Annotated in this window: 59 protein-coding genes and 1 tRNA gene (1 of these 60 cut by a window edge); 47 read left to right on the plus strand and 13 right to left on the minus strand. The window is 68.3% G+C overall.

The annotated features are described in order from the left end of the window. From ACTIGJ_RS11990 to ACTIGJ_RS12055, 14 genes are all read left to right on the plus strand, one after another. Positions 1-882 (plus strand): hypothetical protein (locus ACTIGJ_RS11990; RefSeq protein ID WP_439640554.1); only part of this gene is annotated, 882 nt, incomplete at its 5' end. Then, entirely contained in the window at positions 798-1,778 is a 981-nt protein-coding gene (locus ACTIGJ_RS11995) for a polysaccharide lyase family 7 protein (RefSeq protein WP_439640555.1), read from the plus strand. The genes ACTIGJ_RS11990 and ACTIGJ_RS11995, both read left to right, overlap by 85 nt. 32 nt (positions 1,779-1,810) lie before the next feature. Then, positions 1,811-2,167, plus strand: coding sequence for a hypothetical protein (locus tag ACTIGJ_RS12000; protein ID WP_439640556.1), 357 nt, complete (start codon positions 1,811-1,813; stop codon positions 2,165-2,167). Beyond that, positions 2,164-2,814 carry a hypothetical protein gene (locus ACTIGJ_RS12005; protein ID WP_439640557.1) on the plus strand — a complete coding sequence of 217 codons (651 nt, stop codon included), beginning with the start codon at positions 2,164-2,166 and terminating at the stop codon, positions 2,812-2,814. Before ACTIGJ_RS12000 ends, ACTIGJ_RS12005 begins: the two co-directional genes overlap by 4 nt. Then, positions 2,811-3,335: a hypothetical protein gene (locus tag ACTIGJ_RS12010; protein WP_439640558.1), complete on the plus strand. Its 525-nt coding sequence runs from the start codon at positions 2,811-2,813 to the stop codon at positions 3,333-3,335. Before ACTIGJ_RS12005 ends, ACTIGJ_RS12010 begins: the two co-directional genes overlap by 4 nt. Further along, positions 3,335-3,751, plus strand: coding sequence for a hypothetical protein (locus ACTIGJ_RS12015; protein ID WP_439640559.1), 417 nt, complete (start codon positions 3,335-3,337; stop codon positions 3,749-3,751). Before ACTIGJ_RS12010 ends, ACTIGJ_RS12015 begins: the two co-directional genes overlap by 1 nt. A 21-nt stretch (positions 3,752-3,772) precedes the next feature. Further along, positions 3,773-4,741, plus strand: a complete 969-nt coding sequence (locus ACTIGJ_RS12020) for a phage tail tube protein (RefSeq protein WP_439640560.1) — start codon at positions 3,773-3,775, stop codon at positions 4,739-4,741. 14 nt (positions 4,742-4,755) lie between these two features. Beyond that, positions 4,756-5,160 carry a hypothetical protein gene (locus ACTIGJ_RS12025; protein ID WP_439640561.1) on the plus strand — a complete coding sequence of 135 codons (405 nt, stop codon included), beginning with the start codon at positions 4,756-4,758 and terminating at the stop codon, positions 5,158-5,160. 38 nt (positions 5,161-5,198) lie between these two features. Beyond that, positions 5,199-5,435 (plus strand): hypothetical protein, encoded by a 237-nt coding sequence (locus ACTIGJ_RS12030; RefSeq protein WP_439640562.1) that lies wholly within the window; start codon positions 5,199-5,201, stop codon positions 5,433-5,435. After that, positions 5,428-6,444, plus strand: coding sequence for a tyrosine-type recombinase/integrase (locus tag ACTIGJ_RS12035; protein ID WP_439640563.1), 1,017 nt, complete (start codon positions 5,428-5,430; stop codon positions 6,442-6,444). The genes ACTIGJ_RS12030 and ACTIGJ_RS12035 overlap by 8 nt, the downstream gene beginning before the upstream one ends. Positions 6,445-6,534: 90 nt before the next feature. Then, complete coding sequence (locus ACTIGJ_RS12040) at positions 6,535-6,771, plus strand: hypothetical protein (RefSeq protein ID WP_439640564.1); 237 nt, start codon at positions 6,535-6,537, stop codon at positions 6,769-6,771. Between the two features lie 32 nt (positions 6,772-6,803). Further along, positions 6,804-7,286, plus strand: a complete 483-nt coding sequence (locus ACTIGJ_RS12045) for a hypothetical protein (protein ID WP_439640565.1) — start codon at positions 6,804-6,806, stop codon at positions 7,284-7,286. Between the two features lie 270 nt (positions 7,287-7,556). Then, positions 7,557-7,907, plus strand: coding sequence for an Aca2/YdiL-like domain-containing protein (locus ACTIGJ_RS12050; RefSeq protein ID WP_439640566.1), 351 nt, complete (start codon positions 7,557-7,559; stop codon positions 7,905-7,907). A 73-nt stretch (positions 7,908-7,980) separates the two neighbouring features. Beyond that, positions 7,981-8,178, plus strand: a complete 198-nt coding sequence (locus ACTIGJ_RS12055; protein WP_439640567.1) for a carbon storage regulator — start codon at positions 7,981-7,983, stop codon at positions 8,176-8,178. Between the two features lie 17 nt (positions 8,179-8,195). On the opposite strand, the gene ACTIGJ_RS12060 is transcribed toward ACTIGJ_RS12055, so the two are convergent. Further along, complete coding sequence (locus ACTIGJ_RS12060) at positions 8,196-8,804, minus strand: hypothetical protein (RefSeq protein ID WP_439640568.1); 609 nt, start codon at positions 8,802-8,804, stop codon at positions 8,196-8,198. Positions 8,805-8,953: 149 nt separating this feature from the next. Here ACTIGJ_RS12060 and ACTIGJ_RS12065 point away from each other — a divergent pair, with 149 nt between their 5' ends. The 5 genes from ACTIGJ_RS12065 to ACTIGJ_RS12085 all read left to right on the plus strand — a co-directional run bounded on the left by ACTIGJ_RS12065 (position 8,954) and on the right by ACTIGJ_RS12085 (position 16,197). Next, positions 8,954-9,385 carry a hypothetical protein gene (locus ACTIGJ_RS12065; RefSeq protein WP_439640569.1) on the plus strand — a complete coding sequence of 144 codons (432 nt, stop codon included), beginning with the start codon at positions 8,954-8,956 and terminating at the stop codon, positions 9,383-9,385. A 137-nt stretch (positions 9,386-9,522) separates the two neighbouring features. Beyond that, entirely contained in the window at positions 9,523-12,150 is a 2,628-nt protein-coding gene (locus tag ACTIGJ_RS12070; protein ID WP_439640570.1) for a tape measure protein, read from the plus strand. Next, positions 12,147-12,539 (plus strand): hypothetical protein, encoded by a 393-nt coding sequence (locus ACTIGJ_RS12075; RefSeq protein ID WP_439640571.1) that lies wholly within the window; start codon positions 12,147-12,149, stop codon positions 12,537-12,539. The genes ACTIGJ_RS12070 and ACTIGJ_RS12075 overlap by 4 nt, the downstream gene beginning before the upstream one ends. Continuing rightward, complete coding sequence (locus ACTIGJ_RS12080; RefSeq protein ID WP_439640572.1) at positions 12,536-13,027, plus strand: hypothetical protein; 492 nt, start codon at positions 12,536-12,538, stop codon at positions 13,025-13,027. Before ACTIGJ_RS12075 ends, ACTIGJ_RS12080 begins: the two co-directional genes overlap by 4 nt. Beyond that, on the plus strand, positions 13,027-16,197 hold the full coding sequence (locus ACTIGJ_RS12085; RefSeq protein ID WP_439640573.1) for a host specificity factor TipJ family phage tail protein: 3,171 nt from the start codon (positions 13,027-13,029) through the stop codon (positions 16,195-16,197). Before ACTIGJ_RS12080 ends, ACTIGJ_RS12085 begins: the two co-directional genes overlap by 1 nt. Positions 16,198-16,199: 2 nt before the next feature. Here the strand turns inward: ACTIGJ_RS12085 and ACTIGJ_RS12090 are convergent, their stop codons facing one another. Beyond that, positions 16,200-16,934 carry a hypothetical protein gene (locus ACTIGJ_RS12090; RefSeq protein WP_439640574.1) on the minus strand — a complete coding sequence of 245 codons (735 nt, stop codon included), beginning with the start codon at positions 16,932-16,934 and terminating at the stop codon, positions 16,200-16,202. Positions 16,935-16,949: 15 nt separating this feature from the next. Between ACTIGJ_RS12090 and ACTIGJ_RS12095 the strand changes: the two genes are divergently transcribed. The 21 genes from ACTIGJ_RS12095 (at position 16,950) to ACTIGJ_RS12195 (ending at position 30,793) form a co-directional block, all read left to right on the plus strand. Then, positions 16,950-17,180, plus strand: coding sequence for a hypothetical protein (locus ACTIGJ_RS12095; protein WP_439640575.1), 231 nt, complete (start codon positions 16,950-16,952; stop codon positions 17,178-17,180). A 159-nt stretch (positions 17,181-17,339) separates the two neighbouring features. Then, positions 17,340-17,801: a phage regulatory CII family protein gene (locus ACTIGJ_RS12100; protein ID WP_439640576.1), complete on the plus strand. Its 462-nt coding sequence runs from the start codon at positions 17,340-17,342 to the stop codon at positions 17,799-17,801. Continuing rightward, positions 17,794-17,964 carry a hypothetical protein gene (locus tag ACTIGJ_RS12105; RefSeq protein WP_439640577.1) on the plus strand — a complete coding sequence of 57 codons (171 nt, stop codon included), beginning with the start codon at positions 17,794-17,796 and terminating at the stop codon, positions 17,962-17,964. The genes ACTIGJ_RS12100 and ACTIGJ_RS12105 overlap by 8 nt, the downstream gene beginning before the upstream one ends. After that, positions 17,961-18,266: a hypothetical protein gene (locus ACTIGJ_RS12110; protein ID WP_439640578.1), complete on the plus strand. Its 306-nt coding sequence runs from the start codon at positions 17,961-17,963 to the stop codon at positions 18,264-18,266. The genes ACTIGJ_RS12105 and ACTIGJ_RS12110 overlap by 4 nt, the downstream gene beginning before the upstream one ends. Before the next feature lie 22 nt (positions 18,267-18,288). Continuing rightward, on the plus strand, positions 18,289-18,900 hold the full coding sequence (locus ACTIGJ_RS12115; protein WP_439640579.1) for a tyrosine-type recombinase/integrase: 612 nt from the start codon (positions 18,289-18,291) through the stop codon (positions 18,898-18,900). Then, the gene (locus ACTIGJ_RS12120; protein ID WP_439640580.1) at positions 18,897-19,388 is read left to right on the plus strand and encodes a DUF7673 family protein; all 492 of its coding nucleotides are present in this window, start codon (positions 18,897-18,899) and stop codon (positions 19,386-19,388) included. The genes ACTIGJ_RS12115 and ACTIGJ_RS12120 overlap by 4 nt, the downstream gene beginning before the upstream one ends. Continuing rightward, positions 19,389-19,766: a hypothetical protein gene (locus tag ACTIGJ_RS12125; protein ID WP_439640581.1), complete on the plus strand. Its 378-nt coding sequence runs from the start codon at positions 19,389-19,391 to the stop codon at positions 19,764-19,766. A 43-nt stretch (positions 19,767-19,809) separates the two neighbouring features. Then, positions 19,810-20,166: a hypothetical protein gene (locus ACTIGJ_RS12130; protein ID WP_439640582.1), complete on the plus strand. Its 357-nt coding sequence runs from the start codon at positions 19,810-19,812 to the stop codon at positions 20,164-20,166. After that, a complete protein-coding gene (locus ACTIGJ_RS12135; RefSeq protein WP_439640583.1) occupies positions 20,163-20,336 on the plus strand; it encodes a hypothetical protein in 174 nt (57 codons plus the stop codon). The genes ACTIGJ_RS12130 and ACTIGJ_RS12135 overlap by 4 nt, the downstream gene beginning before the upstream one ends. Beyond that, the gene (locus ACTIGJ_RS12140) at positions 20,333-20,896 is read left to right on the plus strand and encodes a hypothetical protein (protein ID WP_439640584.1); all 564 of its coding nucleotides are present in this window, start codon (positions 20,333-20,335) and stop codon (positions 20,894-20,896) included. Before ACTIGJ_RS12135 ends, ACTIGJ_RS12140 begins: the two co-directional genes overlap by 4 nt. Next, entirely contained in the window at positions 20,893-21,528 is a 636-nt protein-coding gene (locus ACTIGJ_RS12145) for a J domain-containing protein (protein ID WP_439640585.1), read from the plus strand. The genes ACTIGJ_RS12140 and ACTIGJ_RS12145 overlap by 4 nt, the downstream gene beginning before the upstream one ends. Continuing rightward, entirely contained in the window at positions 21,525-22,283 is a 759-nt protein-coding gene (locus ACTIGJ_RS12150) for a hypothetical protein (RefSeq protein WP_439640586.1), read from the plus strand. The genes ACTIGJ_RS12145 and ACTIGJ_RS12150 overlap by 4 nt, the downstream gene beginning before the upstream one ends. Next, a complete protein-coding gene (locus tag ACTIGJ_RS12155) occupies positions 22,280-22,882 on the plus strand; it encodes an ASCH domain-containing protein (protein ID WP_439640587.1) in 603 nt (200 codons plus the stop codon). The genes ACTIGJ_RS12150 and ACTIGJ_RS12155 overlap by 4 nt, the downstream gene beginning before the upstream one ends. Next, positions 22,879-23,457 carry a hypothetical protein gene (locus tag ACTIGJ_RS12160; protein ID WP_439640588.1) on the plus strand — a complete coding sequence of 193 codons (579 nt, stop codon included), beginning with the start codon at positions 22,879-22,881 and terminating at the stop codon, positions 23,455-23,457. Before ACTIGJ_RS12155 ends, ACTIGJ_RS12160 begins: the two co-directional genes overlap by 4 nt. After that, complete coding sequence (locus ACTIGJ_RS12165) at positions 23,450-24,283, plus strand: DNA adenine methylase (RefSeq protein WP_439640589.1); 834 nt, start codon at positions 23,450-23,452, stop codon at positions 24,281-24,283. Before ACTIGJ_RS12160 ends, ACTIGJ_RS12165 begins: the two co-directional genes overlap by 8 nt. After that, positions 24,283-24,504 carry a hypothetical protein gene (locus ACTIGJ_RS12170; RefSeq protein WP_439640590.1) on the plus strand — a complete coding sequence of 74 codons (222 nt, stop codon included), beginning with the start codon at positions 24,283-24,285 and terminating at the stop codon, positions 24,502-24,504. Before ACTIGJ_RS12165 ends, ACTIGJ_RS12170 begins: the two co-directional genes overlap by 1 nt. Continuing rightward, positions 24,501-24,782: a hypothetical protein gene (locus tag ACTIGJ_RS12175; RefSeq protein ID WP_439640591.1), complete on the plus strand. Its 282-nt coding sequence runs from the start codon at positions 24,501-24,503 to the stop codon at positions 24,780-24,782. The genes ACTIGJ_RS12170 and ACTIGJ_RS12175 overlap by 4 nt, the downstream gene beginning before the upstream one ends. Next, positions 24,782-25,012, plus strand: a complete 231-nt coding sequence (locus ACTIGJ_RS12180; protein WP_439640592.1) for a hypothetical protein — start codon at positions 24,782-24,784, stop codon at positions 25,010-25,012. The genes ACTIGJ_RS12175 and ACTIGJ_RS12180 overlap by 1 nt, the downstream gene beginning before the upstream one ends. Before the next feature lie 26 nt (positions 25,013-25,038). Then, a complete protein-coding gene (locus tag ACTIGJ_RS12185; RefSeq protein WP_439640593.1) occupies positions 25,039-25,311 on the plus strand; it encodes a hypothetical protein in 273 nt (90 codons plus the stop codon). Between the two features lie 12 nt (positions 25,312-25,323). Next, on the plus strand, positions 25,324-28,200 hold the full coding sequence (locus tag ACTIGJ_RS12190; protein ID WP_439640594.1) for a toprim domain-containing protein: 2,877 nt from the start codon (positions 25,324-25,326) through the stop codon (positions 28,198-28,200). Between the two features lie 1,003 nt (positions 28,201-29,203). Continuing rightward, entirely contained in the window at positions 29,204-30,793 is a 1,590-nt protein-coding gene (locus tag ACTIGJ_RS12195; protein ID WP_439640708.1) for a recombinase family protein, read from the plus strand. On the opposite strand, the gene ACTIGJ_RS12200 is transcribed toward ACTIGJ_RS12195, so the two are convergent. Continuing rightward, a tRNA-Asn gene (locus ACTIGJ_RS12200) sits at positions 30,752-30,827 on the minus strand. The two genes, ACTIGJ_RS12195 and ACTIGJ_RS12200, sit on opposite strands and share 42 nt — an antisense overlap. A gap of 266 nt (positions 30,828-31,093) precedes the next feature. Between ACTIGJ_RS12200 and ACTIGJ_RS12205 the strand changes: the two genes are divergently transcribed. Further along, positions 31,094-31,480, plus strand: coding sequence for a hypothetical protein (locus ACTIGJ_RS12205; RefSeq protein WP_439640595.1), 387 nt, complete (start codon positions 31,094-31,096; stop codon positions 31,478-31,480). Between the two features lie 4 nt (positions 31,481-31,484). Here the strand turns inward: ACTIGJ_RS12205 and ACTIGJ_RS12210 are convergent, their stop codons facing one another. The 5 genes from ACTIGJ_RS12210 to ACTIGJ_RS12230 form a co-directional block, all read right to left on the minus strand. Continuing rightward, positions 31,485-33,812, minus strand: coding sequence for an adenylate/guanylate cyclase domain-containing protein (locus ACTIGJ_RS12210; protein ID WP_439640596.1), 2,328 nt, complete (start codon positions 33,810-33,812; stop codon positions 31,485-31,487). A gap of 164 nt (positions 33,813-33,976) precedes the next feature. Continuing rightward, the gene (locus tag ACTIGJ_RS12215) at positions 33,977-35,161 is read right to left on the minus strand and encodes a pyridoxal phosphate-dependent aminotransferase (protein ID WP_439640597.1); all 1,185 of its coding nucleotides are present in this window, start codon (positions 35,159-35,161) and stop codon (positions 33,977-33,979) included. Positions 35,162-35,246: 85 nt separating this feature from the next. Continuing rightward, positions 35,247-37,538, minus strand: a complete 2,292-nt coding sequence (locus tag ACTIGJ_RS12220) for an NADP-dependent malic enzyme (RefSeq protein WP_439640598.1) — start codon at positions 37,536-37,538, stop codon at positions 35,247-35,249. A 152-nt stretch (positions 37,539-37,690) separates the two neighbouring features. Continuing rightward, complete coding sequence (locus ACTIGJ_RS12225; protein ID WP_439640599.1) at positions 37,691-39,511, minus strand: hypothetical protein; 1,821 nt, start codon at positions 39,509-39,511, stop codon at positions 37,691-37,693. 177 nt (positions 39,512-39,688) lie between these two features. Further along, positions 39,689-41,839: a TonB-dependent receptor family protein gene (locus tag ACTIGJ_RS12230; protein WP_439640600.1), complete on the minus strand. Its 2,151-nt coding sequence runs from the start codon at positions 41,837-41,839 to the stop codon at positions 39,689-39,691. A 386-nt stretch (positions 41,840-42,225) separates the two neighbouring features. Between ACTIGJ_RS12230 and ACTIGJ_RS12235 the strand changes: the two genes are divergently transcribed. The 4 genes from ACTIGJ_RS12235 to ACTIGJ_RS12250 all read left to right on the plus strand — a co-directional run bounded on the left by ACTIGJ_RS12235 (position 42,226) and on the right by ACTIGJ_RS12250 (position 47,093). Beyond that, positions 42,226-43,077, plus strand: a complete 852-nt coding sequence (locus ACTIGJ_RS12235) for a transporter (protein WP_439640601.1) — start codon at positions 42,226-42,228, stop codon at positions 43,075-43,077. Between the two features lie 137 nt (positions 43,078-43,214). Further along, a complete protein-coding gene (gene aldA / locus ACTIGJ_RS12240; RefSeq protein WP_439640602.1) occupies positions 43,215-44,651 on the plus strand; it encodes an aldehyde dehydrogenase in 1,437 nt (478 codons plus the stop codon). Between the two features lie 17 nt (positions 44,652-44,668). Beyond that, the gene (locus ACTIGJ_RS12245; RefSeq protein ID WP_439640603.1) at positions 44,669-45,283 is read left to right on the plus strand and encodes a ubiquinol-cytochrome c reductase iron-sulfur subunit; all 615 of its coding nucleotides are present in this window, start codon (positions 44,669-44,671) and stop codon (positions 45,281-45,283) included. A gap of 61 nt (positions 45,284-45,344) precedes the next feature. After that, positions 45,345-47,093 carry a PQQ-dependent dehydrogenase, methanol/ethanol family gene (locus tag ACTIGJ_RS12250; RefSeq protein ID WP_439640604.1) on the plus strand — a complete coding sequence of 583 codons (1,749 nt, stop codon included), beginning with the start codon at positions 45,345-45,347 and terminating at the stop codon, positions 47,091-47,093. 81 nt (positions 47,094-47,174) lie between these two features. On the opposite strand, the gene ACTIGJ_RS12255 is transcribed toward ACTIGJ_RS12250, so the two are convergent. Then, on the minus strand, positions 47,175-47,879 hold the full coding sequence (locus tag ACTIGJ_RS12255; protein WP_439640605.1) for a flavin reductase family protein: 705 nt from the start codon (positions 47,877-47,879) through the stop codon (positions 47,175-47,177). A 326-nt stretch (positions 47,880-48,205) separates the two neighbouring features. Between ACTIGJ_RS12255 and ACTIGJ_RS12260 the strand changes: the two genes are divergently transcribed. Further along, positions 48,206-49,582 (plus strand): choice-of-anchor tandem repeat GloVer-containing protein, encoded by a 1,377-nt coding sequence (locus tag ACTIGJ_RS12260; RefSeq protein ID WP_439640606.1) that lies wholly within the window; start codon positions 48,206-48,208, stop codon positions 49,580-49,582. A 48-nt stretch (positions 49,583-49,630) separates the two neighbouring features. Here the strand turns inward: ACTIGJ_RS12260 and ACTIGJ_RS12265 are convergent, their stop codons facing one another. The 4 genes from ACTIGJ_RS12265 to ACTIGJ_RS12280 all read right to left on the minus strand — a co-directional run bounded on the left by ACTIGJ_RS12265 (position 49,631) and on the right by ACTIGJ_RS12280 (position 54,627). Further along, entirely contained in the window at positions 49,631-51,631 is a 2,001-nt protein-coding gene (locus ACTIGJ_RS12265) for a sigma-54-dependent Fis family transcriptional regulator (protein WP_439640607.1), read from the minus strand. A 65-nt stretch (positions 51,632-51,696) separates the two neighbouring features. Then, the gene (locus tag ACTIGJ_RS12270; protein WP_439640608.1) at positions 51,697-53,148 is read right to left on the minus strand and encodes a LutB/LldF family L-lactate oxidation iron-sulfur protein; all 1,452 of its coding nucleotides are present in this window, start codon (positions 53,146-53,148) and stop codon (positions 51,697-51,699) included. Then, on the minus strand, positions 53,138-53,836 hold the full coding sequence (locus ACTIGJ_RS12275; protein ID WP_439640609.1) for a LutC/YkgG family protein: 699 nt from the start codon (positions 53,834-53,836) through the stop codon (positions 53,138-53,140). The genes ACTIGJ_RS12270 and ACTIGJ_RS12275 overlap by 11 nt, the downstream gene beginning before the upstream one ends. After that, positions 53,833-54,627, minus strand: a complete 795-nt coding sequence (locus ACTIGJ_RS12280) for a (Fe-S)-binding protein (RefSeq protein WP_439640610.1) — start codon at positions 54,625-54,627, stop codon at positions 53,833-53,835. The genes ACTIGJ_RS12275 and ACTIGJ_RS12280 overlap by 4 nt, the downstream gene beginning before the upstream one ends. A gap of 121 nt (positions 54,628-54,748) precedes the next feature. Here ACTIGJ_RS12280 and ACTIGJ_RS12285 point away from each other — a divergent pair, with 121 nt between their 5' ends. Further along, positions 54,749-54,921: the 5' portion of a FadR/GntR family transcriptional regulator gene (locus ACTIGJ_RS12285; protein ID WP_439640611.1), read on the plus strand. It continues 532 nt past the right edge of the window; only the first 173 of its 705 coding nucleotides appear in the window; its start codon is at positions 54,749-54,751; the stop codon falls past the right edge of the window.

The following is a 54,921-nucleotide window of genomic DNA, read 5'->3' on the forward strand; positions in this document are numbered from 1 at the left end:
GCCACGGGAATCGGAACGCCCGGCGCCAACGCCTGGACCCCGATCCTGGCCGTCGTGACCGATGGCGACCGCCGCGTGCTGCAGGTCGCCGACTGGACTGGTGGCAGCGGCACCAAGCCGACCACTGGCGTGTACATCGGCACGGCCGGCTACACCACCGTGCTGGCCAACGCGGTCGACATCCGCGCGCTGACCAATACCGACGGGCTGGTCGAGGGCACCACCAACCTGTGGTTCACCGTTGCGCGCGCGATCGCGGCGGTTGAGGGCAGCAATGCGGCGGTGGGGGAGTTCACGATGGCGACACGGCCGGCTGCCGCTCCGGCCAATCGCGGCCGGGTGATCCTGGTCACCGGCATCGGCAATGTCGAGTTCGTTCAGATGATCTCGACCGGCAGCAAATGGGTGCCGTTCGGTGGCTCGCAGCTGCTGTACCACTGGACCGCGCCTTCGGCGAACGTGACCACGCCGGGAACCGCGACTTCCGAGGTCACCGTGACCGATCGGGTGATGACGATCCCGGCTGGCCTGGCCACGCCGAGTTCGCTGTTCGAGCATCGGTCTCAGGCGCGCTGGCCGGCGGCGGTCGCCGACAACACCTATCGCATCAAGAGCAGCTCGGCATCGCTGTATGTGTCCACCACCGGGCAGCTTTACGCGCACCCGAACACCCGCTTCTGGAACAAGGGCGTGCTGACGGCGCAGCGGCGCAGCGGCGCGGCTTCCGGCGGTACCGGCATGGGCCACACCACCAGCGACACCTATACCCTCGACATCGCGATCGACACCGGCGCTGAATGGACGATCACGCCGACGCTGGCCGGCGCGGCTGCGACGACCGCCTACGTCGAGTTCTCCGAACTGGTCTGGGTCGACGCCTGATGTTCTTTCTGCCCACCCTTCGCCTGAGCGCGCCGCAGGCCGTGAGCGCGATCGACTGGTCAGCCTACGGCTCGATGGCGCTGCCGATCGCCGCTGTCGCGCCGCCGGCGACTGGCAACCCGATCAATCTCACGTACCTGCAGCTGCAGAACACCGCCGCGCCGCCGAGCCTGGCAGACCCGTACCTGCGCTGGGGCAGCGACACGTTCACGGTTTCGCCGATCAGTGGCGCGCCGATTGCGCAGGGCGAAACGTGGATGTGGTGCCCCGTCGACGCCAACGGCGGCAGCCCCACCGACCCGACACCGCACCCGCGCTGCGAGGGCCGCGAGCAGCGCGTGCTGGGCAGCGATGCCGGCGACTGGGATATCCGCACCGGCACGCACTGGCAGAGCGGCGTGCTGCGCGTGACTCAGTTCTGCACGCCGAAGCCTGGAACGAACCAGAGCCGAACGGTATGGAACCAGATTCACGGAAAGATCCCGAGCACCGGATTGCCGGTGATTTCCGTGATCCGGAAACCAACGCCGTCCTCGGCCACCGTCGAGTTGTACAACATCGTGCGCACCACGCCGGCCAGCGGCTCGCCGACACAGACCAGCGCCTCGATCTCGATCCCGCTCGGTGCCTCGTTCGCGTACGACTGCCGCGTGGTCAACGGCCTGCTGACCCTGCGCATCGCGCACCCGGTACCGGCCGTGCCGGTGGGCAACGTATTCCCGTTCGGCGCCGACCCGAGCGCAATCCAGACGTTGCACACCTACCAGTTCGACAGCAGCTGGGATGGCGGCACCAACTATTTCAAGGGCGGGAATTACATCCAGGATGACCTCACCACCCACGAAGGCGGGGTCGAGGTCATCTATCAGCGGCTGGTCTGGGGGCATAGCCCGTGAGCAAGCCCATCCCCCCATCGTTCGCTGCAACGGTGCTCGCGGTGCTCGGCGGGCTGTCGATCTCGTCCGAGCACGTGCGCCACTGGCTGCTGCTGTTCGGGGATGCGATGAAAGAGCCGGTGATGCTGATGCTGGCGCTGCTGCTGATGGCGGTGCTGTTGTGCTGCTGGCTGCTGCTGCACTCCATGCGCGAGCGCGGCGAGCTGCGCGAGGAGCTGAACCGCAGCAACGCCTGCCTGCTGACAATGGCCATGCTGCTGCAGCAGGACCAGCGCTTCCGCGGCAAGCTGCCGGACGCGCAAAAGGTGATCGACGGCGAGATGACGATCACCGAATGGATGAACGCGCTCACGGCCCTGAGCGTGCCCATGCACGTGGCGCAGCCGTGAGCTTCACCCGCGAAGGCGCCCGGCAGCTGCTGGCGAACACGCTGACGGACGCGCGCCTGATCTTCGGCGAGGACGGCAGCCCCGAGCAGCAGACCGCGCTGTACGCGCACCTGGCCACGGCCGTGACGGACTACAACCGGGTGCGGCCGCGCATCGTCGGATTCGATCTGCAGCTGGTGGCGGGCCAGCGCGACTACCCCGCCCCGGCCGGCGCGCTGCGCTTCCACCTGTGCGATCTGGTGGCGGCCAACGATCAGCTGGATCCCTACGACCCGCGCCACGTCGACCACGTGCCGATGCCGGTGCTGATTCACAATGCGGACGGCGCGCGCGTGTGGCGCTTCAGCCCCGTGCCCAGCCAGCGCCTGGTCAACGTGTTCGGCAGCGTGTACCGGTACACGGCCGTGGTGACGCACCGCCTGGCCGATACCGCCAGCGAGACTACGTTCTGGGCGGAGGATCTGCCGCAGCTGGTGATGCGCGCGCAGGTGGAAAGCCTGCGGGCGCTGGCCGTGCGCAACGCCCACAAGCCGTTCACCACCCGCGACCCGAGCCAGAGCCAGACCCGCAACGGCACGCCGGCCGCGCTGGCGCAGATGGTGATGGCGGACTGGGAGCGGATGGTGCGCGAGGGCTTCCAGTCGTGAGCGTGACGATTCATGTCGAGGTGAAGAACCTGCAGGAAGCGCTGGCGAAGAGCGAGCTGGTGCTGAAGTACGTCGACGGCGCGCTTGCCGCCGGCGCGCTGCTGATTCAGCGTGAGGCCGTGCGCGCAGCGCCGAAGGCGGATGGCACGCTGCACCGGAACATTCAGACCGGCCGCCTGCAGCAGCTGCTGCACCAGGTGGTGAGCCGTGCCGCGCACGGCGCCTACGTTGAGCAGGGCACCGGCCTGCAGGGCCCGTTCAGGCGCGCCAGCGGCAAGAAGAACCTGAGCCGCGATGGACAAGCACGGGTGGCACTGTGGATCGCCCGGAAGGGCATTCAGCCCCGGCCCGGCGTGAGTGCCGAGCGCGTGGCCTGGCTGATCAGCCGCTCGATCGCCCGGCGCGGCACGGCGGCTCAGCCCTACCTGGGCCCGGCCAATACCGAGCAGAACGTGAGCCGCATTGCGGATCTCGCGCAGAAGGCCGTTCAGCGCGGCATCACCGAAGCGGGGCTGGGCTGATGGCCGACAACAACACGATGGCGCTGCTGCGCGAGCGGCTGCAGGCGGCCATGCCCGGGCGCCTGGTCACGCGTTCGGCCAGCGACTTCGCCCAGCGCCCGCAGCCCGAGCGCCGCAAGGGCGTGGTGACCCTGGCCGCCACCGGCATCACCGACCTGCTGGCGCCGGACGCTTTCTTCGACCTGGCCGGGAAGCTCGGCATTGCGCTGCTGGCCGAGTTCGAGCTGGAAGAGAAGGCCACCGGCGAACAGGTGGAGTCGACCGAATGGGCGCTCCTCGAGGAGCTGCGCGCGTTCGTGCGCGCCCCCGGCGCGGGCCTGTGCCCGCTCGCGATCGTGTCAGTGGAATTCAGCCGCCAGGAGGCGGTGCCCACCGGCTGGCTGTTCGCCGTCTTGCAATACGCGGAACTGGATTGATCGATCACAAGGAGCACCGATATGCCTGTCCTTCACGGCCGCACGGCCACCCTCAGCGCCGGTTTCGAAACCAGCTACCGCAACCCCGGCAGCACGCCGCAAAGCCAGATCCTGAAATTCAGCACGCTGGAGATCGGCCAGGAGGCGGTGCTGGAAGATGACCCCACGATCAACGCCAACCCGCTGGCCGAGAAGCGCACCGAGATGGACAGCTCGGCCAGCGCCACGGTCAACGCCATCATCTGCCTGAACGAAATCGGCCTGTGGCTGAAGCTGCTGCTGGGCCCACCGGTGACCACCGGCGGCGGGCCGATCTACACGCACACCTACACCCTGAGCCTGGCCGCGCGGCCGAGTTCATGGTTCGAGGTGACCGTGGGCGAAACCCCGGATCAGCGCCTGCACCGCTTTCTGGGTGTGATGCTCAACCAGATGAGCTGGGATGCGATGGCCAATGCACAGAGCTTCACGGCCAACCTGCTGGGCGCCGTGGAAGTGAAACCGCAGCCGACCACGGCGCTGGATCTCACGCCCTCAAGCCGGCTCGCGAAGCGGCAGGCCTGCACGAAGCGCGCGAACGTCTTCGACGTCTCCGGCGCCAGTACGCTGGGCCGGATCAGCGGCTGCACGATCCAGTGGTCCAACGACCTCACGCCGTACAGCCTGGCCGACGGCACCGAGGGCACCGGGGAAATCACGCTGGGGCAGCCGTCCGTTTCCGGCTCGATCTCCGGGCTGTTCGAGAACGGCACGCTGTTCGACCACGCCCTGACCCACGCCAGCAAGAAGCTCGTCATCGTGCAGGGCGACAGCAGCGGCACGCGCAGCCTGACCACCACGATCCAGAACATCGAGTTCGATCGGCCGAAGCTGCAGATCAACACCAGCAAGGGCCTGGTGGTGGAGGGCCTGCCGTGGCGCGCGCACCACGTGTCCGGCGCGGCCGCCGTGACGGTGGTGCTGACCAACGACATCCCCGCCTACCCGTAACCGGAGCCCCCTCAATGCTGATCCTCAACCAACGCCGCACCTGGGTGCCGCTGCCTGTCCAGCCGGGCGTGCGGCTGCTGTTGAGCCCGCTGCCAGCGTCCCGGCGCGCGGTGCTGACCGAGCAATGCGTGGCGCTGCCCACGAAAGGCGGCAAGGACAAGAAGGCCGAGTTCTTCGACCAGGCCAAGTACTGCCAGCTGGTGGCCGCCGAATGCCTGCACGGCTGGGAGGGCGTGGTCGGCATCGATGATGCGGACAACCCGGTGCCGGTGCCCTTCAGCCCGGAAGGCCGCGCGCAGCTGATGGAGATCGACCCTGTGGCGGCATTCATGCTGAACACTGTCACCGGGCTGAGCATTCACCTGCGCCAGGCCGAGGAAGACGCGGGAAACGACTCCGCGCGTGCGCCGGCTGGGTAAACGCCGGCGGCCCGCGCGCGCTGGAGATCCTGCGCGAGGTGAAGGTGAAGCCGGGCAAGGCGGACCTGCCGCCGGCGCTGCGCTGGGAGGCCGAGATCTGGCAGTGGTTCTGGCGGCTGGCCGAGCCAACGCCGGCCGGCGTGATGCGCGTGCCGGGGCACGTGTGGCAACACGCCTGCGACCGGCACGGCTGGTGCCCGGAAACCGCCTTCGGCCTGCTGCAGGTGGTGCAGGCCGAGCTGTGCAAGGCCAAGGCCGGGACGCCCGGTGACTGACGCCGAGACCGCCGAGCTGGAGGCCTGGCTGGAGTTCAACCAGCTCAACCGCGGCCACGCTGGCACCACGCTGGGCACGTACCGGGCGGCGGTGCGCCTGTGGGCGGAGTGGTGCGCGGGCCAGCGGCTGCGGATGACGCAGGCCACGCCAGAGCAGGTACAGCGGTGGACCGGCATCGAGCTGCACAAGCGCGGCCTGAGCAGCGCCACGCGCCGCGTGTTCGTCAGCGCCCTGCGCGGCTGGTACCGCTGGCTGCTGCGCCGCAAGCTGATCACCGCCAATCCCTGCGAAGGTCTGCCCTACCCGAAGCTCGGCCGCAGCCTGCCCGTGCCGATGCCGGTGGCCGATGCCGAGAAGCTGCTGGCCGGCTGCGACCTGGACACGTTCGCCGGCGTGCGTGACATCGCGATCCTCGCCGTGCTGCTGGGCTGCGGCCCACGCGTGAGCGGCCTCACCGCGATGAACGAGGGCGACCTGCTGTGGACCGAATCCGAGCAAGGCTTCGAGGAGCTGACGATCCGGCTACGGGAAAAGGGCGCGCACGAACGCTACGTGCCGGCGCCGGAGGAAACCCGGCTGCTGGTCCGTGCCTACCTGGGCCACCCGGAACTCGAGGAGATCGACCGTCGCCTGCCCGGCGGTGACCTGGTGCTGTGGTGCAACCAGCACAACAGCCACACGATGGGGCCGGACCACCGCGGCGAGGCACGCCGGCTCACCGCCTGGAGCGTGTGGCAGATGGTGAAGCGCCGGGGCGAAGCCGCCGGCATCGACGCCCGCTACCTGCACCCGCACGCCTTCCGGCATCTGTACGGCCAGGAGCTGGCCGAGGGCGACGTGAGCCTGCTGACGGCTCAGCGCCTGATGGGCCACGCGGACCCGAAAAGCACCGCGATCTACAGCCACATCGCATTCCGGAAGCTGCGCCAGGCCGCCCAGGAGGCCAACCCGATGCGGCGGATCAAGAGCCCGGCGAGCGGGCTGGCGGCGGTGTTGCGGGGGCGGTGACGCACACCCGGGGGCTTGACTTGTTCGCGATTGCGAACTATCATGACTCACGGTCTCGAATTTGTTCGGACCGCTCCTACTGAGGACTCAATGATGAACACGTTCAAGACCCCTGCTGTTCTGATCCGCGCCGGCCGTGTTGTTGCCACCGCCTGCACCTCGGCAGAGTCCGGCGCGACGGTGAGCTACGGTTTCACCACCAGCGGCAGCGCGCTGGTCGAAGTGGGCAAGGCCAAGGTCTCTCGCGCGAAGCGCTACTTGACCACCCAGGCGACTGAAGGTTTGGAGGCTGCACTGGTCAACTTCGGCGGCGGCGCCGCTATCTGATCAAAAGAGCCCCGGTTTTCCGGGGCTTCTTTATGGCCGAGATCATCCTCAACCCCTGCCCGATCTGTGGAAGCCAGATCCCGTACAAGCCGCGCGTGCCGATGAAAACGTGCTCCCCCACCTGCCGGGCTGAGCGGAAGCGGCGAATCGAGAACGCGCGGTACCAGGCGGAGAAGGACACCCCGAAATGGAAGCAGCGCCGTGCCGAGTCCCTCGCCACGTTGCGCCGGAAACTGGCGTCCGACCCGGAGTTCGCCGCAGTTTTCCGCGCCCATTCGGCGGCATCGAGCCGGAAGTGGAGCGAGAAGGTCCGCGCGGAAAGCCCGGAACGCTACGCGGCCACCCTCGCGGCAAGGCGTGCGGAGCGCGCTGCCTGGCGCGCGCGGCTGGCATCTGATCCGGCAGCATGGGAGCAGCACAAGGCGCAGTGCCGCGCCTGGTACGCCGCGCTGCCTCCCGCTGAAAAGGAACGCATCTACCAGCTGCCGCGCAAGCTACGGAGGCAGCAGCAATGAGGGTTCAGGGCCTAAGGATTTTCCCGCGACATGCGCGCGTACTGCGGCTGATGTCTGAGCCAGGCGCGTATGCAAAACCGGACGGCAGCATCCCCCTGCAGTACTGCGTCGACGGCCGCCCTGCGCGGATCGACGGAGTGGGGGCGATGGCATTCGAACGCCGGGGCTGGATCAGCCGCGCAGCGCCGCCGGCGGATTCGCGATGCATTTTCGTTTTCACAATCACTTCGGAGGGGCGTGAAGCGCTCGCCAACATCACGGATCGGGAACATGAACAGTCGCGAATTGCAGGCCTGCCGTAAGGTGCTCATGCTCGATGTGTCGGAAGCGGCCGAGTGGGTCGGCGGCGTCTCTCCGCGCAGCTGGCAGTACTGGGAGTCCGGCAGATCGGAGGTCCCCGTCGACGTCGAACGGCAGATCAACGATCTGCTGGCGATCCGCCTTGAAATGATGAATGCCTGCGACGAGAAGTTGGCCAACGGGGAGGCGCTGACGCTGCCCTTTTTTCCGTCGCTCGCGCAGTACCAGGCCGAAAACCCAGACGGCACGCCCCTGGGATGGCGGCTCTCGCAGTCGGTCGCAGCGCTTTACTTTGCCGAAGGTCACGCGCAGCTGATCTGAGCATGACGCGCGTCACGGACAGCCACGCCCGCGAGGTGCAGGCTTGCCGCACGGCCTGTCACGGAGAGACACCATGCTGGTTCTGACGCGGCGCCCCGGAGAGTCGATCCGGATCGGTAGCAACATCGTGGTCCGCATCGGCCGGATCAGGGGCAACCAGGTGCAGGTCTCGATCGAGGCCCCGGATACGGTCTGCATCGCGCGGGAGGAGCTGATTCCACAGGCCCACGTACCGAAGCGATCAAGAGAGACTAGGGAAGCGATGCCGTAGGCTCTCAGCGAACCTGGCTAGCCTTCATCCGAATCGCCCCGCCGCAGTCGGAACCATCGCCAGAACTTCGACTGGCGCCTTTGGGCCGGAGCGACATCGAGGCCGCTCATCGTCCCCATGAACGCGTCGACGTGTGAAACCGTCATCGCAGAGGGCTGCGGCTCGTAGGTTGGGGGAATGTCGATTCCCGGAATTAGGGATTCTAGGCGGCAGCTGCACGCGCTGCATTGCGGCTCGCGGCGAGGCGGTGCGGCGTACCAGGCGGCTGCCGATTTGATCCTGCCGTTCAGGGTTTGGGCACGCGGGCAAGGATTCTGCTCGCTGGCCACAAACCGGTATTGCATCGTGGTCATCGCGTGCAGTTCTGCATCGCGCTGGATCCGCGCTTTCTCGACACGCTGCTGCACGTCCGGCCAGCTTGGTGAGCCCACGCGAATCGCGTAGGTCAGCAGATCTTCGAACGAATCCAGTCGTCTCTCGATCTCATCCGACTGGAGACCGGTGACGATGACACGCAGGTCGCGAACGGCCTTGTCGAGCGCGAGCCGTTCGTTGTGAGTCACCCATTCGGCATTGATCGCGTCGGACTGCGCGTCGCTGCAAAGCACGAATAGCTGCGATGCCACGCGGCGCTTCGGCTGAACCCACTCGCGGCAGGAAGGACAGCGGACGCGACGCTGAGGCCAATGCTCAAGCCCCGCGCGGCAACTCGGGCAAGCCAGGAGCTGGCCGTGCTCAAGCGGATAAGGGGCATCGCTGTGATTGTCCATTGGCCATGAACTTCGCTTTCTGCAAGGCTAGCGCTGCGGCAATGGTTTTCACCATCGCGTTCGGACCGTCTGTCATGTGGATTTTCCTGCTGTGGGTGCTGTCTCTTTTCCTGGCGGTGACCGTCGCCGGCAACCGCGGCAACAACCCGCTGTGGGCTGCGCTGTGGGCGCTGGTGTTCGGGCCGTTCGGCGTGGTGATTGCGCTGCTGCAGCCGATCGACCACGCGCGGCTGGAGCGTGCCCAGGTGAACACGGGGGCGATGAAGCGCTGCCCGGCCTGCGCCGAGCTGGTTCGGCCGGAGGCCACGCGTTGCCGCTTCTGCGCGGCGCCCCTGGCGACTGGCACCGCGCCAGGCACGGATGCGGAGACACAGCGCGCCGGCGCGCTGTCCGACGCCATTCCGCCCCACCTGCGCGATCGCGACCGGCGCCCTTGAGTCCCGGAGTTTTCCGCGTGTGAAGCGGAGCGCATACTCGCGCCATCAGGCATAACGCCACGTCGCGAAAGCCGCAGTCCCTACCCGGGGGCTGCGGCTTTTTTCGTCGTGGCGGCCGGAAGCACAGGCTGCAATCGATGACCACCAACCAGATCCGCATCACGCTCGCCTTGCAGGGGCAGCAGCAGGTGTCCGCCGGGCTGAAGCAGACCGCGCAGGACACTGCCGGCGTCGGCGACGCCGCAGCCGGGATCTCGAGCGAGCTGAAGAGCGTCGCCGCGCAGATCCGTGCGATGGGCGAAGCGGCGGCGATCGCCACCCAGCACCTGCAACGCCAGACGCTGGACAGCCGGGGCCTCAGCACCACGGCGGACAGCGCGGGCCAGGCGCTGCGGCGCCAGCAGGACCAGACCACGACCCTCGGCAATGCCAGCGAGCGCGCAGGGCAGCAGGTGTCCACGCTGGATACGGCGGTGCGCGGCGTGGTCGCCGGCATCGGCGTGGCCGGCCTGGTGCAGCTCGGTCAGCGCGTGTTCACGGTGGGTACGGAGTTCGACGCGCTGCGCAACCGCATCGATCGCGTCAGCGCGTCATCGGAGCAAGGCGGCGCGCGGTTCGGGTTCGTGACCCGCGAAGCGGATCGGCTTGGCCTGGCGGTGAGAGAGACAGCCGACAACTACGCGGATTTCATCGCCGGCACCCAGAACAGCGGCCTGGGGAACGGCGCGCGCGACAATATCTTCAGCGCGCTGAACGAGGCCGGAGCGGCGTACGAACTGACGCAGGCGCAGATCAACCAGAACTTCGATCAGCTGATCCGGATCGGGGGGCGCGCCAAGGTCACGATGGACGACCTCGCCGGCGCGCTGGGAACCAACCTGCCGCAGACGATGGATGCGCTGGCGCTCGGGCTCGGGGTGTCGACGCGCGAACTGCAGCAGCTGATCGCCGATGGGCGGATCGCGGGGAACGAGGTGCTGCCGGCCCTCGCCGATGGCTTCCGGCAGACCTTCGGCACCGATGCGCAGACGCAGATCTCCGGCGCGGCCGCCAAGGTGCAGGAGCTGAAGAACGAGCTGTTGCTGCTGGCCGACGAATCGTCCGGGCCGCTGACCCGCATCGCCGGCAACTTCAGCGACTACATCGCCCAGCTGCTGCGCTACGAGCGCGAGGGCGGCGCCGGCGCAACGGTGCAGACCTTCTTCGCGCCGCTGGTGGATACCGCCATCGCGGGCGCCAACGCGCTCACCGGCGGCAACCTGCGCGGCATCGGCTCGCTGGCCCGCAGCACCAACGCCGCCCGCGATTTCGTGGAGGCCAACCCGTTCCGGCCGGCGCTGTACAACCCGAACGCGGGCCCGGCGGAACGCTTCTTCGGCCCGGGCCGGCCGGCGGTCGACGGCCTGGTGGGCGCCCGGCTGCTGGGCTACGGCGTGACGCCGGCGGATCCGCGCGCGGCGCTGGCCGAGCAGCGCAAGGCCGATGCCGAACACGCGGCGGCGCTGCGCGAGCAGGAGCGCATCACGGCCGCGCTGACGCGCGACGCCGAGCAGGCCCTGCAGGCCGATCTGCGGCGCGAGGAAACGCTGCGCGAGCGCGTGGCGGACGTGCGCATCGAGGCGGAACTGATCGCCGAGCAGCTGCGCACCGGCAAGGCGATGACCGGCGCGGCACGGGAGCTGTTCGTGCTGCAGCGCCAGGCGGCGGACCCGGCCACGGGCCAGCTGCGCACCGAGCTGGCCAAGCTCGCCGCGCTCGAACAGCAGGTGCAGCTGCAGAAAGAGGGCGAGCGCCTGGCGCGCGAAGCCACCGCCGCGCGCGAGCGTGCCGACCGGCAGGCCGAGTCCTACCTGCGCCGGCGCGAGCCCGGCTTCGAAAGCCGCGCCGGCGAGCGAGACCCCGACCCCATCAGCCGCCTCGATGCGGTACGGGCCAGCCTGCGCGGCCGGGAGGAGCAGGAGTTCCAGCGGCAGATGCGGCTGGAACTCAGCGCCCGCGAAGCCGAGCGCGCCGCCGGCACGGATGACTACGCGGCGTTCGCCGAGCGCGAGGAAGCGCTGGCGCAGGCGCATGCCGATCGCCTGCTGGAGATCGATCGGCAGTACGCAGTGGCGCGCATCGCAGTGTTCACCTCGATCGCCGACGCCACGGCCACGGTGCTGGATCAGCTGGGCCAGCTGGCGCAGAACTTCGGCGCCAAGGGCTTCGCCGCGTACAAGGCCTTCGCGATCGCGGAGACGCTGATCAGCACCTATTCATCGGCGCAGAAAAGCTACGAATCACTGGCGTCGATCCCGGTGGTGGGGCCGGTGCTGGGCGGCATTGCGGCCGCCACGGCGGTGGCCAACGGCCTGGCGCAGGTGGGGCGCATCCGCGGGCTGCAACCGGCCGGGCGCCGCTTCGGCGGCGCCGTGACCGCCGGCCAGATGGTGGAACTGAACGAGGGCGGCATCAGCGAGGTGTACCGCGACGCCAGATCCGGCCGGCAGTACTTCATCCCCGGCAACAGCGGCGAGGTGACGCCGGCCCGGGCCATGAGCGGCAGCGGCGGCGCAGCACCTGGCGCGGCCGCACTGGTGGATCGGCGGCCGTTGATCCAGGTGTTCGAGCAGACCGGCACCGTGGCCGTGCGCGCGCAGGCGCGGCGGCTGAACCGGCAGGACGTGGTGGAGATCTTCGTCGAGGAGATCGCCGACAACGCGAGCCCTGTGGGGCGCGGAGTGCAGAACCGCACAGGCCGCCGTGCGGCCGGGGGAATCGGATGACGGTGGCGATCTGGCCGGCAGCCTTGCCGGTGCTGCTGCGCGACGGCTACAGCTACGAACTTGCGGAGCTGACGGAGCGCACGGACTTCGACTTCGGCAGCCGCGCACGGCTGCTGTACCTCGATGGGCCGGACACGTTCACGGCCAGCGCGCTGTTCAACGCCGCCGGCTGCGAGCGCTTCAAGGCGTGGTTCAGGTACGAGGCCGCCAGCGGGGCCAACCCGGTGTCGATGCCGCTGCTGGTGGGGAGCGTGCTCGGCAACCGGGAGGTGTTCATCACCGCACCGCCGTCCATTGCGCTGGAGGGTGTGAACCACTGGCGGGTTCGGCTGGCGCTGGAAACGCGCACCGGCACCACGATGAGCCGCGCGGAGTACGACGCGCTGTGAGCCTGGCCCGCTACCTGGCGTCCGCCCCCACGAACAAGGTGCAGCACGCCTGCCTGGAGCTGAGCCACCCGGCGTGGGCCGCGCCGCACCGCCGGGTGATCCAGCCCACGCCGGTCACCGTGAGCATTGGCGGCGTGCCCACCCCGTTCCCCGGCTGGAATGAAACCGGCCCCTGGATCGGCGAATACCCGGCAGCGGAAAGCGGCGGCCGCGCGGTGCGCACGCTGGATCTCGGCGACCCCGACAACGCGGTGTTCGCGCAGATCTACGCGGTGAGAGAACACCCGGAGCCGGTGATCGTGCGGCTATGGCTGTTCCTGAGCGACAACCTGGCCACGCCGCTGATGACCGAGCGCTACAAGCTGCAGGCCTCCGCGCCGGCGCCGGAGCGCCTGGCGCTGGTGGCCGTCAGCCGTGACCCGGGCCAGCAGAACGATCCACCGATCCGCCACACGCGGATGAACAGCCCGGGCCTGCGGGGGCGCTGATGGGAATCAAGAAACTGCTGAAGGTGGCGGCCGCGCCGCTGCTGGCCTTGAACGCGCCGCTGATCAAGGCCGCGCTGAAGCTGATTACGCCGAAGATCCCCAAGCTGCAGACCAATGCCGCGGTCGAGCAGGTGAACGACCTGCGGGCGCAGAACAACAGCGCGCGGCTCGGCGAACCGCAGACGATTCTCTACGGCGTGAACGACGCCTACTTCCCGGCGATGAAAGCCCAGCCGTGGATCGAGTTCGAGAACAACGAGCCGGTGCTGCACGTGCTGATGCGCGTCTCGGTGGGTATCTGCACGCTGGCCGGCGCGCTGCGCGTGGGCAAGAGCCCGATCACCGCGTTCCCCGGCAGCCGCTTCGAACTGCTGCGCCCGGGCGAGCCGATGACGCTGTTCCACGGCAACGTGTTCACCGCCGAACAGCTGAACGGCATCGAGCTGGTGGCTGGCATTTTCCAGACCATTGTCTACACGGACACGATGACGTTCTCCGGCAACCAGGTACGGGTGCCGAACGATGCGGCGAGCATCGCCGCCCGGGCCGCCGCCGGCGTCAACCCGTTCCGGCAGATGACGGCGGGCCTGAACGTGGTGATCAGCGGCAGCCCGAGCAACGACGGCACCTATCGCGTGGCCAGCGTCGACGGCAGCGGGCCGATCGAGTTCTTCACCGTGACCACCACCGGCGGCGCAGCGGTGACGTTCACCAGCGAAACCGCGCTGGCCACCGTGAGCTGGGGCAACTACCAGCAGAACGGCGTGGAGACGCCGGCGATCGGCGGCGTGGCGGTGACCTTCGACAATGCCAGCAGCGAGATCCGCGCGGCCGCCCTGCCCGGCAACCCGCGGCCGCTGGACATCTTCCTGCCTGGCGACATCATCACCGCCACCACCTCCGGCGCGGGCGCGAACCGGTATGTGCCCTTCACGGTGCTGGCGATCACCGATGCCGGCGCGTTCGTGGTGTCGCCCTCGCCGGCCAGCCTCAGCGGCACCACGGACGTCTGGCTGCTGCGCCGGACCTATGGGCCGTATCCGGTCTGCGGCCCGGGCGACATGCTGGACGAGGTGGCGTACGACCTGGTGTGGCCCGGCGGCATCGGCGCCAAGGGCGGGTCATCGCCGATCACGATGCGGTTCGATCCGCAGTACCAGGTCATCGATGACGCCGGCACCCCGCTGGGGGGCTGGATCAGCTTTCCCACCATCGAAGTCACGGCGGCCAGCCGCCGGCCGTACCGGCGATCGTTCCGGTTTCCGGTGTCGCCGCCGGCGCGGCTGCAGCTGCGGCTGGCGCAGCTGTCGGTGGACAGCAACAGTGCGGAGATCGTGGACAGCGTGCAATGGGTGGGCGCGCGGGGGTACGTGCGGCCACGGCCCGGCGAGCAGCCGGAGGTCGACGCGGACAGCACCTGCCTCGCCGTGAGCCTGCGCGCCACCAACGCGGCCAGCGCCGGCGACGACTTGAAGATCAACGGCAGCTTCCAGAGGTGGCTCGAAACCTGGAGCGCCGGCAGCGGCTGGGGGCCGGAGGTGCCGACGCGATCCGTGGTGTGGGCCGCGCTGGACAAGCTGCGCGGCCGCTACACCGCGCGCGGCCGGCAGGTGCCGGACGCCGAGCTGGACCTGCCGGCGTTCGCGGCGCTGGAGGCCACGCTGGCGGCGCGTGGCGATTGCTTCGACGGCCAGCAGAGCGTGCCCGGCAACCTGCGCGAGAACGCCAACGAGATCCTGGCGCTGGGCCGCGCCGAGCTGGTGTACCGCTGGCAGGACAGCATCCTCAGCGTGTCGCGTGATGAAGCCCGTACGCCAAAACAGCTGTTCGTCAGCATGAACAGCACGCTGTACGGCTACCAGCTGCGCGGGCGTACCGACAACGATCCCACCGGGGTGCAGGTGAGCTACACCGAGCCGGCGTTTGCCGATGAAGGCATCGTGGGCATTGGCGACACCGATGCCCTGCCGCTGAAGCTGGATCTGCGCAACGGCTGCCGGAGCCGGCAGCGCGCCTGGGAAGCGGGCCAGTTCGCCTGGGCGGTGTCGCGGTACCGCAACCAGAGCTTTCAGCTGTCGGCCGAGCTGGAGCCGCTTCTGCTGCACGAAGGGGACCGCGTGCTGGTGCAGAGCCGCCCGCTGGGCTGGGGCCAGGCCGCCCACGTGGTCAGTGCCAGCGGCCGTAACCTGGTGGTGTGGCCACCACTGGCGTGGACCCCCGGCGGGAACCGCGTGATCCTGCGCAACGCGGACGGCAGCCCGGGCGCGATGATCGGCGCCACGCGCGGCGCCACCGATGCACAGCTGACCCTGGCGGCAGATCCGGACGTGACCTTCACCAACGACGCCAGCAGCGAGCAGCGCACGCTGCTGGCCTTCTTCAACGCCAACGAGCAGCCGGTGACCGCGATCGTCACCGGCATCAGCTGGTCCGCCGGCAGCGGCCCGGTGCAGCGCGCCACGATGCAATGCACCGTCGACGATGACCGCGTGCACGCCAACCCGGGCCCGGCGCCGATCGACCCGTTTGCCCCCGTGATCAACCCGCCGGCGCTCGCCATCACCGGGCTGACTGCCACCACCGCCGGTACCGGCGCCGTGACCGTGAGCTGGACAGCGGTACCGGCGGCGATCCTCTACGAAACCGAATGGCGGTACACCGGCGCCCTGAGCTGGACCACGGCGCGCCGTGGCGCAGGCAACGCGGCCGGCTTCACCGTGAGCATGAGCGGCGTCATCGAGATCCGCGTGCGGGCGTTCAGCAGCGGCGCCATCGGCGACTACAGCCAGATCAGCCGCACGGTCACCATCAGCGGCGGCGGCGGTGGCCCGCTCACGGTCTCGCGCAGCCCGGCCTACCTGTACGGGTACACCACCGGCAGCCTGGCCACCACGGACCTGTGCAGCAGCACGGCGGCCGGCGGCGTGCCGCCCTACACCTACAACTGGGAGCTGGTTTCAAGCACCGGCGGCCTGGTGCTGATCGGCTCGGCCACCAGCAGCGCCACGCGGTTCAGCGCACCGGGGTTGTCGGCAGGCGAACGGCGCACGGCGGTGGCCCGCCAGCGGGTGACCGACAGCATCGGCACCGTGGTGTTCAGCGCGAACACGGACATCACGCTGGAGCAGTACTCCACGGGCGGCACGCCGGGCGGCGTGCCGTCGTACTGAGGTCAGTCCTGGGTCTGCAGCAGGGCCAGCCACTTCTCCGCTTTCGGCTCGCTCATTTCGTCGACAACGGCATGCAGGCGATCGCGCGCGGTCAGGAACGGCTTCAGGGTTTCGCCGGCTGCAAGCCCCTGCAGCGGCGAGAACAGGCCGTATGTGGGATCGAGCATCGCGGCTCGGCCGATCTGCCCCTCGCCGATCGCGATGAACGGCAGCAGCGGCAGGCTGTGCTCTTCCCGGAGGATGTCCGGGTTCCGGCAGTCCTGAATCGCGGCCAGGCACAGCTTGCCGAGCTGCCCCACCAGCGTGGTGAACAGCTCCGGCGAGGTGTCGGTGGCGGCCCGCCACACCGCCACATGCCAGCGCCCGCGTGAGCCCAGCACGCGGATCAGCCGGCCGGCGCCGGCGGGTGCGGTGAGTGCGGCGATGCGCCGCGCGGCGCTGTCGTCGCCCACGAAATGCTCGACCACGAACGGCTGGCCGCAACCGGTCAGCAACCAGGTGAGGTTCGCACCCTCCGCGATGGCCAGCTGCGCCAGCTTGCCGCTGCCCGGGATCACGCCGGCGTTGATGCGGGTCACGTCGTTCTTGATCCAGCCCACCGACAGAAGCCACGGGGTGAGCCGCCGGGGGCCGGCTATTTTCCGAATGCGATCAAGGAACAAGGTCCCGTTGTCGATGTTTTCCGTACTTTCTGATTGCGCAGTACGATTTTTGTGATTAGATTTTTCACCGTTCACAACGGAGATACCCCGATGACTCGGGCACCGAAGCAGCGGCAGGGCAAGTGGAAAAGGACGCCGAGCAAGCACACCAACATCCGGCTGGCGCTGGATCTGCGCCGGCGGCTGGAAACGGCTGCGGAGCGCAGCAATCGAACGGTGTCGAGCATGGGGGCGGAGTGCATTCGGCGGGCCCTCGATGACCTGGAGGGAGTGCAGCCGCCTGCGGCGGTACACGTAGGCGCGAACAGCGCCGCAGCGTGAGCGAAAGGCGCGCCAGACAGGGCGGCAACCCTGCCTGGCGCTGTGGGATTACTGGCTTGGGCACCATTTCTTCCCGGTGAAAAATTAACAGTTTTCGGCTGTCCGGGGTAGTTCGCCAGCAATCCCGCCCGTTTTCCAATGAAACATGGGCGGAAATTCATGAAAGGCACGTTACGCACGGCAATCTACCTGACCGTGCACGAGTTCCCGGCCCGCGCCGGACACAACGCGGTGGAGTCCGCAGCGCTGGCCATCGGCCGCGCCCCGGGGACGGTCTACAACAAGGCGGCGCCCGAGTCTGAGCAGGGTTTCACGCTGGCCGAAGCGCTGGCGCTGATGACCGCCTCCGGCGACTACCGGATCCTGCACGCGCTGGCGCAGGCCTGCGGCCACTCGCTGGTAGCGCTGGGGGACTACCGGCGGACCAGCGACATCGAGCTGCTGGATCTGCTGCTGATGCAGAGCCGCGCCGAAGGCACCCGCAGCGACAAGATCCGCAGCGCCCTGGCAGACGGCCGCGTGACGCTGGCCGAGATCAGCGATATCCGCGATGCCGTGCACGCCCACGTGCGTTCCGAACTGGAACTGCTGCAGCGGATGGAGGGGCTGGCGCATGGGTAAGCCCGCCGCCCCGACCACCACCCCGATCGAATCCCTGCGCCTGGTCGACAACGCCCCGCACGGGCTGCGCCCCGAGGGCGTGGCCAAGGTGCTGGTGGCCACGCTCGGCCGGCGCCTGGTGCAAGCCCCGACCCCCGCCAGCCGAGAGGTAGCCGCCCCGTGACCCACACGATCGAACACCGGCCGAAGCCGGAGCAGTTGACCGGCCACGTATCCCTGCAGCCCGGCGTTCCGCGCGCCCTCGCCAGCGGTGGCGAGATCAGCGGCTTTGTCGACCGCGACGCCGAGACCGGCGAGCGCACCTACCGCTTCGAACTGACGATCCACGGCATCACGGTCAGCGCCTTCGGCCTGCATGCCGGCTTCGCCTCGCAGGCCATCGCCTACGGGTGGGCGATCACGCACTACGCCACTTCCTTCGATGACGCGGGGGCGGTGTCGCTCCTGCACGTCGCGCTGCACTGACCCCCTGAAAGGTGACCGAGCCATGAAGATGCTGAAGCGCTTTCTGACCCCGAAAGAAGAGGCCGCGTTCTTCGCCGCCATCAAGTCCCGCAGCGGCTTCACCGCCCAGCGCGACCTGCACCTGCTGCGCCTGATCCGCTGCAGCGGCGGGCGCGTGGGCGCCGTGTGCCAGCTCACCGTGGGCGATGCCCGCCGCGCGCTGGTGAGCAACGAGCTGAGCTTCCGCGACGAGATCAGCAAGGGCAGCCGCGGCTACGACGTGCCGCTCACCAACGCCATCCGCGACGAGCTGAAGGCGCTGATCAAGCTGCGCCGCGATGCCGGCCTGAGCCAGGAGCCGGACCAGCCCCTGGTGATCAGCCGCACGCGCAGCAAGGGCGGCGAAGGCATGACGCCGCGTGGCGTGCAGATGCGCTGCGCGTACTGGAGCGCCATCGCCGGGCTGGGCTTCACCGCCAGCCCGCACTGGCTGCGCCACACGCTGGGCAACCGCCTGGTCAACCGCAGCACGGCCAAGGAGCCGCTGACGCACACGGCCACCGTGATGGGTCACCGCGATATCAAGACCACGATGATCTACACCCGGCCCACAAGGGACGAGGTGCGGACCAGCCTGAGTGAGGCCGGCCTGTGAGCGCCGCCGATGCCACCGGCGCGCCGGCCGCGCACGACAACCGCCACGCCAGCCTGCACAGCGACCGGGACGTGACCTTCACGCTGACGATGCCGGCCGCCGACCGTGACCGTTTCATGAGCTGCTGGCGTGAATGGCGCGACGGTGACCGCTTCGAGCGGCGCCAGGCGCTGCGCGAGGCGGACCGCGAACAGGGCGTGAAAAGCCTGAAGCGGCTGCTGGATCTGGTGATGCGGGTGAACTTCACCTGCGGCAGCAGCTACGTGATCGCCGGCTGTCTGGCCAGCCTCTACAACGGCGACCGCGTGAAGGCCAACCTGTTCCGGCTGAGCATTGTCGATGCCGACATCGTGGAAGACCTGATCCACGTGATCCGCCTGCACCTGAGCAGCAACTGCGAGATCCACGACTACATCGTGAATGGCGGCCAGATCTTCGAACAGATGATCAAGGCCTACCGCCTCGAGCGGAAGCGGAGGGGCTCGTGAATGCCGCCGCTGCAGTCGCCGCCGCCGTCGACGCCGCAGCTGTGCCGCATGGTCTGCATCAGCCGCCTGCCGCCGGAGCTGAAGCGGCAGGTCTGGGCGTTCGTGAAGGCGCACCGGCCGGACACGGCCGCGCTGCTGACGGGCGCGGACCCGAACTGCCCGTTCGCGCAGATGGCCGAGGTGTTCGGGGAAACCACGATCTGGCTGCCGGTGGCGGACACCGGGCTGACGGACGCCGAGATCGCTTCGCTGAACGTTTCGATGGTGTCGTGGCGTGGCGCGGGGATCTCTTTGCCTACACCGATTCGCTCCCCGGAGGCCGATTCGTTCAGCAGCTCGGCATCGAGGGCGAGATCCACCAGCCGGACCCGGCGCTGATCGCCGCGATCGACGCCGACATTGCCCACCGAGGAGCCAAGTCATGACCCTGCTCAAAGCCGGCAGCGATGCCGTGATCAAGGATGCCCCGTGCCTGAGCGCGCTCGGCAAGCTGTACATCGGCGAGGACGTGCTGATTCACCGGCAGCTCGATGAAGCGGAGATCCCGCTGCCGCTGCGCCGCCACCCCGCCGGCAACGATGCCCCGTTCTATCTGATCAGCACGCGGGACGGCGTGCGCAGCGTGCTGTGCCGCCACTGCCTGGCGCCGAAGCCCGATGACGCCCACACCTGGGCCGGCATCGAGGCGCTGACCGGCTGGCATCCGCCGGCGGCTGTCACCTGCGGGCCCGCGATCGACACAGCCGAAGACCGCGCGTCTTCAGGCGGTGCGGCATGAGCCTGTTCGTGCAGCTGTTCCTGCTGGCGATCGCGATCGCCATCGTCTGCCGCCTGGTCTGCTGGTGGGCAGAGCACACCGCGCTGGCGGCCGAGCTGACCGGGGATGACGCCAGCGATGCCGAGGTGATCCGCCGGCTGATGGATGAGCATTCGGGGGGTGGCCGGTGAGCATTCAGAGCCGCTACTACCGTCTGGATTCTGGGGCCCTGCCCGCCGCCGCCAAGGCGCTGCACGAGCAGCGCGAGGCGGCCCGGCGGGAGATCTCCGCGCTGCTCACCGAGCTGGGCGCGTCCGGCTTTCACTTCTCGAATCTCGACGGCAGGGTCAATGGCATCGAGTTCGGTCACCGGCCCGACGACACGCTGTGGAAGATCAGTCGCGGCAGCCACTGGCCGAAGCTGAACACGGCGGCCGGCAAGGCACTGGACAGCCGATTGAGAGCGCTCCCGAAGTTCCCCCCGATGACCCACGCGCTGGCCTGCGCCGGCATCCGTCACGACTTCCCGATGCTGCTCGGCGAAGGCAAGTGCTGGTTCGCCACGCTCACCGGCTGCCCGGATCGCGGCATCTGGTTTGTGAGCATCCCGACGCTGGCCCCGGAAGGCGAGCCCGGCCAGCGCTTCACGCCGCCGGCGGAGTGGGTGGAAGTGAAGCGCTGGCAGGTGGAGCGAGAGATCGAGGAGATCAACGCGCAGCAACGGCGAGAAGCCGCAGGAGCCACCTCATGAGCGACCAGCGCTATCCGCTGCAATGGCCGGCGTCGAAGCCGCGCACACAAGAAGGGCTCCGGAAAAACGGCAACTTCGCCACCCGCAAGCTCGGCGACCGCCAGTATCCGCAGACCCAGCCGCTGAGCCTGACGCAGGCCGTTGATCGGCTGCAGGCGGAGATGGAGCGATTCGGCGTCGACAACGCCGTGCTCAGCACCAACGTGCCGCTGCGGCTTGATGGCATGCCGCGCGGCGGCCTGGCGCAGCCTGCCGACCCTGGCGCCTGCCTGTATTTCGTGCTGCGCGGCAAGGCGCACGCCCTGCCCTGCGACCGCTTCACGAAGGTGGAACAGAACATCGCCGCGATCGCTGCGCATATCGAGGCGACGCGCGCGATCGAGCGCTACGGCGTGGCCGACGTCGGCGAGCTGTTCCAGTTCGCCGCCCTGCCCGCGCCGGGCCAGGACGCCGCGCGCGGCTGGCGCACGGTGCTGGGCTGGACCGAGGGCGATAGGCCGACGATGGCGCAGGTGGATGCCACCTATCGCCAGCTGGCAGCGAACGCGCACCCGGATCGCGGCGGAAGCGCTGAGCGCATGGCGCAGATCAACGATGCACGGGAAGCGGCACGCCGGGAGCTGGGCCAATGAGCGCGGCCGAGCTGGACATCGGCCTGCCGGGGCGCGGGCTGCGCACCGTGGAACTGGCCGCACGCCGGCCGCATGGCGACCGCGTGAAGTACATCGGCGGCTGCCGCTGCGACCGCTGCCGCGAAGCCAACACGCTGTACGAGGCGGCGCGCAAGCAGGCCCGGGCCCGTGGTGATTGGAACGGCCTGGTGCCGGCGGACAGCGCCCGCGAGCACCTGGTGCGGCTGCAGGGCGAAGGCCTGGGGCGGCACACCATCAGCGAGGCGTCGGGCGTCTCGGCGACGGTGCTGCAGGAGATCATCGCCGGCGCCAAGCTGAAGATCCGCGCGCTGACCAGCCGCCGGATCCTGGCGGTGACCACCGATGCCCGCGCCGATGCCTCGCTGGTGCCGGCCACCAAGGTCTGGAAGCTGATCCGGGATCTGTACCGGCAGGGGTTCAACCAGGGCGACATCGCTACCCGGCTGGGCTATGCAAGGCCCTATCTGCAGATCGGCAAGCGCCAGGTGCAGGCGATCACCGAGCTGCAGATCGTCCGGCTGCACGCGCAGATGAGCGGCACGCTGCGGCCGGCCGCCAAGACCCGCGCCCGGTGGACCGAGCTGCTGCAGGAAGGCTTCGAACTGTCGGTTCTGACACAGCGGCTGGGCATGGATGCCGCAACCCTGATGGAAGCCCTGACCAGCCGGCCGAAGCACGTGACGGCGGAGTTCGAGCAGCAGATCGAGCAGCTGTACCAGCGGTGCATGTCGTGAGCGCGCACACCTGCCACTGGCCCGGCTGCAAGGCCGCCGTTCCGCCGGCGCAGTGGGGCTGCAGGACGCACTGGTTCCGGCTGCCGAAGTCGCTGCGCCAGGCGGTTTTCGCGGAGTACCGACCCGGCCAGGAAATCAGCAAGACGCCCTCGGCGGCGTACGTCGCGGTCGCGCGGTCGGTGCAGGAATGGATCCGCACCCACTGCGCGGACGAGATCGGCGTGCCGCTGATCCACACGCTCAGCATTCTGCAGCCCTGGGCCTGGCTGATCGTGCACGGGCACAAGGACATCGAGAACCGGGACTGGGTGACCAGCTTCCGGGGCCGGTTCCTGATCCACGCCGGCAAGCGCTTCGGCCCTCAGCAGCGAGAGGACGCGGCGCAGGTCATTCAGCGCTTCCCCGGCATCCGGCTTCCGGAGACGTTCGAGCTGGGCGGCATCGTCGGCGAATCGGAACTGGTGGGCTGCACCGATAGCCACCCCAGCCCGTGGTTCAGCGGCCGCTACGGCTTTGTGTTGGCCAACTCCCGGCCGCTGCCGTTCAGGGCCTACGGCGGGCAGCTGGGCTTCTTTCGCACGCCGGATGTGAAGCCATGAGCGATACGACTATCGGTCCCCGCAAAATCGTCAAGCTGGTGTGCGACGGCTGCCCGAAGCTGCGCACGGAAAACTGGCGGGACTTCGACGAAAACGATCAGACGGACAGCGGGACAAGCGCCGACTGCATGGCGGCCGACCGCAGGCTCACGGCCTACTGGAGCAAGGGATACCCCACGCCGGATTGGTGCCCTCACAACCAGGCCGCTGCGCCGGATGACTTTGCGCGGGGCATTCATGCCGCGGCCAACTGGGTGAAAAAGCGGGGCGACGACTACGACCGCGAGCACGGCATGACGGACCCCACCACTGGCTGCCGCGAGTACCCCGGCAACGGGGACGAGTACATGCACGAGCTGCTGCTGATCGAGGAAGGAATCAGGGCGATCGCCAAGATGCCGGAGGTCCCGAACGGATGGCGTTCCGCGCCTGATGTCGCCGATCGAAACATGCTGGAAGAGGGGGAACTGTCTCTGAAGCGCTCGCTGGAGCTATTCCCGGACAACCTTGCCCAGGTCGTCAGCAACGTCTACGAGGACATGCTTGGCGCCGCACCGGAGGCAACCCATGCCTAGCCCTGCCCCCGGCCGGAAGCCGCCCCAGCCGGTGGCGCGACCCGCGCTGCGCTACCACGGCGGGAAGTTTCGTCTTGCGCCGTGGCTGCTGCAGTTCTTCCCACCTCATGGGTGTTACGTCGAGCCGTTCGGCGGCGCCGCCGGCGTGCTGTTGCAGAAGCCCAGGGCATACGCCGAGGTCTACAACGATCTCGATGGCGGAATCGTCAACTTCTTCCGTGTGCTCCGGGACGCATCGCTCAGGGCGGAGCTGATCAAGCTATGCCGGCTGACGCCATACGCCAGAGCCGAATTCCTGATGGCGTACGAGCACAGCAGCGACCCCGTGGAGCGGGCGCGCCGGACATGCGTTCGGGCGGCAATGGGCTTTGGCAGTGCCGGAGCCACGAAAGGCAGCACGGGCTTCAGGATCGACACTCGGCGGAAGTACGGGACTGCCCAGCACAACTGGTCCGACTATCCGGACTCGATCGCGGCGATCGGCGAGCGGATGTCTGGCGTGATGATCGAGAACCGCGACGCCGTCGACGTGATCGGCGCGCACGACGGAGTGGACACGCTGTTCCTGATTGATCCGCCGTACCTGCCAGAGACGCGCGTCATGCGAACGCGCGGGGCATATCGGCACGAAATGGATCCGGCCGAGCACCTGCGACTGTTGACCGCGCTGAAGAGCGTCGAAGGGATGGTGGTGCTGTGTGGATATCGCAGCGATCTCTACGACACCGAGCTGAGCAGCTGGCAGCGCTTCGAGACGAAATCCCGGATATCGGCAGGGCGAGGAGCAGGGATCCGAACCGAAGTGGCGTGGCTCAATCCCGCCTAATGAACCCTGCCCTGATCCTGGTGTGCCAGCCCGGCACGGATCTGCAGCCGCTGCTGCAGGCGATCGAGACCGCCGCCCTGCAGCAGGGCCAGCTGCTGTACGAACTGCCGCCGCCGCGCGGTGCCGAGGGCACGCGCAGCTTCGCGCTGATGCCGGATGACCTCGGCGTGTTGCTGAAGACGCTGCACCCGAACGTGACCCCGATCCGGAGGCCCTCATGAGCCAGTCCCCTGCTGCCCGTGGCCCTCACCCGGCCGACATCCCCGATGCGCAATCGGCGGCCACCGCCGCGCGGCCCTGGCGCCCGGCGCCGATCGATGACCAGCTGACCGAACTGCGACGCCTGCAGGCGGACCAGCGCCGCTACCACGCGAAGGTGATGGCAGTTGGCACGAACGCGAAGCCGACGCTGTACCGGTTGAGCGATTGGCGGCTGGCCAGCGCGATCCGCACGCTGGAAGCGCTGCGGGACGGTACGGCACACGGAGGCAGCCGTTGATGGGCACGTGCACCGACGAGGCCGAAACGCTGCGGAACCTGGCCAGGCTGTGCGCCAAGCGCGACCTCGACGAACATCGCCAGCAGCGGATCCGCGAGGCGATGCTGTATGCCGGCGTCGGCTCGATCCGCGTCGGCCGCCGAGTGTTCGAGTGCCCTGCCCCGAGCGCGCGGCTCACCGTGACCGTGCTGCCCGGCGAGCCCGGCAGCAAGCCGGCCGCGCAGCTGTGAACCGGCGCTCCGAAGGCCGCTGACGGATGCCCGAGCAATCCGAGATCTTCAGCAAGCCGCGCCGGCACACGCGGCTGAAGGGCACCGGCTACGCCGGCACGCCCGGCACGGGGCCGGCCGGCGAAACCTGCAAGACCTGCGCGCAGCTGCGCGCACATTCACGAACCTACGGAAGCCGCACCCGCCGCTGGTACAAGTGCGCGCGCGTGAAGGCCACCTATTCGGCGGATACCGACATCCGCCTCGATGCGCCGGCGTGCCACGCCTGGACAGCGGCCACTCCATCACCAGACCAATAACCACAAGCGGACATGAGCGCAGGCAACGGCATCGAGAACGAGGCATTCAAGGAAGCGCTACGCAGGAACATCGCGGAGATCAAGGAACGGGTGGACCTTCACGACCTGGCCGACAAGCTGGGGCTGGAGCGGCCGGTGCGCAGCGGCAACTACAAGAGCCCGCACCACAAGGACAAGAGCCCGAGCCTGTCGATCTTCGACGGCGGCACGGGCTGGAAGGACTGGAGCAGCGACAAGGGCGGAGACGCCTTCAGCCTGGTGATGTACGTGCAGGGCTGTGAGTTCAACGAGGCCAACCGCTGGCTGCACGACTACTGCGGCATCTCCTGGCCAACGGCCCAGGAAGCGCCGCGCCGGGAGCGCAGCGCGGCCGAGTTCATCGCCACCAGCTGCCTGGCCGATCCGGAGCCGGCGGTTGCCTACCTGCGCGATGAACGGAAGATCCCGGAGGCAACGATCCGTGAAGCGATCAAGGCGCGCACGCTGGGCTATTCAGGCTGGGTCAGCAGCAAGGTGCCGGCCGGCGAGATCGGACATCAGGGACCGGCCGTGGCCTTCATCGCCTACGACGTCACCACCGGCCTGCCGGAAGGCGTGGACAAGCGCTTCATCGACCCCGCGCTGAACGGCGGGCTGAAGACCTGGAGCAAGGGCGAGAAGCTGGGGCTGCCCTGGCTGGCCAGCCGGCGCGCGCTCAAGGGCGCGCGCACGGTGTACGTGGTGGAGTCGGCGATCAACGCGCTGTCGATCGAGGCCTGCGAGATCAAGGGCGCCTGTGCGATGGCGGTGCGCGGCCTGCAGGGCGCGGAGTCGATCGACTGGACCCAGTGCGTTGGTAAGCACGTGGTCATCGTGTTCGATGCCGACGAGCCGAATGCCAAGGATCGCCGGCCCGGGCCGGAAGCGGCCTGGGCGCTGTACGACCAGCTGACGGCACTGAACATCGGGTGCTCGATCGTCGACCAGACCGACTGGGTTCGCCGCAAGCTGAACGACTGCAACGACGTGCTGAAGGCCGAAGGCGTCGACGGCCTGCGCACGCGGCTGCGGCGGCTGGAGGATTCGGCGATTGCCGGCGTGCCGGCCAAGCTGCAGCCCGGCCCGAAGCGGCTGTGGCTGCCGGGCTACGACTTCGCGGTATACGGCCGCTTCAAGGCACAAGCGGACTTCACCCAGTACATCAGCGACCTCGGCGACGATCCGGAAGACGACTCCGGCGGCGACGAAGACGACGAGGCCGGCGGCGAGCGGCGCGGCGTGAAGCTGTCCCCGCTTGCCGGCTTCCGCATCGCGGCGATCTCGCGCGTGACGATCCAGAGCCCGAAGGCGACCGTGAGCGGCGTGAAGGATTCGGCGCCGACAACACAGTTCGCGGCCACGGTGCAGGTGCCACGCCACGGCCCGCGCCTGCTGCGCCGGGTGTTCCGCGACGAGGATCTGCACCGCCTGGCGCGCTGGGAGGATTTCGGCCCGATCTACGACCCGAAGCAGTTCAAGCGCCTGGTGACGCTGTTCGAGCGCGCGGTGCACTTCGGCGAGCGGCGGGCGGCCAATTTCGTGGGCCTGTGCTGGCTGGACGGCAAGCTGCGGGTGAACGAGGGCACGGACTGCTATTTCGAGCGGCCGGACAAGCAGTGCATCTATCACGATGCGGTGTTCCACCGCGGTACGCAGGCCGACGCCCGCGCCGTGATCGACGCCTACCAGACCACGTTCACGCAGAACGCGGCGGCGATCCCGCTGGTGTGGGTCTGCGGCGCCGTGGCGCTGAAATGCATCCTCGGATTCTGGCCGCACTTCGAGATGCAGGCCAAGAAGGCGTCCGGCAAGTCCACGCTGATCGAGCGCCTGAGCGGCACCACCGGCTTCCAGATGTTCAGCTCGGAACAGCTGAAGACGGCCTACCGCATCATCAGCTCGGTGGGTCATTCCTCGATCCCGGTGGGCTGGGAAGAGGTGTCCAAGGCCGGCAAGATCAGCCTGGCGATGGCGATCACGATGCTGCAGGAGAGCTACCAGTTCACGCCGCACACGCGCGGCAGCGAGAACCTGCGGTATCTCAACGCGGCGCCGGTGCTGCTGGCCGGCGAGGACGTGCCGGCAAAAGACATCACCGGCAAGCTGGTGCGCACCAAGCTGACCAGCGAGAAGCAGGGCCCGGTGATGCCGAAGAAGCTGCCGCTGTGGCCGATGCGCAACTGGCTGGACTGGGTGGCGGAGCTGGACCCCGAAGCCGTGGTGAAGCGCCACGAGCGCCTGGTGGAGTACTGCTATCGCAACAGCCGCAGCACAAAGGGCGACCTCGGCGCCAAGCGCATGGCGACGAACTACAGCGCCCTGCTGCTGGCCTGGAAGCTGATGACCGAGTTCGCCGGGATCGAGGAGAACGCCGGCGACTTCCCGCGTGACTGCATCGCGGAAATGAACGCCCACATGACCGAGACCGAGCACGATCGCGAGCCGTTCGTGTGGATCCTGGAAAAGCTGGCCAGCGAGATCGCCAGCGAGCGGTTCGTCTATCCGTTCGCCTGGCGCGAGGTGAAGCCGGCCGCCGACAAGGATGCCGAGGTGTGCCTGGTGGTGAAGGCCCAGTACGTGATGGATCACCTGGCCAGCTCGAACCACCTGCGCGATTTCTACGACACGCTGCCGATCAAGACCGCCCGCGTGTTCAAGCAGCAGCTGGTCGACGCGGAGCTTGTCGTCGACCCCGATTTCCGGACCGTGATCGCTGGCCGCGACCAGTACCACTGCATCGCGATCGGCGTACGCCGGGCCGCGCTGAAGGGCATCGATCTGCCGGTGCGCGTGTTCAAGGACGGCTCGCAGACCGAGATCGGCCGCGCCCTGGCTGCCGAGCTGCAGGCCGAGCCCGAAGGCGTCACCTGATCCCCCGCAGCACCGTTCGCCCCGCTCGATGCGGGGCTTTTTTTTGCCCGAACCTGCACGGTCCCCTTCAAACCTGCACGGTCCACCCGCTGGCGCGCCTCCTCACGAGGGGGAAAAGTGCCCTTGCCGCGCGTGTGAGGCAGGCATTCCGTCTGAACCTGCACGGTCCCCCCGCTGATTCCGGTTAAGTGCTTGATTCTCTAAGCCTGTGCACCGTGCAACTTCCCTCGATTACCGTGCAGCTTTCCGTCTCTGCCGTGCGCCTTTCGACTTTCCGTTGCACATGAACTCCATCGAGCTTTCGTTTGTATCTCTCTCTTTTCAATGAGAAAGAAGAAGAAGAAGAGGGAAACGAGCGCTGTGCAACTTTCGCGAGGGCCTGAAAAAGGACCGTGCAACTTCGGTCAGCCGAAAGCGCAAAGCTGCACATCGGCGATCTTAGGAATATCAAGGGCTTACGTCCGATTCAGGACGGAAAGCAGGACCGTGCAGGTTGTTCGCCTGCCTGCTGCGCCGTGGCCACGCCGGCGACGCGGCCGGCCGTTGCCGCGAACGTGCTGCCTGCTGGCGTCGACCGACCAGGCGTCGTGCCTTCCGCCGATGCGCGTGCACGACCTCCGGTCCGCCAACGCAAATCGTAGAGGCCGGGCCGCGTGCACCCTGAGAAGCTATGCAGGCCGACGTTTGCGGGGCGGCTCTAAGTGGCTCTCGGAACGGGCTGAAACAACCGAGGGGTGAACTTCGCGTTTTGGGTAGAAAGCGAAGTTGAGCGAAGTTGCTGCGCAGCAAAATCAGGCGCTTGCGGAAGCTGTTCGGCGAGATAAGCGAAGTTGGCGCGGCGGTGTCGCATCGTCGGTCAACGCGCCGGCATCTCCTCGATAGCTCCGGTCTATGGTGGGGGCTCGGCAGGCCACCCCACCCCTATCAAAACGGTAGGTGGGTACCAGAACGTCTGCATACTTCAGAAGCGCCTTTTGAGGCGCGCGCTACCGGTGACCGAGCCATGCGCCCAACCGCTGTGATCTACGCCCGTGTGTCGACTGCAAAGCAGGCCGCCGAGGAGCTGCCGCTGACCAGCCAGGTCGAGCAATGCCGCGCGAAAGCGGAGGCGCTCGGGGTCGAGGTGCTCCGCGTGTTCGAGGACCGCGGGATCTCGGGGCGCGACGAGGACCGGCCCGGCTTCCAGGACGCGATCGCGTTCGCCGAGTCGCAGCGCTGTGCCTACTTCATCACCTGGTCGACCAGCCGCTTCGCTCGCGATGCCGTCCATGCCGGCGTGTACAAGCGACGGCTGGAGAAGCGCGGCGTGCGGATGGCTTACTGCACCGCAGACATCGATCGCGGCACCACGTCGGGGTTCGTCCTGGACACCGTGCTTGCGATGATCGACGAGGTGGTGAGCCGGCAGGTGGCTACCGACACGCTGCGCTCGTTGCAGAACAACGCCCGGGCCGGACACTGGAACGGCGGCCGCGTGCCATTCGGCTACTCGGCCGGCCCAGCCCCTGACGACCCGCGCCGCCGGCGGCTGGTGCCGCGTCCGGAGGAGGCGTGGATCGTCACCGCGATGTTTCGCCGGTGCGCTGAGGGCGCAGGTCCGAGGACCATCGCATCGGACATGAACGCCTCGGGGACGCTGCATCGTGGGAAGCCTTGGACCTCGGCTGCAGTGGCGCATGTTCTCGAAAGCCCATCGTCGGCCGGCATGGTGGTGTTCAATCGGCGCGCGCCTCGCCAGTCCGGAACCCTGCTGAAGCCGGAGTCGGAGTGGATCCGCGTGCAGAGTCATCAGCCGATTATCGATCCCGATCTATGGGAGCGAGTCCAAGCGCTGCGCGCCTCGGCTCGGCGAAAAAAGCTCGGTCATGCGCTCTCCACCCACCTGTTCACCGGCGTGCTGGCGTGCGGGCACTGCGGTGCGCAGATGAACGTCGAACGCGCGACCGGAAGAACGGCCTCGTATGCCTACTACAACTGCCGCAGTTGGATTGCATCCAAGGGCTGCGGAGATCGCCGGCGGCGCGCGGACAAGCTCGATGCGTGGCTGGTCGCCGAGATCTGCGACAAGGTGTTCACCGCCGAGACAATGACGCTGGTTGCAATGGAGTTGAACGCCGCGTGCGGGACCTGGGCAGCGGAGAGACGTTCCGAACTCGCCGCGATCGAGCGGGAGCTGCGCGACATCGCGGAGCGCCGTCGACGGCTGCTAGATGTCCTGGAATTGCACGGCCGAGATGCACCGGACCTCGGCGACATGAAGGATCGGCTGACCGAACTACGGGAACGCGAGCGGTCGCTGAAGGAACGACGTGAAGCGCGGTCGACTGAAGCTGCCCCGACCTTCGGAGCTGATGCAGCTGAGATTGGAGAGATTCGATCGGAGCTGCTAAGCATCGTTCGCGATGCCACCGACGTTCCGAGAAGCCGATCCATGCTGAGGCAGTTGCTGGAATCCGTGGTGCTACACTCGGATCGCGCTGAAATCAACTACCGGACGGACTTGCTGGCTGATAACCGGACCCAGACGGTACCGGTTCATAGCTCCGCAAATTGGCTCCCTGACCAGGACTCGAACCTGGGACCCAGTGATTAACAGTCACTTGCTCTACCGACTGAGCTATCAGGGAACGTTGCGGTCGCGCATTCTACCTAACTGAGACGCAAAGGCAACCCTTTTCGCGAGCCTCTCCGGAAGTCGCCGGCTGGTCTCCGAATCGATGCCGGGCAGCCGTCGCAGAGTTGTTCGGGCAGCGGCTTTCCGTTGATGCGCCAGAGGTGACTGACCTATTGTTCGACGTCATCGCATGCCGGCCCGATTTCGTCGCTGGCTCGTTCGATGACGGTATCCCGGCCTGCGACATCCGCGGTCCAACGGCATGAAGGAGCGACGCTCATGGCAGACAAGAAGCCCGGTGAGGTGAAGGCGGTCTCGAAGATTGCACAGGCCCAGGCCGCGTCGGCCGATCTGCAGGCGATTCGATCGAACGGCAGCCGCCGTCACGTCCAGCTCGCCTATGTGATCGCCGACAGCGAGGCGTCCGCGAAAGCCGCGATCACGGCGCCGGCGGCAGCCGTCGGCAAGGCCATCGGCGTGCTGGTGCTGCCGCTCGGCAACGAAAGCTCGGCCACCAGCGGCGCGCCCAAGATTCCACCCGGCAAGTACGAAGCGCCGCCGCCGGTGGCAGGCGACCTGGCGTCGGCTGCGGAATGGATCGGAAGCATCGAGGTGCCCAAGAGCCAGTACGTCATCGACGTACTGGTGCAGGTCCGCAAGCGCTGATCGCTCAAGGCGCCGGAGCCGTCACGGCATAGGCCCGATCGACCAGTGCCTTGAACGCAGGCTCGTCGCGCAGCGAGGCGTAGAACGGATCGTTCCGCACATAGGCGCTGGTGATGACCGAATGCCCATCGAGCAGGCGCGCCAGCAACGCGATGGCGGTCGACTTGTCGCCGAGCACCGCGTAGACGCCGGCCAGCGGACCCAGGATGTCGCCGCTCGTCATCGGATTGCCGCAGCAGTACTCACGCAGCGCGGTATCGGCCAAGGTCCTTGCCGTCGTCGCTTCCCCGAGCAACGCATGATTGGTCGCCTGCGTGACGATCTGGTCCCAGGCTGCTGGATCGCCATTGCCAAGCCTCGCTTCGAGCAGCGCGATCGCCTGCCGCGCATGCCGGGCCGCCGTCGCCCGATCGCCTTTCAGCCAGTACAGCGCCGCCAGGTTGGATAGCGCTGGATAGGCGTCTCCACCGGCGTCGCCGGTCTGCCATTCCGGCTGCCGTCGGACTTGGTCGATCGCCTCGTCGAACTCCCCCAGGTAGTAATGGAAGCGCTCCAGTGCCGGCGCGTAGGTGATGCGCGGCAGCAGCTGCCGGACCCGGGCCAGATCGCCGCGCGCCAACGCCAGTCGAGCGCGATAGACCAGCACCGGCTGGCTGTCGCCGTCGACTCTCGCCAGCCGGTCGACCACGGCATCGGCCGCGTCGATCCGATGCAGCAGTTCCAGCGTGGTCACCACGTCGATCAAGGCGGCCTTCGAACGCGGCGCCATTTCGGCCGCGCGGCGCTGCAGCAGCAGCGCTTCGTCGAGCCGATCGCGCTGGCGGTAGGCGTCGCCCAGCGCACCGAGCGTGAGCACGTCATTCGGCAGCTGCCGCAGCGCCGTTTCGTACTCGGCGATGGCTGCGTCCAGATCAAAGCGGCCGTGGGCGTAATAGGCGCCCCAGCCACGGTGCAGCTCCGGCAGGTCGGGATTCAGCTCGGCTGCGCGGATCAATGCCTGGCGCGCCGCCAGCAGCCGCTGGTCACTGCGATCGGTCGCGGCATGAAAGGCCTGGACATGCAGCTCCGCCTGCAGCACATGCGCCAGCGCGAATGCAGGGTCCATCGTCAGCGCTTCGGCGACCGCCGCCAGCGCCGGCTCCAGCCGGCGCTCGTCGCGCGCGGCCAGCGCCTGCTGGTAGCGCGTCCAGGCGGCGACGCTGGCCGTCGGCACGGCATCGACGGCCCGCTGCTGCGTCACGGTGAAGCGCTGCCGAACCGCTTGCGCCACGTCGCGGGCAATGGCGCTTTGCACACCAAACAGGTCGGTCACCTGCCGTTCGTAGCTCTGCGCCCACACGTGATGGTCGGTCGCGGCATCGATCAGCTGCACCTGCACCATCAGTCGCTCGCCATCACGCTGCAGGCTGCCCTCGATGATCGAGTCGACCTCCAGCTCCTGTGCAATTTCCTTGAGCTTGCGTCGACCCGGGTCCCGGTACGGCTCGACCGACGTCCGCGAGATCACGCGCAGGCGGTCGATCCGCGCGAGGTTGGTCAGGATGCTGTCCTGCAGGCCCGAGGCCAGCAGCCCGTCATCGCGGCCGCTGGAAAAGCTGGCGAACGGCAGCACCGCGATGCGCAGCGGCGCTCCGCTTTCGCGCGTGGCCGGGCCGGCCCGGTACCCGGGCAGCAGCGCGGCGGCGGCGATGAGCACCAGGACTGCCGCCACCGAGGCGGCCAGCCGTCGGCGATCGAAGCGCGGCCGATTGCCTGCCTCCGGGTTCACCGACGGCGACGCCAGCGGCAGGACATCGAGCGCCTCGGCGCTGAACACCCAGACCGGCACGGGATCGGCGATGTTCTTGAGCCGGCATTCGCCCAGCGCATCCGGAGTCACGGGCAGGCGTCCGTGCAGCTGGGCCAGCGCCGCGCCGGACAGCGCCAGCCCGCCCGGTGGCGACAGCGGCAGCAGGCGGGCTGACACGTTCACGGCATCGCCGAATACCTCACGACCGCGATGGGCGACGTCGCCGACATGCAGGCTGGCCCGCAGTAGCACTGGGGCATCGTCAGCCGACGCCGGCGGCGTGACGCGCAGTGCGCGCTGGATCGCAGCGATGCAGCGCAGTCCGGCGTAGGGGCTGGCGAACTCCAGCAGGAAGCTGTCGCCGGCGGTCTCGATCTCGCGTCCGCCGAAGATCGCCAGCTGCCGCCGCACGATGCGTCGCTGCCAATCCAGTGCACGCGCGCCCGCCGCCTCGTCGCGATTGACGATGGCGCTGAAACCCACGATGTCGGTGAACACGATCGCCGCCAGCCGGCGGTGCTTCGCATCCGGATCGCGTGCCATGTGCCGTGCTCGGATGGCGGGACGGGGCGACGGCAAGCCGCGATCGCCGTCGTCCGAAGCTTAGCGGCAAGCCTTTGCAGCCGGACATGCAAAAACGCCCCGCAGCGTGCACGGGTGCACGCTGCGGGGCGTCTCGGGCGGCAGGCCGCCCGCCGAAAGGCGAATCAGCTGCGCGCGTAGGCGTCGATGCGCTTCAGGCACTCGGTCAGCACGCGGTCGCTGGTCGCGAAGCTCAGCCGCATGTGACCCGGCGTACCGAACGCCGAACCCGGCACCAGTGCCACCAGCCGATCCTTCAGCAGGATGTCGGCCAATTCGAGATCGTCCTTCAGGCCCTTCGCGGCCACCAGCCCGGACATGTCCGGGAACGCGTAGAAAGTGCCGTCGCTCGGCTGGCAGCGGATGCCCGGAATCTCGTTCAGGCCGGCGACCAGGAAATCGTGGCGACGCTTGAAGGCGACGGTCATCTCGGCGACGCAGGCCTGATCGCCATTGAGCGCGGCTTCGGCCGCCGCCTGGGCGATCGAGGTCGGGTTCGACGTGCTCTGGCTCTGGATGTCCGACATCGGCGTGATCAGCCACCTCGGGCCGCAGGACCAGCCCAGACGCCAGCCGGTCATCGAATAGGTCTTCGACACGGCGTGGATCACCACCGTGCGGTCGTACAGCGCCGGGCAGACGTTGACGATGTTGGCGAATGGCTCGTCGGCCCAGAGGATCTTCTCGTACATGTCATCGCTGGCGATGATCACGCGCGGGTGCTTCAGCAGCACCTCGGCGAGCGCGGTCAGTTCGGCGCGCGTGTAGGCCACGCCCGACGGGTTCGACGGCGAGTTCAGGAAGATCAGCCGGGTCTTCGGCGTGATCGCCGCCTCCAGCTGGGCGGCGGTGATCTTGTAGCGGGTGCTGGCGTCGGTCGGCAGGATCACCGGCTTGCCATCGGCCAGCAGCACCATGTCCGGGTAGCTGACCCAGAACGGCGCCGGGATGATCACTTCATCGCCGTCGTTGAGCAGCGCCTGGCACAGGTTGTAGCAAGCCTGCTTGCCGCCGACCGAAGCCAGCACCTGGTTCGGGGCGTAGTCCAGCCCGTTGTCGCGCTGATGCTTGGCGATGATCGCCTTCTTGAGCGAAGGCGTGCCGCCGACCGGCGTGTACTTGGTAAAGCCCGACTCGATCGCCTTGATCGCGGCCGCCTTCACATGCGCCGGCGTATCGAAATCCGGCTCGCCGGCAGACAGCGACAGCACGTCGAGGCCCTGCGCCTTGAGTTCACCGGCCTTGGCGGTGACGGCGAGAGTCGGAGAAGGCTTGATGCGACCCACCCGGGCGGCGAGTGTCTGATCCACGTTAGTTCCTGTCTTTGGTCGAGCGGCTGAAAAAAGCGCGCGAAGGATACTTGAACGCGGCTTTGCTGCGCAGTGCAGAGGGGCGTCAGATGACGCCGGTCGCGGCCTCCATCACCGTCAGCGCCGTCATGTTGACGATCCGGCGCACGGTCGCCGACGGCGTCAGGATGTGCACCGGCGCCGCACAGCCGAGCAGCACCGGCCCGATCGCGACGTTGTTGCCGGCCGCCGTCTTCAGCAGGTTGTAGGCGATGTTGGCGGCATCGAGGTTCGGGCAGACCAGCAGGTTGGCCTGGCCGGTCAGTGTCGATTCCGGCAGCACGCTGCGGCGCTGCACTTCGTCGAGCGCGCAGTCGGCGTGCATCTCGCCGTCGACGATCAGTTCCGGCGCCATCTCGCGCAGCAGGCGCAGCGTCTCGCGCATCTTCTGCGCCGACGGCGTGTCGCTGGAGCCGAAGTTGGAGTGCGACAGCAGCGCCGCCCGCGGTTCGATGCCGAAGCGGCGGATGGCATCGGCGGCCATCACCGTGATCTCGGCCAGCTGAGCGGCAGTCGGGTCGACGTTGACATGGGTGTCGACGATGAACAGCTGGCGGTTCGGCACCACCACGCCGTTCATCAGCGCGTAGCAGTTCGCCCCCGGCTTCAGGCCGATCACCCGGTCGATGTACTGCAGGTGGCGCCAGGTGGTGGTGAAGGTGCCGCAGATCATGCCGTCGCCCTCGCCCATCCGCAGCAGCATCGCGGCGATCAGGGTCGTCCGGCGGCGCATCTCGATGCGCGCGTACTGCGGCGTCACGCCACGGCGCGCCATGATCGCGTGGTACTCGCTCCAGTAGGCGTGATAGCGCTCGTCGAACTCCGGGTTGACCACCGTGAAGTGTTCGCCTTCGCGAATCCGCAGGCCGTACTTCTCAATGCTCTGCTCGATGACTTTCGGCCGGCCGACCAGGATCGGCCGGGCCAGCCTTTCGTCGATGACGATCTGCACGGCTCTGAGCACGCGCTCGTCCTCGCCCTCGGCAAAGATGATCCGGCTCTTCTCCGGCGGCACCCGGCGCGCGGCAGCGAACACCGGCTTCATCAGCGTGCCGCTGTGATAGACGAACTGCTGCAGGCTCTGCCGATAGGCGTCGAAGTCGGCGATCGGCCGGGTGGCGACGCCGGAATCCATCGCGGCCTTGGCCACGGCCGGCGCGATGTGCACGATCAGGCGCGGATCGAAGGGCTTCGGGATCAGGTATTCCGGGCCAAACGACAGGTCCTCGATGCCGTAGGCATTGGCCACGACATCGCTTTGCTCGAAGCGCGCCAGCTCGGCGATCGCCTTCACCGCCGCGATCTCCATCGCCCGGGTGATGGTCGTCGCACCGGCGTCGAGCGCGCCCCGGAAGATGAACGGGAAACACAGGACGTTGTTGACCTGGTTCGGATAGTCGGTACGGCCGGTGGCGATGATGGCGTCGTCGCGCACCGCGCGGACCTCGCTCGGCAGGATTTCCGGCGTCGGATTGGCCAGCGCCAGGATCAGCGGCCGGGTCGCCATGGTGCGCACCATCTCCGGCTTCAGCACGCCGCCGGCCGACAGACCCAGGAAGATGTCGGCACCCGGAATCACTTCTGCCAGCGTGCGGGCGGCGGTGGCCTGCGCATAGCGGGCCTTGTCCTCATCCATCAGCTCGGTGCGGCCCTGGTAGACCACGCCGGCAAGGTCGGTCAGCCAGATGTTCTCGATGCGGATGCCCAGCTCCACCAGCAGCTCGACGCAGGCCAGCGCCGCCGCGCCTGCGCCGCTGACGACGAGCTTGACCTCGTCGATCTTCTTGCCGACCACTTCCAGGCCGTTGGTGACGGCCGCGCCGACGATGATCGCCGTACCGTGCTGATCATCATGAAAGACCGGAATCTTCATCCGCTCGCGAAGCTTCCGCTCGATGTAGAAGCACTCCGGCGCCTTGATGTCTTCCAGGTTGATACCGCCGAAGGTCGGCTCCAGCGCGGCGATGATCTCGATCAGCTTGTCGGGATCGCGCTGGTCGACTTCCAGATCGAAGACGTCGATGCCGGCGAACTTCTTGAACAGCACCGCCTTGCCTTCCATCACCGGCTTGGCGGCCAGCGGGCCGATCGCACCCAGCCCCAGCACGGCGGTGCCATTGGTGATCACCGCCACCAGGTTGCCGCGCGCGGTGTAGCGGAAGGCGTTCGCCGGGTCCTTGACGATCTCCTCGCAGGCCGCCGCGACACCGGGCGAATAGGCCAGCGCCAGGTCGTTCTGGTTGACCATCTGCTTGGTCGGCGTGACCGCCAGCTTTCCGGGGGTCGGAAACTCGTGGTAGTCGAGTGCGGCCTTGCGCAGCGTGTCGATCGGATTCATGCGCGACGTCTCTTCGGGGGCTCGGGCGGGACGCGCATTCTAGGGAAACTTGCAGGGTGATCCCTCGACCACCGGATCAACGGGGGACCGCGGGCATCGCTAGCGATGCGACTCCGGCAGACCCAGCCTCGCCAGCGGCTTGGCGAAGAAATTCACGGTGCGCCTTTCGCGGCACACACCTTCGCAGCATAAGGGTCGTGCGTTTTCAGGTTCTGGATGACCGCCGCGAAACGCGGCTCGCAGCGGATCGGGTCCATGGCCGGCAGCATCACCGCCCAGTCCATGCTGGCGCCGGTCTCGATGGCGATGCGCTCGATGTAGTCCAGCGCCAGCTTCGGTTCGCCCAGCATCATCAGCAGCGCCGCGATCACCTGATCTTCCAGCGTATTGCCACTGGCGGGATCGGCCTGACTGTTGAACGGCAGCGCTGCCCATTTCAGGGCCAGCGCATGGCGGTCGGCGCGGCCGGCGAATGCGTCGATCAAGGCCTGCGTCTGGCCGCTGTGTCCCTGGGCCGCTTCCATCCGTTCGAACGCCGTCTTCGCGGAATCGAGATCGCCCTGCATCAGCCGGGCCAGCCCCAGGTACTGAAGGCAGGACGGATGCTCGGGAACAATGGCCAGCAGTTGCTCGCAGCGCTGCGCGGCTTCGGCAACTCTCCCCAGCGTCAGCAGCGAAAAGGCGTGGTTCTCGGCGATCACCGGCGAACGGGGGTCGAGCAGCGTCGCTCGCTCCAGCGATGCCAGCGCGGCCGAAAGCTGGCCGCTGGTGAACTGGTTGATCCCCAGCCATTGATGCGCGGTCGCGAACGACGGCCGCAGCAGGATGGCGCGGCGCAGCAGGGCATCGGAGGTCAGACGCTGACGGCTGTTGGCCGAATTGTTGCCCAGCGCGGCGTAAGCCTCGGGCAGCGCGGGATCGAGCGCCAGCGCATGCAGCGCCTCATCGGTCGACCGCTTCAATCCTTCGTTGAAACCCATGCGCGCGCTGTAGGCCGGCAGCACCGAGTAGACCAGCGCCAGCCCCGCATGGCCGGCCGCAAAGGTCGGATCGGCGGCCGTGGCCTGCTCGAACAGCTCGACCGCCTGCCACAGCGTGTCAGGGCGACGCGCATGCCACAGGGCGATGCCGCGCAGGTAGAGATCGTAGGCGGCGACATTGCTGGTGCCCGTCGATTGGCCGCCGGCCTGACCGGGGCCGGCAAGCTTCACTTCCAGCTCCTTGCCGATCGCGCTGGCGATCTCGTCCTGGATCGCGAAGATGTCTTCCAGCTTGCGATCGTAGGTCTGCGACCAGACGTGGAAGCCGCTGCCGGCGTCGATCAGCTGCGCGGTGATCCGCACCCGCTCGCCCTGCTTGCGGACGCTGCCTTCGAGCACCATGCGCACGCCGAGTGCCTGGGCGATGTCGGGAATCTCCAGCGTCTTGCCCTTGAACGAGAACGACGAGGTTCTGGCCGCCACCCGCAGCTCGGGCGCGCGCGCCAGCACGTTGAGAATCTCCTCGCTGACGCCGTCGGAGAAGTATTCGTTGGCGGCATCGCCGGACATGTTGACGAACGGCAGCACGGCGATCGAGCGCGCCGTGCCGGCATCACGCGCCGTGCCGGGGTCCTTGCGCAACACGAAGGTGTTGGCCAGCAGCACGACCACCGCCAGGCCCAATACGGCGATGATCCAGCGATCCATCGTCTTGCCCGTTTGCCGGGTCACCGACTGGCTGCGGTCGATCTCGCTTTCCAGCTTGATCCCCTGCGGCGTCCATTCGTAGAACCACGAGAACAGCAGCGCGAACGGAAAGCCGATCACCACCGCAATCACCACGATGCGAACCGTGCTGTTCGGAATGTCGAAGAACGGAAACACCTGCGTGGCCACCTGCACCAGCAGCCAGGCCGCAGCGGCGTAGAACATCGCCGCCCGATGGACGTTGCGGCGCTGCAGTTCGGCCAGGAAGCTCGTCGTCGACGGCATGCGGCGGTGCCCGGTGCTGGCGTTCTGACTTGGGAGGCGTCGATCCGCCGCCCGTCAGGCGGGGCGGAAAACGCGCGGAGCGACGGCGATCACGACGTCGTGATCGCCGACGGTCGGCAGTCTACCGTGCCGGCCGAGGCATCCGCGCCGCCGGCAGCATGCCGTCCGTGCGCCCGTTCATGAACCCCAGCGCAGGCTCAGGCCGGCGTGCACGCCGCGATCCGGCGCCGGCTCGAAATAGCGGCCATTGGCGTCGTTGACGATTACCGAGCCGATGTATCGCCGATCCAGCAGGTTGTAGACACGCACGAAGCCTTCGACATCCCAGCGGCCGATCAGCGCGCGATAGGCGGCGCTGGCGTTGACCACCGTGTAGCTCGGCGCGGCATCGCTGGCGATGTCGTTGACCGACACCTTGTCCGAGTAGCGGGCTTCCAGCGTCGCCGCCCAGCCAGGTTGGCCGCGCCGCCAGCTCAGCTCGCCGTAGACGCTGCCCTGGGCGACGCCGGGAATCGGATTGCCGTCGTTGACGGTCACCGTGGCGCTGCCGTTGTTGTAACGGTACTGCTCGGCGAACGTGGCATCGAGATAGCTGGCCGCCATCTGCAGGCGCAGCGCCGCCGGCAGCCGCAGCACCAGCCCCAGTTCGGCGCCGTGGCGGGCGGTGTCGGCGTTCTGGAAGCTAGCGCGACCATCGACCGTGGCGCCGGCCACGATCTCGTCGTCGCTGTCGATCTTGAACAGCGCCAGGGTCAGCAGGCCGTGGTTGCCGAACTGCTGCTTGACGCCGATCTCGACGCTGCGGCTGGTCGAGGCATCGAGCGCCAGGTTGAGGCCGCCTTCGCCGTCGCTGCGGTAGGACAGTTCGTTGAAGGTCGGCGTCTCGAAGCCGATGCCGGCGCTCAGGTAGAACAGCCGGCCCTCGGCCTGCTCGAAGGCCAGCCCGATGGTCGGCAGCGTGGCCGAGAAATCGGTGCTGCCGCTGTCGTCCGGATTGCCGGTGCGGATGTAGTCGTCTTCGGACTTGAACGCCACCCGGCTGTGCCGCACGGCGGCACTGAGCCGCCAACGCGGCTGAAAGGCGTATTCGGCGAACAGGAACTGGTCGAAGTTGTAGAGCCGGTTGTCCTCGTCGCGCCGCAGCGCGCCGCGCACGCCCAGCGCATCGCCGACGAAGTTCTCGTAGCCGCGCCGGTGCTCGTCGGCCAGCTGGTACTGCAGGCCGGCGCTCAGGCGCAGCTCGCCCAGCTGCCAGCTGCTGCGGGCATCGACCCCGGCCCCGTTGCGATCGAGATCGACGACGCCGCCGGCCCGCGCCGGCGACGCCTGTGCCGCCTTCGGGATCGACAGGAACTGCTCGATCCGGCGACCGCTGCCGTAGACGATCAGGTCCCAGTCGGCCGCCTTCGACCAGGCGCCGCTCCAGCCCAGCGCGGCGCGCCAGTCATCGGTGTTCTTGCGGGTGTTGTAGGTCTTCGCCACTGCCGCCACCTGGCGCGGGTCCTGCTCGAACTGCTGGCGGGTCAGGCCCAGCGGGTCTTCGGCATCACCGCCCCACAGCGCGCCGGCCAGCAGGCGCAGCTGCTGGCCGTTGCCGAGGTCGTAGCGGGCGTTCAGCGCGCCGACGTTGCGCTGCGCCTTGCTGTGATCGCGGTAGCCGGCGATGTCGTAGCGTTCCAGATCCAGCCGGTAGCCGAGCTTCTGGTCGGCAGCCCGGCCGCCGATCGCCAGCGCCTCGCGCCAGCTGCCGTAGTCACCGGCGCTGAAGCTCAGCTCGGTGCCCAGGCGCTCCGGCGGCGCCAGGCTGTAGGCGGCGATCACGCCACCGGCGCTGTTGCCGTACTGGTAGGCCAGCGGCCCGCGCAGCACCTCGATGCGATCCAGCGAACCGATCAGCAGGTTAGACACCGCACCCTGCCCGTCCGGCGCCGTCAGCGGCACGCCATCGGCCCGCAGCTGGATGCCGCGCACGCCGAAGGTCGAACGGGCGCCGTAGCCACGAATCTGGATCTGCAGATCCTGGGCGCTGTTCTGCCGGTCGCGGACATCGACGCCGGGAATGCTGTTCAGTGTCTCCGCCAGATTGATCTGCGGCCGGCCGCTCTTGAGCATCCGGGCATCGACCACGCCGACCGCCGCCGCCGTGCGCGCCTCGGTCTGCGGCACGCCGCCGGTCACCACCACAGCGGGCAGCTGCTCGACATGCGCCGCCTCGTCCTCGGCCGGCGCTTCCGCCCACACCGTCTGGCTGGTGGCGGCCAGCAGCAGGCCCGGCAGCGCGGAAAGGCCGCGTAACGCGCGCCTGCGGAAAACGTGTGGCTGGTTCATGTCGCACCGATGTCGTTCTGGTTGTGGTGAAGAAACGCCCGCCGAACTGCGCAAGCGGTATGCCGCCGCCGCTGCAATGGCCGAACCGGCCGCAAAGCCTGCCTCCGAGCGGCGGGCTGCGCCGCCTGCCCCTGCGACAGCTGTCGCAGCCCCGGCCGCGATCGCCATCGGCGGCGCAAGCGACTGCAACAGCTGTCGCTCGGCCGGCATCCGGTCCCGATCCGCCGGGCCGCCAACAAACGCAGCTTCGACAATGACTTGCCGGCCCCCGCGCGGCCATAGGACTGCGCCTCCGCCGCTGGCATTTCACTTGCCCTCTCGATGACGCCGCAAGACGGCACGCCCCCTATGGCGGCGTCCATAAAAACGTGAGGAGGAGTACCACGATGTCCAGAATGTCCCGGGGCCAGACCGGCCCGCTGTCGATCCGGATCGCCATTGCCGCGCTGTCCTTGTCTGCCGCAGGCGCGGCGTCGGCGATCACCTTCGACGTCATCGGCCCCGGCGAGTACGACCTTCCGGTCGACTTCGCGCCGTTCATCGTCTTCGTCCAGTACGCCACCGTGCAGGACAACGAGAAGGTCCGCGATGCCCGCGGCAAGAAGGTCGACGGCGACGGCAGCCAGCAGATCGTCGGCCTGTCGAAGTACGTGCGTTTCTGGTCACCGGAGTGGAACCGCAGGATCGGGCTGGCCTACGAGATCATCGTGCCGGAGATCGGCGTCCGCAACGAAGGCAGTGGCCGCTATGCCGGCGGCCTCGGCGATCCGCTGACCGGCTTCGCCGCCTGGTACCGGCCGACCGACAGCTCGACGTTCGGCATCCAGTCCTTCCTCGTGGTACCGGTCGGCAACGACTCGGTCAGCGACACCAACTGGAAGAACCTGACCAGCCTGCTGTGGAACTGGAAAGGCGGCAACTGGCAGGTGACCGGCAACGGCGGCTTCGTCTGGCAGGGCGAGCGCACCAATGGCGTCACGCCGGTGTTGAACTGGCATACCAACAACCGTTTCGGCTATCGCCTCCACCAGTACCTGGAGCCCTTCATCGGGCTCGACTACGAGTACGCCGGTGCCAAGGACGGCGCGCCGAAGAGCTGGGCCTTCGATGTCGGCGGCGGCGTGGTGCTGCACACCTTCAAGAACCAGTCGATCGCACTGCGCTACTCGACCACGGTCGACGGCGAAAGCCATGCCCAGAACGACAGCTTCAACCTGAAGTACGTCTACGTCTGGTGAGCCGGGCACGTCGCTGCCCGTCCTCCACCCGACTCCACTTCCGAACCCCACCCAAGGCAGAAGCCAGCGCTGCCGCTGGCGGCTGCACGCCGCTGCCGATCGCGCACCGCGCCCTCGCACCAGGAGAACCCCAGCTGATGTCCAACGAGTATCTGAACTACATCGATGGCCGCTTCGTCGTCCATCACGGCGACCGCATCGCCGTCCACAACCCGGCCACGTTCGAGCTGATCGCGACGGTGCCGGATGCCGGTGCCGAGGTTGTCGACGAGGCCGTCGCCGCCGCTCGCCGCGCCCAGCCCGCCTGGGAAAGGCTGCCGGCGATCCAACGCGCCAGCTACCTGCGCCAGATTGCCGCGAAGCTGCGCCAGCACACCGAAACGCTGGCGACGCTGATCGCCCGCGAGCAGGGCAAGGTGCTGCCGCTGGCCCGGGTCGAGGTGAACTTCACCGCCGACTACATCGACTACATGGCCGAGTGGGCACGCCGCCTCGATGGCGAGGTGCTGAGCAGCGATCGCGCCGGCGAACACATTTTCCTGCTGCGCAAGCCGCTGGGCGTGGCCGCCGGCATCCTGCCGTGGAACTTCCCGTTCTTCCTGATCGCCCGGAAGATGGCGCCGGCGCTGATCACCGGCAACACCGTGGTGATCAAGCCGAGCGAGGAAACGCCGCTCAACGCCTTTGCGTTCACCCGGCTGCTGGCCGAAACCGAATTGCCGCCGGGCGTCTTCAACTTGGTCTGCGGTCGCGGCGCCAGCGTCGGTTCGGCCTTGTCGGCGCACCCCGGCATCAACCTGGTGACCTTCACCGGCAGCGTCGGCACCGGCATCCGCATCATGCAGGCGGCCGCGCCGAACCTGACCCGGGTCAATCTGGAACTGGGCGGCAAGGCACCGGCCATCGTGCTCGCCGATGCCGACCTCGACCTGGCCGTCAACGCGCTGGTCGCCTCGCGGGTGATCAACACCGGCCAGGTCTGCAACTGCGCCGAGCGCGTCTACGTGCAGCGCAGCGTCGCCGAAGCCCTTACCGACAAGCTGGTTCAGCGCATGGCCGCGACCCGCTATGGCGACCCGCTGCGCGACGAGACGCTGGACATGGGGCCGCTGGTCAACCAGGCCGGGCTCGACAAGGTCGGCCAGCTGGTCGACGGCGCCCGCGCGGCCGGTGCCGAGATCCGCACTGGCGGTGCCGTCGCCACGCTGCCTCAGGGCTATCACTACCAGCCGACGATCGTGGCCGGCTGCCAGCCGCAGATGGCGATCATGCGGCAGGAGATCTTCGGCCCGGTGCTGCCGCTGCAGATCGTCGATGACCTCGACGAGGCGATCTTCCACGCCAACGATTCCGAGTATGGCCTGACGTCGTCGGTATTCACCCGCGACCTCAACGCCGCGATGAAGGCGGTGCGCGAACTGCAGTTCGGCGAGACCTACATCAACCGCGAGCATTTCGAGGCGATGCAGGGCTTTCACGCCGGCCGCCGCAAGTCCGGCATCGGCGGTGCCGACGGCCGCCACGGCCTGCTCGAGTTCACCGAGACCCACGTCGTCTATCTGCAGACGGCATGAACGCGAGCACGGCCACGATGAACGATCGCAAATCGACGCCGCGCTGCGCCTGCGCCGGCCTGGACCAGAACACCGACGGCAGCCGCCGGCAGATGCTGACCGGCGCGCTGAGCCTCGCCGCCCTTGCCGCCGGCAGCCTGCCAGCGCTGGCAGAGGACGGCGGACCGGCCCGCAGCACCAAGCCGCAGGCCGGCGACAAGCTGGCCTACGTGATGGGACCGAAGGCCGGACAGCCGATCCTGCCGGCCGATCTCAAGCCCGGCGAGCCGCCGACGTTGGCCTATCCGCTAGACCCGGCGACCGGCCAGGCGCTGGTTTCCAAGGCCGGCATGTTGACCGTGGTGCGCCTGAAGCCCGAGGACCTGAAGCCATCGAGTGCGGCCAACGCCGCCGACGGCATCGTCGCGTTCTCGTCGCTCTGCACTCACTACGGCTGCCCGATCACCACCTTGCACCCGAGCCAGACGCAGATCGTCTGCAACTGCCATGGCTCGGTGTTCAACGCCGCCGATCGCGGCGTCGTCACCAACGGTCCGGCCCAACGCCGGCTGGCGATGTTGCCGCTGGCGATCAAGGACGGCGCGCTGATCGTTAACGGCAAGTTCGATGGCCCGCTCGGGCCGCCGACCTGATGCCGCCTTTTCACCACACACCCCCGTCACCAGACGCTGCAAGCAGGAGGAGAAAACAACGATGAGAATGTCATTGATCACGGCTGCGCTCGGCGCAGTCATCGCATCCGCCGCCGTCGCGGCCAGCCCGGGCAGCGCACCGCAGCCGGACTACAAGCCCGTCACCGATGCCCGCCTGGCCAGCCCGGAAGCCGAGAACTGGCTGCTGACCAAGGGCAACTACGAAGGCTGGAGCTACAGCCGTCTCAAGCAGATCAACACCGCCAACGTGGCCAAGCTGAAACCGGTCTGGTCCTCGGCCACCGGCGTCAACTCCGGCCACGAGGCGCCGGCGATCGTCAACGGCGAGTACATGTTCGTGTCGACGCCGCACAACCACGTGTTCGCCTACAACGCCCGGACCGGCAAGCCGCTGTGGCACTTCCAGCGCGAGGTGCCCGAAGGCATCGGCGCTCTGCACCGCACCAATCGCGGCGTGTCGCTGTGGAAAGACAAGGTCTATGTCGGCAGCGTCGACTGCATGCTCAGCGCACTCGACGCCAGGACCGGCAAGCTGCTCTGGGAAGCTCAGGTCTGCGACTGGGAAACCGAGAGCGCCTACATCACCTCCGCGCCGCTGGTCGTCAAGGGCAAGGTGCTGATCGGCCCGTCCGGTGGCGAGTTCGGCGTGCGCGGCTTCCTGAAGGCCTTCGACGCCGAGACCGGCAAGCTGGCCTGGACCCGCTACGCGGTGCCGGCGCCCGGCGAGAAGGGCTCGGAAACCTGGCCGCAGACCGGCGAATGGAAGGACGCCTGGAAGAAGGGCGGCGGTACCATGTGGATGCCCGGCAACTACGATTCGAAGAACGACGTCATCTACTGGGGCGTCGGCAACGGCGCGCCGTGGCTGGGCGACCAGCGTCCGGGCGACAACCTGTATCTGGCCTCGGTGCTGGCGCTCGATCCGGCGACCGGCGACATCAAGAGCCACTTCCAGTACCACTGGAACGACTCCTGGGACTGGGCCGGCATGAACGCGCCGACGCTGGTGGAGTACACCAAGAACGGCAAGAAGGTCAGCGGCATGGTCAGTGCCCAGCGCAACGGCCGCCTGTACTGGCTGGACCGCGACGCCAAGGGCACGATCACCTACAACAAGTCCGAGCCCTACGTCACCAACACGGTCTTCACCGCAATCGACCCGAAGACCGGCCGGCCGAGCTACAACAAGGACGCCAAGCCGCATACCAACGAAACCCACACCTATTGCCCGAGCCTCTGGGGCGGCAAGGACTGGCCGTACGAGGCCTACAACCCGGACACCGGGATGCTGTACATCCCGTACAACGACAACCACTGCCTGACGCTGACCGGCTTGATCCAGCCGATCATTCCCGGCACCTGGTCGGCCGGTGTGGACATCAACAAGCTCGACCTGTCGGTGAAGAACAGCTTCGACCACATCGGCGGCATCCAGGCCTGGAACATCGATAGCGGCAAGGAAGTCTGGCGCGAGAAGTACCCGCATTCGTGGAACTGGGGCTCGATCCTGACCACCGCCGGTGGCCTGCTGTTCGCCGGCGGCACCAACGACAAGATGTTCCGCGCCTACGATGCCAGGTCCGGCAAGCTGCTGTGGGAGTTCCCGACGCCGTCCGGAATCATCTCGCCGCCGAGCAGCTTCTCGATCGACGGCAAGCAGTACATCGCCGTGGTCTCCGGCTATGGCGTCGATGCCCAGTGGATCCAGGGCAAGATGCACGGCCTCGCCGGCTGGGACGAGAAGGTGCCGGAAGGCGGCAGCGTTTGGGTATTCGCGCTCGGCAACTGATGGCGTGACGCCACGCCGGGCCGCCCGGTCCCCGCACGGGGATCGGGCGGCCTTGCTGTATCAGCCTGCCCCAGCGCTGCCTCAGGCCTGGCGCAGCGCCGCCGCCCGCGCCCGCTCGACATCCGGGCTTAGATAGGTCGCTTCCGGAATCTCGCCGAGGCGCGATCCATGAACCTGCTCGGTGGTGCAGCCGTAGAACTTCTGGAACTTCATGATCAGCGGCCCCCACTTGTCGGGATCGATGCGATCGGTGGTGCCGGCCATCAGCAGTTCCGGGTGCACGTGCACACGCGTGATGCGCACCTCGAACACCTTGATGCCGACCTTCCACATCGGGTCGTCGGCCATGAAGCCGTTGGTGGCGGCCAGCACCGCTTCCATCTGCACCGGGCACTCCAGCGCCCGCGGCGCTTGCACCGTCTCGCTGGGCACCGGCGTCAGGCCGGAGATCTCCCACTTGTTCTTTTCGTGCGTGTACTGGCGCATCTGCTTGGCGGCCGGCACCGGGTTGGAGCCGGTCAGCCGCGCCAGCCGGTCGACATGGCCGACCAGCGCCGGAGACGGCAGGTTCAGCACGCATTCGCCGGTGCGAATCAGGTTCTCGGTGTTCTTCGAGCTGGCATCGAGGCCGAGGATGCAGCGCCAGCCCAGCCAGAACGCCGAGGACATCGGCGCCAGGTTGGAACTGCCGTCCTCGTTGCTGGTGCTGATCAGCACGACCGGCGTGCCCCAGTACAGGATCGCAGGCTCGACGGAAACGGTTTCGATGCGGGGGGCTGCAGTCATGGGCTCGGCGCTCGCGGTGGTGAAGGTGACGGCAGTCTGCGAGAGCGCCCGGCCGCGCTCACTCCGGTTCTTGCGGCGGTATTCGGTGCCTCGATTCATCGGCCGACGGCACCTCGCCCCGCTTGACGCGCCCTTCAAACTGCGCGGACGCTCGCACCGCCTGCCCCTCCACCAGGCCCGGAGTCCGCCCCATTCCCCTGAACCGCAAACTGCATCAGCCGTACGGCGCCGCGCAGCGCCTTCGTGATCACCACAGTGCTGCCCGGTGGCTCGCCGCGCTGCTGCTGGCCGGCGCGGCGCCGTCGTTCGCCGACGAGGTCCCAGGCGTGGTGCTGGACGGCTCGTATGCCTTCCTCGGCGGCCCGCAGTTCAGTCTGAATGGCGGCGGCGAGCAGCCGGTCGGACGCCTGGCCCGCGGCCCGGATGGCAGCTTCTACGGCGTGACGGCTGGCTATGGCGCCGGTGACGCGGATTACGGCGAGATCTCGACGCCGCCCACCATTTTCCGGATCAAGCCGGGTCCCGGCGGTGGCTTCACCACGCTGCACCGCTTTGCCGACACCCAGGCCCAGGGCGGCTACCTGTTCGGCCCCAGCGATGGCCTGGTGCGCGGCGCCGACGGCCACTACTACGGCACCACCATCGGCGAGATCTTCCGCATCACTGCCGACGGCACCTACAGCATCCTTCACCACTTCGACCCGGCCGGCAGCGAAGGCTTCGGTGGCGCGGCGCTGACCCTGGGGCGCGACGGCCGCCTGTACGGCGTCACCGGCGGCGGCGCCTTCGGCATCTTCCCCAACAGCCTTGGCGGCGTGATCCGGGTCGAAGCCGACGGCCAGGTGACGGTGCTGCACCGCTTCACCGGTGCCGAAGGCCGGGCGCTCGCGATCGGCAACCTGCTGCAGGCGCGCGACGGCAATTTCTATGGCGTCACCTGCTGCGGTGGCGCGGCCGGCGCCGGCAGCCTGTTCCGGATCACTCCGGCCGGCGATTACACGGTGCTCTACGCGTTCCCGGCGGACCAGGGCGGCCCGAAATCGCCGCTTGTGCAGGGTCAGGACGGCGATCTCTACGGCAGCACCCAGGGCTATATCGACAGCGAAGGCGAGGAGCGAGCGGCCGGCACCGTGTTCAGGATCACTGCGGCTGGCGAGGTCCACACGCTGCATGCGTTCTCGGTGGCGCGCGGAGAAGACGGCATCTATCCCGGCGGCCTGGTGGCCGGCGCTGATGGCCGCATCTATGGCGTTGCCCGGGGCGGTGGCCGCGCCGGCGGCGGCGCGGTCTTCAGGGTCGACCGGGACGGCCGCTACGAAGCGCTGTACGCCTTCGACGGCGCCCACGGTGCCGGCCCGGCCGCGTCCTTGCTGGAGGTCGGCGGCAAGCTCTACGGCAGCACGGCCGGCGGCGGCGCCCATGGCGCCGGCACGCTGTTCAAGCTCGATCCCGGCATGGTCACCGTGAAGCTGGCAGCGCTGGCGACCACCGTTCATGCCGCCCCCGATGCCAAGGCCATCCTGGCCTGGACAGCGGCGCGGGCCAGCGCCTGCGTGGCGGGCGGGGACTGGGCCGGCAACCGGCCGGCCAGCGGCGTCGCAGCCGTACCGACACCGGCCATCGGCACCCGCGTCTACACGCTGACCTGCACCGGGCTGAACGAGTCGACGACGGCCCACGCCACCGTGAACGTGGTGCCGTGATGCGAGCGTCCTGAGGTCTGCGGCAGCCAGCTGCCGCCAGCGCCGGCCTCAGCAGAACTGCGTCGGCGCGACGATCCCGTGACGCTTCATCCGCCGGTAGATCGTCGCCCGGCACAGGTTCAGCTCGCGGGCCACGTCGCTGATCACCCAGTGATGGCTGCGCAGCGTGTCGAGCAGCTGCTGGCCGTCGCCGACGTGGCCGGCGCGGCCCGGCGCCTCGACCGCGCCAGGCTGGACGGAGGGCGTCGACGCCGCCAGCAGTTCCAGCCCACGCGAAGGGCCGAGCGCGGCAGCGCGGACTTCGGCCGGCAGATCATCAAGATCGATGCCGCGGGCATCGGCCATCGACAGCGCATAGCGCAGCGCGTTGCGCAGCTCGCGGATGTTGCCGGGCCAGCGGTATTGCAGCAGCAGTTCCAGCGCCTGCGGCGCAATCGCCTCTGATGCGCCGAGCGCACATGCCTCGTCGCGGAGGATGCGGCGGACCAGGTAGGCGAGGTCACGGCGTTCGCGCAGCGGCGGCAGCTGCAGGGTCGCACCGGAGAGCCGGTAGTACAGGTCTTCGCGGAACGCGCCGGCCGCAATCTGCTCGCGCAGCCGGCGGTGCGAGGCGGCAATCACCGTCAGGCGCAGCGGGATCGGCTTGTCACCGCCGAGCGGCAGCACCTCGCCTTCCGACAGTACCCGCAGCAGGCGGGTCTGCAGGGGCAGCGGCATATCGCCGATCTCGTCGAGGAACAAGGTGCCGCCATCGGCGCGCTGGATCAGACCGACCATGCCGCGGCTGCGGGCGCCGGTGAAGGTGCCCGGCAAATAGCCGAACAGTTCGCTTTCGATCAGCGATTCCGGCAGCGCCGCGCAGTTGATCGCCACGAAGGCCTGCGCGGCGCGCGGACTGGCCTGATGCAGCGCCTTTGCCAGCACTTCCTTGCCGGTACCGGTCTCACCCTGGATCAGCACGTTCAGCGGCCGGCGAGCCAGCCGCCGCGCCTGGTGGATCAGCTGGTTCATCTGCGGATCGTCGTCAGCCAGCGCTTCAAGCTCGGCGACATTGCCTGGAGCAGCAACGCCGCTGGCCGCCGCCGGCTGGCCGCTTGCAGGCGCCGGACGGCGCGGTGCGCGCACGGTGGCGTAGCAGACCTGATCGGTCCAGGTTTCCAGCGCGCCGCACTCGTCGGCTTCGGCGCCGCACGCGAGTCGCCAGATGTCGACGGCGCGGTTGCGGAACACCGCCGTCAGGCCGTGACCGACCAGGCCGCCGCGTGCCACGCCGTCGATCAGCTGCAGCTGGGCGCGGGCGCCGCTGTTGGCGCCGACGATCACGCCATCGCCGTCGAAGGCCAGCATCGCTTCGGCATTGACGTCGACCAGCGCGGCGTTGCGGCTCAGCTTGAGAATCCAGCGATCGCCAAAGTGGCGGATGAAGTTGGCGTCTTCGATCATCCGTCCGTACAGCGCCGTCAGCCGGCTGATCAGCGGCTGGCTGCCGCGCGATTCCGCCGTGCTGATGGTCGACAGGTCGAGCGCGCCCATCAGCTCGCCTTCCGGGTCGTATAGGGGCGTGGCGGTGCAGCTGAGATCGAGGTTGCCGACGTAGTAATGATCGCGGCTGTCACAGCTCAGCGTGCGTCGCTCGACCAGGCAGGTGCCGATGCCGTTGGTGCCCGCCAGCTGCTCATGCCAGTTGGCGCCGGCAATCAGGCCGGCGCGCATCGGCGCTTCGGTGCTCGCCGTACCGAGGAGATCGAGGGTGATGCCGTCGGCATCGGCCAGCATCAGCACATAGCCGAGATCAGCGACCTGGGCATGCAGCTGCTCCATGCCGGCGCGCGCCGTGCGCAGGTAGCGCTCGTGCTGCGCGCGCCGCTCGCGCAGCCGGCTGGAAGACTCCACCTGCAGGCGATAGCGCGACGAGGGATCGAGGCTGTAGTCCCGGTAGCAGCGCATCCAGGAGCGATGGATCGGATTGTCGTCGGCCAGCGTCGGCAGCGCCGCGTCACGGCCGACCACTTTCATCACTGCTTCGACATGGTTTTGCGATGGGTTCATGGCACGCCTCCTGTCATCAGCGACGCCGTCGCGGGCAGGCGGCGCCGGGCCCTGCGGATGGATCGCTAGCGGCGCTGCTGCCGGCGCTGCGCCAGACGATCACGGAACGACTGCGGTGCCGGCCGCAGCGGTGCCCGCGCCAGCGTCCAGCCGCCTTGCCACGGCGGCGTCAGCCAGCGCAGCCGGGCCGCCAGCCAGACCAGCAGCCGATAGCGCATCGGCTGGCTGTACAGCCAGCGCCAGGCCTTCCAGGCCAGCGTCTCCGGCCAGCGGCGCAGCTCGCCCTGGCCACGCAGCGGCTGCTCCGGCGGCGTCGCCGATTGCGCGACGCTGTGGCGGCCGGCTTCGCGCAGCCGCATCAGCAGATCGGGAATCGGGATGCCGACCGGGCAGACCTCGCCGCAGGCGCCGCACAGGCTCGATGCCGTCGGCAGGTCGCGGGTCTCGTGCAGGTTCTGCAGGTGCGGCGAAATGATGGCGCCGATCGGCCCCGGATAGGTGGTGCCGTAGCTCAGGCCGCCGATCCGCGTGTAGACCGGGCAATGGTTCATGCAGGCACCGCAGCGGATGCATTGCAGCGTGGCCCGGAAGCGCTGCTCGCGGTAGGCCTGGGTACGGCCGTTGTCGAGCAGGATCAGGTGCATCTCGCGCGGGCCGTCCTTCTCGCCCGGCCGGCGCGGGCCGGTCAGCACGTTCAGGTAGGTGGTGATCGCCTGCCCGGTCGCCGAGCGGGTCAGCAGCGCGAACAGCGGCGCGACGTGCTCCAGCTTTTCGATCACCTTCTCGATGCCGGTGATCGCGATGTGGACGTCCGGCACCGAGGTGCACAGCCGGCCGTTGCCTTCGTTCTCGACCAGCACCAGCGAGCCGGTCTCGGCGACCATGAAGTTGACGCCGGACACGCCGATGCGGGCGCTGGCGAACTTGTCGCGCAGCGCGCGGCGGCCGATGGCGATCAGTTCGTTGACGTCATCGGTCAGCGGCGCGCCGTCGATGTGTTCGTGGAAGATCTCGGCGACATCGCGCTTGGTCTTGTGGATCGCCGGCATGATGATGTGGCTCGGCCGGTCGCCGTCGAGCTGCAGTATGTACTCGCCCATGTCGGTCTCGACGCAGTCGATGCCCTGCGCGGCCATCGCATGGTTCAGCTCGATCTCCTCGCTGACCATCGACTTGCCCTTGACCATCAGCGGCGCGTCGTGACGCCGCGCCAGATCCAGGAAGATCGCGTTGGCGTCGGCCGCCGTCTCCGCCCAGTGCACCTGCACGCCCAGCGCGGTCAGCCGTTCCTCGAGCTGCACCAGCAGCTCCGGCAGCCGGGCCAGCGCGTGCTGGCGCACCGCTTCGCCAACCCGGCGCAGCCGCTCGAAGGCAGCCGGATCGGGGAACTGCCGGGCCCGGCGTTCGATCAGGAAATCCATCGCGCCGCTGAAACTGTCGCGCAGCTTCGGATCGTTCAGCGCAGCCCGGGCGTTGGCGTGGAAATCGGCCAGCTTGATCGGCGCTTCAGCGTGCATCGGCGTCTCCGTCCTGCACCAGCAGGATCACCAGTTCGCGCGGCCCGTGCGCGCCGTAGACCAGCAGGCGCTGGATGTCGGCGGTCTTCGACGGGCCCGTGATGGTCAGCAGATTGCTCGGCATCGCCTGCGCCCAGCCGTAGTGGCGAATTGCCGCCAGCAGCGAATCGTGCAGCGCGTGCTCCTGCAGCAGCGCGATGTGCAGTGGTGGCACCAGCGACAGCGTGCGCGGCTCCTCGACACCGGGCTGCAGCAGCAGGCTGCCGCTGGCAGCGATGCCGCCGAGCGTGGTGGTGATGCCGGCGTCGGCGGCGAACAGCTCCGGCTTCAATGCAGCCAGCTCGCGATCGAACCAGCGGAGCTGGTCCGCCGGCACGGTGGCCTGCAAGGTCGCCGCAATCGGGCTGCCGGGGCCAGCGAACAGCTGGCGCACACCGCGCGCGCGCAGCAGCGCCAGCAGCTGCACCGGCCAGTCGAGCAGCGTGGTTTCGATGACCTCGGCCTGCCAGCTGCGGGCATGGCGGATGAAGCGCTGCCGGCGGCTTTCGCCGGCCGGCTCGGCGACCAGCGGCGCCAGCGCTGCATCGACCTCCGGTGCGCGTGCGCCGGCAGGCTCGCGGCGTGCCTCGTGCAGCCGCGCGAAGATCGCCGATCGGGCGCGCTGCGATGCCGAGCCTGAAGCGCTCATCGCCCGGCCCCTTCGCCAACGCTGGCGTCCAGCCGTTCGCGGATCAGGCTGGCGATATGACGGCCGCGCTGCGGTTCGCGGCGCTTCTCCAGCATCAGGTTCAGGCTCAGCAGGCAGCCGCAGTCGGCGCTGACCATCGCATCGCAGCCGGTGGCGCGGATGGCGTCGAGCTTGTCCGAGGTCATCGCCGCCGAGATCTCCGGATGCTTCACCGAGAAGGTGCCGCCGAAGCCGCAGCATTCGGACTCATGGGCCTGCACCACCAATTCCACGCCCGGCAGCCGTTGCAGCAGCGCCCGGCCGCATTCCAGCGTGCCCATCTCGCGGCGCGCGCTGCAGGCGGTATGCAGCGCCACCCGCAACGGGCTGCGGCGGGCATGCGCCAGGTTCAGATCGGCGACGTTCAGCAGGTAATCGGTGAACTCGATGGTCCGCGCGGCGATTCCTTCGGCCTTGGCCAGACGCAGCGGATCATTGGTGAAGAGCTTCGGCCAGTGGTGCTTGAGCATGCCGCCGCAGGAGCCGGATGGCACCACGATCGGCCACGGCTCCGGGAACAGGTCGAGCTGGGCCGCGGCGACCTTGGCTGCTTCCTCGGGAAAGCCGGTGGTGTACGCCGGCTGGCCGCAGCAGGTCTGGCGCAGCGGCACATGCACGGTGACGCCGCTGCGTTCGAGCACGTCGATGGCATCGATGCCGGCATCCGGCGCGAACATGTCGATCACGCAGGTGGCGAAGAAATACACGTTGGGCGCGCTGCGGTGCATCGCGGTGCCAGCTGCTGCAGACATCGGTTTCCTCCTGGAACGCTTCCGGCGAGCCGCCGGCGCAATCGCGTGGTGATGGCCGGCAGTCTGGTCGCCGACCCGGCGACTGTGATATTGGTCCGACCAATTTCGAGAGCGCTGGCCGATGCACGACAACGAACTGTCCCGTGGTGATGCGATGGCCGAGGCGATCGAGCGCGCCATCGTCGCCCGCGAGTTCGAAGGCCGGCTGCCGCCGGAACGGGTGCTGGCGGCGCGCTTCCGGGTATCGCGCGGCACCGTGCGGGAAGCGATCGGCAAGCTGGTGGCGCGCGGCCT

The sequence above is a fragment of the Nevskia sp. genome, from assembly GCF_051860985.1.
Classification (GTDB): domain Bacteria; phylum Pseudomonadota; class Gammaproteobacteria; order Nevskiales; family Nevskiaceae; genus Nevskia.

What these genes read in the sequence shown, in the direction of transcription:
- ACTIGJ_RS11995 (WP_439640555.1), top strand. Translation starts at nt 798, where the DNA reads ATGGACGATCACGCCGACGCTGGCCGGCGCGGCTGCGACGACCGCCTA.
- ACTIGJ_RS12015 (WP_439640559.1), top strand. Translation starts at nt 3,335, where the DNA reads ATGGCCGACAACAACACGATGGCGCTGCTGCGCGAGCGGCTGCAGGCG.
- ACTIGJ_RS12020 (WP_439640560.1), top strand. Translation starts at nt 3,773, where the DNA reads ATGCCTGTCCTTCACGGCCGCACGGCCACCCTCAGCGCCGGTTTCGAA.
- ACTIGJ_RS12025 (WP_439640561.1), top strand. Translation starts at nt 4,756, where the DNA reads ATGCTGATCCTCAACCAACGCCGCACCTGGGTGCCGCTGCCTGTCCAG.
- ACTIGJ_RS12040 (WP_439640564.1), top strand. Translation starts at nt 6,535, where the DNA reads ATGATGAACACGTTCAAGACCCCTGCTGTTCTGATCCGCGCCGGCCGT.
- ACTIGJ_RS12045 (WP_439640565.1), top strand. Translation starts at nt 6,804, where the DNA reads ATGGCCGAGATCATCCTCAACCCCTGCCCGATCTGTGGAAGCCAGATC.
- ACTIGJ_RS12050 (WP_439640566.1), top strand. Translation starts at nt 7,557, where the DNA reads ATGAACAGTCGCGAATTGCAGGCCTGCCGTAAGGTGCTCATGCTCGAT.
- ACTIGJ_RS12055 (WP_439640567.1), top strand. Translation starts at nt 7,981, where the DNA reads ATGCTGGTTCTGACGCGGCGCCCCGGAGAGTCGATCCGGATCGGTAGC.
- ACTIGJ_RS12065 (WP_439640569.1), top strand. Translation starts at nt 8,954, where the DNA reads ATGAACTTCGCTTTCTGCAAGGCTAGCGCTGCGGCAATGGTTTTCACC.
- ACTIGJ_RS12070 (WP_439640570.1), top strand. Translation starts at nt 9,523, where the DNA reads ATGACCACCAACCAGATCCGCATCACGCTCGCCTTGCAGGGGCAGCAG.
- ACTIGJ_RS12075 (WP_439640571.1), top strand. Translation starts at nt 12,147, where the DNA reads ATGACGGTGGCGATCTGGCCGGCAGCCTTGCCGGTGCTGCTGCGCGAC.
- ACTIGJ_RS12085 (WP_439640573.1), top strand. Translation starts at nt 13,027, where the DNA reads ATGGGAATCAAGAAACTGCTGAAGGTGGCGGCCGCGCCGCTGCTGGCC.
- ACTIGJ_RS12095 (WP_439640575.1), top strand. Translation starts at nt 16,950, where the DNA reads ATGACTCGGGCACCGAAGCAGCGGCAGGGCAAGTGGAAAAGGACGCCG.
- ACTIGJ_RS12100 (WP_439640576.1), top strand. Translation starts at nt 17,340, where the DNA reads ATGAAAGGCACGTTACGCACGGCAATCTACCTGACCGTGCACGAGTTC.
- ACTIGJ_RS12105 (WP_439640577.1), top strand. Translation starts at nt 17,794, where the DNA reads ATGGGTAAGCCCGCCGCCCCGACCACCACCCCGATCGAATCCCTGCGC.
- ACTIGJ_RS12115 (WP_439640579.1), top strand. Translation starts at nt 18,289, where the DNA reads ATGAAGATGCTGAAGCGCTTTCTGACCCCGAAAGAAGAGGCCGCGTTC.
- ACTIGJ_RS12125 (WP_439640581.1), top strand. Translation starts at nt 19,389, where the DNA reads ATGCCGCCGCTGCAGTCGCCGCCGCCGTCGACGCCGCAGCTGTGCCGC.
- ACTIGJ_RS12130 (WP_439640582.1), top strand. Translation starts at nt 19,810, where the DNA reads ATGACCCTGCTCAAAGCCGGCAGCGATGCCGTGATCAAGGATGCCCCG.
- ACTIGJ_RS12135 (WP_439640583.1), top strand. Translation starts at nt 20,163, where the DNA reads ATGAGCCTGTTCGTGCAGCTGTTCCTGCTGGCGATCGCGATCGCCATC.
- ACTIGJ_RS12145 (WP_439640585.1), top strand. Translation starts at nt 20,893, where the DNA reads ATGAGCGACCAGCGCTATCCGCTGCAATGGCCGGCGTCGAAGCCGCGC.
- ACTIGJ_RS12150 (WP_439640586.1), top strand. Translation starts at nt 21,525, where the DNA reads ATGAGCGCGGCCGAGCTGGACATCGGCCTGCCGGGGCGCGGGCTGCGC.
- ACTIGJ_RS12160 (WP_439640588.1), top strand. Translation starts at nt 22,879, where the DNA reads ATGAGCGATACGACTATCGGTCCCCGCAAAATCGTCAAGCTGGTGTGC.
- ACTIGJ_RS12165 (WP_439640589.1), top strand. Translation starts at nt 23,450, where the DNA reads ATGCCTAGCCCTGCCCCCGGCCGGAAGCCGCCCCAGCCGGTGGCGCGA.
- ACTIGJ_RS12170 (WP_439640590.1), top strand. Translation starts at nt 24,283, where the DNA reads ATGAACCCTGCCCTGATCCTGGTGTGCCAGCCCGGCACGGATCTGCAG.
- ACTIGJ_RS12175 (WP_439640591.1), top strand. Translation starts at nt 24,501, where the DNA reads ATGAGCCAGTCCCCTGCTGCCCGTGGCCCTCACCCGGCCGACATCCCC.
- ACTIGJ_RS12180 (WP_439640592.1), top strand. Translation starts at nt 24,782, where the DNA reads ATGGGCACGTGCACCGACGAGGCCGAAACGCTGCGGAACCTGGCCAGG.
- ACTIGJ_RS12185 (WP_439640593.1), top strand. Translation starts at nt 25,039, where the DNA reads ATGCCCGAGCAATCCGAGATCTTCAGCAAGCCGCGCCGGCACACGCGG.
- ACTIGJ_RS12190 (WP_439640594.1), top strand. Translation starts at nt 25,324, where the DNA reads ATGAGCGCAGGCAACGGCATCGAGAACGAGGCATTCAAGGAAGCGCTA.
- ACTIGJ_RS12195 (WP_439640708.1), top strand. Translation starts at nt 29,204, where the DNA reads ATGCGCCCAACCGCTGTGATCTACGCCCGTGTGTCGACTGCAAAGCAG.
- ACTIGJ_RS12205 (WP_439640595.1), top strand. Translation starts at nt 31,094, where the DNA reads ATGGCAGACAAGAAGCCCGGTGAGGTGAAGGCGGTCTCGAAGATTGCA.
- ACTIGJ_RS12210 (WP_439640596.1), bottom strand. Translation starts at nt 33,812, where the DNA reads ATGGCACGCGATCCGGATGCGAAGCACCGCCGGCTGGCGGCGATCGTG.
- ACTIGJ_RS12220 (WP_439640598.1), bottom strand. Translation starts at nt 37,538, where the DNA reads ATGAATCCGATCGACACGCTGCGCAAGGCCGCACTCGACTACCACGAG.
- ACTIGJ_RS12225 (WP_439640599.1), bottom strand. Translation starts at nt 39,511, where the DNA reads ATGCCGTCGACGACGAGCTTCCTGGCCGAACTGCAGCGCCGCAACGTC.
- ACTIGJ_RS12230 (WP_439640600.1), bottom strand. Translation starts at nt 41,839, where the DNA reads ATGAACCAGCCACACGTTTTCCGCAGGCGCGCGTTACGCGGCCTTTCC.
- ACTIGJ_RS12235 (WP_439640601.1), top strand. Translation starts at nt 42,226, where the DNA reads ATGTCCAGAATGTCCCGGGGCCAGACCGGCCCGCTGTCGATCCGGATC.
- aldA (WP_439640602.1), top strand. Translation starts at nt 43,215, where the DNA reads ATGTCCAACGAGTATCTGAACTACATCGATGGCCGCTTCGTCGTCCAT.
- ACTIGJ_RS12245 (WP_439640603.1), top strand. Translation starts at nt 44,669, where the DNA reads ATGAACGATCGCAAATCGACGCCGCGCTGCGCCTGCGCCGGCCTGGAC.
- ACTIGJ_RS12250 (WP_439640604.1), top strand. Translation starts at nt 45,345, where the DNA reads ATGAGAATGTCATTGATCACGGCTGCGCTCGGCGCAGTCATCGCATCC.
- ACTIGJ_RS12255 (WP_439640605.1), bottom strand. Translation starts at nt 47,879, where the DNA reads ATGACTGCAGCCCCCCGCATCGAAACCGTTTCCGTCGAGCCTGCGATC.
- ACTIGJ_RS12265 (WP_439640607.1), bottom strand. Translation starts at nt 51,631, where the DNA reads ATGAACCCATCGCAAAACCATGTCGAAGCAGTGATGAAAGTGGTCGGC.
- ACTIGJ_RS12270 (WP_439640608.1), bottom strand. Translation starts at nt 53,148, where the DNA reads ATGCACGCTGAAGCGCCGATCAAGCTGGCCGATTTCCACGCCAACGCC.
- ACTIGJ_RS12275 (WP_439640609.1), bottom strand. Translation starts at nt 53,836, where the DNA reads ATGAGCGCTTCAGGCTCGGCATCGCAGCGCGCCCGATCGGCGATCTTC.
- ACTIGJ_RS12280 (WP_439640610.1), bottom strand. Translation starts at nt 54,627, where the DNA reads ATGTCTGCAGCAGCTGGCACCGCGATGCACCGCAGCGCGCCCAACGTG.